General features: G+C 66.4%; 56 protein-coding genes and 2 pseudogenes (1 of these 58 running past the window's edge). 34 read left to right on the top strand and 24 right to left on the bottom strand.

What is annotated here, in order from left to right:
• The 3 genes in view from NP4_RS29560 to NP4_RS29550 are tightly spaced (at most 13 nt apart) and all read right to left on the bottom strand, a layout consistent with a single transcriptional unit that may run on beyond the window.
• On the bottom strand, positions 1-107 hold the 5' portion of the coding sequence (locus NP4_RS29560) for a TetR/AcrR family transcriptional regulator (protein WP_068004973.1). 481 nt of this gene lie to the left of the window's left edge; only the first 107 of its 588 coding nucleotides appear in the window; the start codon lies at positions 105-107; its stop codon lies off the left edge, out of view.
• On the bottom strand, positions 107-562 hold the full coding sequence (locus tag NP4_RS29555; protein ID WP_068004971.1) for a MarR family winged helix-turn-helix transcriptional regulator: 456 nt from the start codon (positions 560-562) through the stop codon (positions 107-109). The genes NP4_RS29560 and NP4_RS29555 overlap by 1 nt, the downstream gene beginning before the upstream one ends.
• 13 nt (positions 563-575) lie before the next feature.
• A complete protein-coding gene (locus tag NP4_RS29550; protein WP_082876336.1) occupies positions 576-2,240 on the bottom strand; it encodes an MFS transporter in 1,665 nt (554 codons plus the stop codon).
• Between the two features lie 238 nt (positions 2,241-2,478).
• On the opposite strand from NP4_RS29550, the gene NP4_RS29545 reads away from it, so the two are divergent.
• Together NP4_RS29545 and NP4_RS29540 are read left to right on the top strand one after the other, a co-directional pair.
• Entirely contained in the window at positions 2,479-3,393 is a 915-nt protein-coding gene (locus NP4_RS29545) for an LLM class flavin-dependent oxidoreductase (RefSeq protein WP_068004967.1), read from the top strand.
• Positions 3,394-3,395: 2 nt separating this feature from the next.
• Positions 3,396-4,583, top strand: coding sequence for an MFS transporter (locus NP4_RS29540; RefSeq protein WP_068004965.1), 1,188 nt, complete (start codon positions 3,396-3,398; stop codon positions 4,581-4,583).
• A 9-nt stretch (positions 4,584-4,592) separates the two neighbouring features.
• Here the strand turns inward: NP4_RS29540 and NP4_RS29535 are convergent, their stop codons facing one another.
• Both NP4_RS29535 and NP4_RS29530 read right to left on the bottom strand, forming a co-directional pair.
• Complete coding sequence (locus tag NP4_RS29535; RefSeq protein ID WP_082876329.1) at positions 4,593-5,810, bottom strand: DUF4241 domain-containing protein; 1,218 nt, start codon at positions 5,808-5,810, stop codon at positions 4,593-4,595.
• Positions 5,811-5,863: 53 nt separating this feature from the next.
• A complete protein-coding gene (locus NP4_RS29530; RefSeq protein ID WP_245997376.1) occupies positions 5,864-6,763 on the bottom strand; it encodes a LysR family transcriptional regulator in 900 nt (299 codons plus the stop codon).
• 123 nt (positions 6,764-6,886) lie between these two features.
• Here NP4_RS29530 and NP4_RS29525 point away from each other — a divergent pair, with 123 nt between their 5' ends.
• From NP4_RS29525 to NP4_RS29505, 5 genes are read left to right on the top strand one after another with little or no spacing between them, the layout of a single operon-like run.
• A complete protein-coding gene (locus tag NP4_RS29525) occupies positions 6,887-8,320 on the top strand; it encodes a form I ribulose bisphosphate carboxylase large subunit (protein WP_068004964.1) in 1,434 nt (477 codons plus the stop codon).
• Between the two features lie 16 nt (positions 8,321-8,336).
• On the top strand, positions 8,337-8,759 hold the full coding sequence (locus NP4_RS29520) for a ribulose bisphosphate carboxylase small subunit (protein ID WP_068004962.1): 423 nt from the start codon (positions 8,337-8,339) through the stop codon (positions 8,757-8,759).
• A 17-nt stretch (positions 8,760-8,776) separates the two neighbouring features.
• Positions 8,777-9,766, top strand: coding sequence for an AAA family ATPase (locus tag NP4_RS29515; RefSeq protein WP_245997374.1), 990 nt, complete (start codon positions 8,777-8,779; stop codon positions 9,764-9,766).
• A 10-nt stretch (positions 9,767-9,776) separates the two neighbouring features.
• The gene (locus NP4_RS29510; RefSeq protein WP_068004960.1) at positions 9,777-10,853 is read left to right on the top strand and encodes a class 1 fructose-bisphosphatase; all 1,077 of its coding nucleotides are present in this window, start codon (positions 9,777-9,779) and stop codon (positions 10,851-10,853) included.
• Between the two features lie 27 nt (positions 10,854-10,880).
• Complete coding sequence (locus NP4_RS29505; protein WP_068004958.1) at positions 10,881-11,759, top strand: phosphoribulokinase; 879 nt, start codon at positions 10,881-10,883, stop codon at positions 11,757-11,759.
• Here NP4_RS29505 and NP4_RS29500 read toward each other — a convergent pair whose 3' ends face one another.
• Complete coding sequence (locus NP4_RS29500; RefSeq protein WP_068004956.1) at positions 11,760-12,470, bottom strand: YoaK family protein; 711 nt, start codon at positions 12,468-12,470, stop codon at positions 11,760-11,762.
• Positions 12,471-12,666: 196 nt separating this feature from the next.
• Between NP4_RS29500 and NP4_RS29495 the strand changes: the two genes are divergently transcribed.
• Both NP4_RS29495 and NP4_RS29490 read left to right on the top strand, forming a co-directional pair.
• Complete coding sequence (locus NP4_RS29495; RefSeq protein ID WP_068005048.1) at positions 12,667-13,770, top strand: winged helix DNA-binding domain-containing protein; 1,104 nt, start codon at positions 12,667-12,669, stop codon at positions 13,768-13,770.
• Positions 13,771-13,867: 97 nt separating this feature from the next.
• Positions 13,868-14,182 (top strand): annotated as a pseudogene (locus tag NP4_RS29490) (Uma2 family endonuclease); the annotation flags it as partial.
• A gap of 9 nt (positions 14,183-14,191) precedes the next feature.
• Here NP4_RS29490 and NP4_RS29485 read toward each other — a convergent pair.
• Complete coding sequence (locus NP4_RS29485; protein ID WP_082876326.1) at positions 14,192-15,130, bottom strand: patatin-like phospholipase family protein; 939 nt, start codon at positions 15,128-15,130, stop codon at positions 14,192-14,194.
• Between the two features lie 145 nt (positions 15,131-15,275).
• On the opposite strand from NP4_RS29485, the gene NP4_RS29480 reads away from it, so the two are divergent.
• Together NP4_RS29480 and NP4_RS29475 are read left to right on the top strand one after the other, a co-directional pair.
• Positions 15,276-16,502: an FAD-dependent oxidoreductase gene (locus NP4_RS29480; RefSeq protein WP_255285564.1), complete on the top strand. Its 1,227-nt coding sequence runs from the start codon at positions 15,276-15,278 to the stop codon at positions 16,500-16,502.
• 88 nt (positions 16,503-16,590) lie between these two features.
• The gene (locus NP4_RS29475; protein ID WP_068004947.1) at positions 16,591-17,007 is read left to right on the top strand and encodes an NUDIX hydrolase; all 417 of its coding nucleotides are present in this window, start codon (positions 16,591-16,593) and stop codon (positions 17,005-17,007) included.
• A gap of 2 nt (positions 17,008-17,009) precedes the next feature.
• On the opposite strand, the gene dinB is transcribed toward NP4_RS29475, so the two are convergent.
• On the bottom strand, positions 17,010-18,236 hold the full coding sequence (gene dinB, locus NP4_RS29470) for a DNA polymerase IV (protein ID WP_068004946.1): 1,227 nt from the start codon (positions 18,234-18,236) through the stop codon (positions 17,010-17,012).
• Positions 18,237-18,895: 659 nt separating this feature from the next.
• Here dinB and NP4_RS29465 point away from each other — a divergent pair.
• Positions 18,896-20,032: a lipase family protein gene (locus NP4_RS29465; RefSeq protein WP_068004944.1), complete on the top strand. Its 1,137-nt coding sequence runs from the start codon at positions 18,896-18,898 to the stop codon at positions 20,030-20,032.
• 339 nt (positions 20,033-20,371) lie between these two features.
• Positions 20,372-20,692, top strand: coding sequence for a hypothetical protein (locus tag NP4_RS29460; RefSeq protein ID WP_147287891.1), 321 nt, complete (start codon positions 20,372-20,374; stop codon positions 20,690-20,692).
• Positions 20,693-20,772: 80 nt separating this feature from the next.
• Here NP4_RS29460 and NP4_RS29455 read toward each other — a convergent pair whose 3' ends face one another.
• The 4 genes from NP4_RS29455 to NP4_RS29440 form a co-directional block, all read right to left on the bottom strand.
• Positions 20,773-21,384 carry a hypothetical protein gene (locus NP4_RS29455; RefSeq protein ID WP_147287890.1) on the bottom strand — a complete coding sequence of 204 codons (612 nt, stop codon included), beginning with the start codon at positions 21,382-21,384 and terminating at the stop codon, positions 20,773-20,775.
• A gap of 22 nt (positions 21,385-21,406) precedes the next feature.
• Positions 21,407-21,880 carry a nuclear transport factor 2 family protein gene (locus NP4_RS29450; protein ID WP_082876324.1) on the bottom strand — a complete coding sequence of 158 codons (474 nt, stop codon included), beginning with the start codon at positions 21,878-21,880 and terminating at the stop codon, positions 21,407-21,409.
• Positions 21,877-22,311: a nuclear transport factor 2 family protein gene (locus NP4_RS29445; protein WP_068004939.1), complete on the bottom strand. Its 435-nt coding sequence runs from the start codon at positions 22,309-22,311 to the stop codon at positions 21,877-21,879. Before NP4_RS29445 ends, NP4_RS29450 begins: the two co-directional genes overlap by 4 nt.
• 218 nt (positions 22,312-22,529) lie before the next feature.
• Positions 22,530-23,285 (bottom strand): NADPH-dependent F420 reductase, encoded by a 756-nt coding sequence (locus NP4_RS29440; RefSeq protein ID WP_068004938.1) that lies wholly within the window; start codon positions 23,283-23,285, stop codon positions 22,530-22,532.
• Positions 23,286-23,390: 105 nt separating this feature from the next.
• On the opposite strand from NP4_RS29440, the gene NP4_RS29435 reads away from it, so the two are divergent.
• Positions 23,391-24,020, top strand: coding sequence for an acyl-CoA-like ligand-binding transcription factor (locus NP4_RS29435; protein ID WP_068004937.1), 630 nt, complete (start codon positions 23,391-23,393; stop codon positions 24,018-24,020).
• 498 nt (positions 24,021-24,518) lie between these two features.
• Here NP4_RS29435 and NP4_RS29430 read toward each other — a convergent pair whose 3' ends face one another.
• The gene (locus NP4_RS29430; protein ID WP_211335830.1) at positions 24,519-24,920 is read right to left on the bottom strand and encodes a GerW family sporulation protein; all 402 of its coding nucleotides are present in this window, start codon (positions 24,918-24,920) and stop codon (positions 24,519-24,521) included.
• Between the two features lie 210 nt (positions 24,921-25,130).
• On the opposite strand from NP4_RS29430, the gene NP4_RS29425 reads away from it, so the two are divergent.
• The 3 genes from NP4_RS29425 to NP4_RS41235 all read left to right on the top strand — a co-directional run bounded on the left by NP4_RS29425 (position 25,131) and on the right by NP4_RS41235 (position 26,642).
• Positions 25,131-25,742 (top strand): TetR/AcrR family transcriptional regulator, encoded by a 612-nt coding sequence (locus tag NP4_RS29425; protein ID WP_068004935.1) that lies wholly within the window; start codon positions 25,131-25,133, stop codon positions 25,740-25,742.
• Positions 25,739-26,128 carry a hypothetical protein gene (locus tag NP4_RS29420; protein WP_211335829.1) on the top strand — a complete coding sequence of 130 codons (390 nt, stop codon included), beginning with the start codon at positions 25,739-25,741 and terminating at the stop codon, positions 26,126-26,128. The genes NP4_RS29425 and NP4_RS29420 overlap by 4 nt, the downstream gene beginning before the upstream one ends.
• Positions 26,129-26,303: 175 nt before the next feature.
• On the top strand, positions 26,304-26,642 hold the full coding sequence (locus NP4_RS41235) for a hypothetical protein (protein WP_147287889.1): 339 nt from the start codon (positions 26,304-26,306) through the stop codon (positions 26,640-26,642).
• 302 nt (positions 26,643-26,944) lie between these two features.
• On the opposite strand, the gene NP4_RS29415 is transcribed toward NP4_RS41235, so the two are convergent.
• The gene (locus tag NP4_RS29415; RefSeq protein WP_068004931.1) at positions 26,945-27,937 is read right to left on the bottom strand and encodes an aldo/keto reductase; all 993 of its coding nucleotides are present in this window, start codon (positions 27,935-27,937) and stop codon (positions 26,945-26,947) included.
• Between the two features lie 195 nt (positions 27,938-28,132).
• Entirely contained in the window at positions 28,133-29,131 is a 999-nt protein-coding gene (locus NP4_RS29410; protein WP_245997369.1) for a TIGR03621 family F420-dependent LLM class oxidoreductase, read from the bottom strand.
• 53 nt (positions 29,132-29,184) lie between these two features.
• Here NP4_RS29410 and NP4_RS41230 point away from each other — a divergent pair, with 53 nt between their 5' ends.
• Both NP4_RS41230 and NP4_RS29405 read left to right on the top strand, forming a co-directional pair.
• A complete protein-coding gene (locus tag NP4_RS41230; protein WP_156524950.1) occupies positions 29,185-29,358 on the top strand; it encodes a hypothetical protein in 174 nt (57 codons plus the stop codon).
• A gap of 159 nt (positions 29,359-29,517) precedes the next feature.
• The gene (locus NP4_RS29405; protein ID WP_068004927.1) at positions 29,518-30,639 is read left to right on the top strand and encodes an epoxide hydrolase family protein; all 1,122 of its coding nucleotides are present in this window, start codon (positions 29,518-29,520) and stop codon (positions 30,637-30,639) included.
• A gap of 10 nt (positions 30,640-30,649) precedes the next feature.
• On the opposite strand, the pseudogene NP4_RS41755 reads toward NP4_RS29405, so the two are convergent.
• Both NP4_RS41755 and NP4_RS29400 read right to left on the bottom strand, forming a co-directional pair.
• Positions 30,650-30,790 (bottom strand): annotated as a pseudogene (locus NP4_RS41755) (pyridoxamine 5'-phosphate oxidase family protein); the annotation flags it as partial.
• 100 nt (positions 30,791-30,890) lie between these two features.
• Positions 30,891-31,829, bottom strand: a complete 939-nt coding sequence (locus NP4_RS29400; RefSeq protein WP_068004924.1) for a GlxA family transcriptional regulator — start codon at positions 31,827-31,829, stop codon at positions 30,891-30,893.
• A 202-nt stretch (positions 31,830-32,031) separates the two neighbouring features.
• Here NP4_RS29400 and NP4_RS29395 point away from each other — a divergent pair, with 202 nt between their 5' ends.
• Positions 32,032-32,520 (top strand): DUF6010 family protein, encoded by a 489-nt coding sequence (locus tag NP4_RS29395; protein WP_211335828.1) that lies wholly within the window; start codon positions 32,032-32,034, stop codon positions 32,518-32,520.
• Positions 32,521-33,068: 548 nt separating this feature from the next.
• Entirely contained in the window at positions 33,069-34,184 is a 1,116-nt protein-coding gene (locus NP4_RS42200; RefSeq protein ID WP_211335827.1) for a hypothetical protein, read from the top strand.
• Between the two features lie 623 nt (positions 34,185-34,807).
• On the opposite strand, the gene NP4_RS29380 is transcribed toward NP4_RS42200, so the two are convergent.
• A complete protein-coding gene (locus NP4_RS29380) occupies positions 34,808-35,293 on the bottom strand; it encodes a cupin domain-containing protein (protein ID WP_068004918.1) in 486 nt (161 codons plus the stop codon).
• A gap of 299 nt (positions 35,294-35,592) precedes the next feature.
• Here NP4_RS29380 and NP4_RS29375 point away from each other — a divergent pair, with 299 nt between their 5' ends.
• From NP4_RS29375 to NP4_RS29365, 3 genes are all read left to right on the top strand, one after another.
• A complete protein-coding gene (locus NP4_RS29375) occupies positions 35,593-35,733 on the top strand; it encodes a hypothetical protein (RefSeq protein ID WP_156524949.1) in 141 nt (46 codons plus the stop codon).
• Positions 35,730-36,566 (top strand): enoyl-CoA hydratase/isomerase family protein, encoded by an 837-nt coding sequence (locus NP4_RS29370; protein ID WP_082876323.1) that lies wholly within the window; start codon positions 35,730-35,732, stop codon positions 36,564-36,566. Before NP4_RS29375 ends, NP4_RS29370 begins: the two co-directional genes overlap by 4 nt.
• Before the next feature lie 813 nt (positions 36,567-37,379).
• Complete coding sequence (locus tag NP4_RS29365; protein WP_068004914.1) at positions 37,380-38,399, top strand: NADP-dependent oxidoreductase; 1,020 nt, start codon at positions 37,380-37,382, stop codon at positions 38,397-38,399.
• Positions 38,400-38,541: 142 nt separating this feature from the next.
• Here the strand turns inward: NP4_RS29365 and NP4_RS29360 are convergent, their stop codons facing one another.
• Both NP4_RS29360 and NP4_RS29355 read right to left on the bottom strand, forming a co-directional pair.
• Positions 38,542-40,065, bottom strand: coding sequence for a UbiD family decarboxylase (locus NP4_RS29360; RefSeq protein WP_068004912.1), 1,524 nt, complete (start codon positions 40,063-40,065; stop codon positions 38,542-38,544).
• Positions 40,062-40,691 carry a UbiX family flavin prenyltransferase gene (locus NP4_RS29355; protein WP_068004911.1) on the bottom strand — a complete coding sequence of 210 codons (630 nt, stop codon included), beginning with the start codon at positions 40,689-40,691 and terminating at the stop codon, positions 40,062-40,064. Before NP4_RS29355 ends, NP4_RS29360 begins: the two co-directional genes overlap by 4 nt.
• A gap of 134 nt (positions 40,692-40,825) precedes the next feature.
• On the opposite strand from NP4_RS29355, the gene NP4_RS29350 reads away from it, so the two are divergent.
• From NP4_RS29350 to NP4_RS29340, 3 genes are all read left to right on the top strand, one after another.
• Complete coding sequence (locus tag NP4_RS29350; protein WP_068004909.1) at positions 40,826-41,254, top strand: MarR family winged helix-turn-helix transcriptional regulator; 429 nt, start codon at positions 40,826-40,828, stop codon at positions 41,252-41,254.
• A 200-nt stretch (positions 41,255-41,454) separates the two neighbouring features.
• A complete protein-coding gene (locus NP4_RS29345; RefSeq protein WP_068004907.1) occupies positions 41,455-43,044 on the top strand; it encodes a carboxylesterase/lipase family protein in 1,590 nt (529 codons plus the stop codon).
• 382 nt (positions 43,045-43,426) lie between these two features.
• Positions 43,427-44,092: a DUF3558 domain-containing protein gene (locus NP4_RS29340; RefSeq protein ID WP_082876322.1), complete on the top strand. Its 666-nt coding sequence runs from the start codon at positions 43,427-43,429 to the stop codon at positions 44,090-44,092.
• Positions 44,093-44,380: 288 nt separating this feature from the next.
• On the opposite strand, the gene NP4_RS29335 is transcribed toward NP4_RS29340, so the two are convergent.
• Positions 44,381-44,950: a TetR/AcrR family transcriptional regulator gene (locus NP4_RS29335; RefSeq protein ID WP_068004901.1), complete on the bottom strand. Its 570-nt coding sequence runs from the start codon at positions 44,948-44,950 to the stop codon at positions 44,381-44,383.
• A 59-nt stretch (positions 44,951-45,009) separates the two neighbouring features.
• On the opposite strand from NP4_RS29335, the gene NP4_RS29330 reads away from it, so the two are divergent.
• The 4 genes from NP4_RS29330 to NP4_RS42190 all read left to right on the top strand — a co-directional run bounded on the left by NP4_RS29330 (position 45,010) and on the right by NP4_RS42190 (position 49,672).
• A complete protein-coding gene (locus NP4_RS29330; protein WP_082876321.1) occupies positions 45,010-45,750 on the top strand; it encodes an SDR family oxidoreductase in 741 nt (246 codons plus the stop codon).
• A gap of 450 nt (positions 45,751-46,200) precedes the next feature.
• A complete protein-coding gene (locus NP4_RS29325) occupies positions 46,201-46,899 on the top strand; it encodes an alpha/beta fold hydrolase (RefSeq protein ID WP_068004885.1) in 699 nt (232 codons plus the stop codon).
• 53 nt (positions 46,900-46,952) lie between these two features.
• A complete protein-coding gene (locus NP4_RS42195) occupies positions 46,953-48,194 on the top strand; it encodes an AAA family ATPase (protein WP_211335980.1) in 1,242 nt (413 codons plus the stop codon).
• On the top strand, positions 48,152-49,672 hold the full coding sequence (locus NP4_RS42190; protein ID WP_211335981.1) for a helix-turn-helix transcriptional regulator: 1,521 nt from the start codon (positions 48,152-48,154) through the stop codon (positions 49,670-49,672). The genes NP4_RS42195 and NP4_RS42190 overlap by 43 nt, the downstream gene beginning before the upstream one ends.
• Before the next feature lie 848 nt (positions 49,673-50,520).
• On the opposite strand, the gene NP4_RS29315 is transcribed toward NP4_RS42190, so the two are convergent.
• A complete protein-coding gene (locus NP4_RS29315; RefSeq protein WP_068004883.1) occupies positions 50,521-51,474 on the bottom strand; it encodes a helix-turn-helix transcriptional regulator in 954 nt (317 codons plus the stop codon).
• Between the two features lie 62 nt (positions 51,475-51,536).
• Between NP4_RS29315 and NP4_RS29310 the strand changes: the two genes are divergently transcribed.
• Complete coding sequence (locus NP4_RS29310) at positions 51,537-52,673, top strand: epoxide hydrolase family protein (protein WP_068004881.1); 1,137 nt, start codon at positions 51,537-51,539, stop codon at positions 52,671-52,673.
• 184 nt (positions 52,674-52,857) lie between these two features.
• Here the strand turns inward: NP4_RS29310 and NP4_RS29305 are convergent, their stop codons facing one another.
• Positions 52,858-53,991, bottom strand: a complete 1,134-nt coding sequence (locus NP4_RS29305; RefSeq protein WP_211335982.1) for an FAD-dependent oxidoreductase — start codon at positions 53,989-53,991, stop codon at positions 52,858-52,860.
• A gap of 389 nt (positions 53,992-54,380) precedes the next feature.
• Here NP4_RS29305 and NP4_RS29300 point away from each other — a divergent pair, with 389 nt between their 5' ends.
• Positions 54,381-54,938: a GNAT family N-acetyltransferase gene (locus NP4_RS29300; protein WP_211335983.1), complete on the top strand. Its 558-nt coding sequence runs from the start codon at positions 54,381-54,383 to the stop codon at positions 54,936-54,938.
• A 37-nt stretch (positions 54,939-54,975) separates the two neighbouring features.
• Here NP4_RS29300 and NP4_RS29295 read toward each other — a convergent pair whose 3' ends face one another.
• Complete coding sequence (locus NP4_RS29295; RefSeq protein ID WP_068004878.1) at positions 54,976-55,284, bottom strand: hypothetical protein; 309 nt, start codon at positions 55,282-55,284, stop codon at positions 54,976-54,978.
• Between the two features lie 199 nt (positions 55,285-55,483).
• Between NP4_RS29295 and NP4_RS29290 the strand changes: the two genes are divergently transcribed.
• Positions 55,484-55,978: a hypothetical protein gene (locus NP4_RS29290; RefSeq protein ID WP_082876320.1), complete on the top strand. Its 495-nt coding sequence runs from the start codon at positions 55,484-55,486 to the stop codon at positions 55,976-55,978.
• Positions 55,979-56,279 lie beyond the last annotated feature (301 nt).

Raw genomic sequence — 56,279 nt, 5'->3', positions numbered from 1 at the left:
ACGCGCATGCGGCTGTAGCCGTCGGTGGCCAGGCGGCGGCTGGTCGCGCGCATGATCGCCTCTTCGATCGCGGGATCGCGCGGGCGTCCCTTCGGGGCTTCGCCCATCATTCGCACTGTTCGTCGAGCAGGTCCACCAGACGAGTCAGGGCGTGGGTCAACACCTTTCGCTCCGCGGGATCGATGCCGTCCAGGGCATCGGCGAAGCGTTGGATGCGGGCGGAGGTGAGGCCGTTGACCAGATCGCGGGCATTGTCGGTGGCCCGCAGCAGCTGGGCGCGGCCGTCGACCGGGTCGGCGGTGCGCTCGAGATAGCCGACCTTCTCGAGGCCGGTCACGATGCGCGACATGGTCGGCGCGGTGACCCGTTCGGCGGCGGCGAGATCGCCCAGCCGCATCGGGCCGCCCCGGACCAGCGTCGCCAGCGCGGCGGCCGATCCGGGGCTCAGTGATCCGAGGTCGCCGGAGCGACGCAGCAGCCGGATGATCCGGCCCAGGGCCAGGTACAGATCCGCGGCCTCGGCCAATTGCTCGGCGCTACGTGGTCGCTCCTGCTGGATCATTTCCTGACGGCTCCTACTCGGTCGATGTTCCAGCCAGTATGCCTTCCCGCTCGGCCTCGGCGAGCTCCTCGGTCTCGTCGGTGTCGTATTTGCCGCCCGCGAACCAGGACGCGATCGCGCCGATCGCCATCATCACCGCGGCGGCCAGGAAGACCACCACCAGACCGGAGTGGAACGGTCCGGAGATCAGATGCGGGAAGAACTCCTGTCCGGTCAGCACATCCGACCGCACGCCGGGGTTGTCCAAAGTGCCGCTGGGACCGAGCAATTCCTTGAACGGGTTGTAGCCGAGGAAGGTCGCGAACAGGCTGCCCACCGGCGGCATATCGGCGATGTGCCCGGCGACGTCGGCCGGTACGCCCTGTTCACGCAGTCCGGAATTCATCGCGCCCGGCAGCGTGCCCGACAGGCCCACGATCATCAGCGAGAAGAAGATGCCGATCGACAGCGCCATACCGCCGTTCATCAGCGTCGCGCGCATACCGGAGGCCACACCGCGCTGGGAGGCGGGCACCGCCGACATGACCTCGGCGGTATTGGGTGAGGTGAAGATGCCCGTGCCCAGACCGTTGAGCAGGATGATCAGCGCGAACAACCAGTAGTTGAAGTCCACCGGCAGCACCACCAGCAGCACGAAGGTCACCGCCGCCAGGGCCAGGCCGCCCGTCGCGAACGGCCGCGGCCCGTACTTGTCGCTGAGCCAGCCCGAAATCGGCCCGGCCACAAGGAATCCCGCCGTCAACGGCAGCATGTAGATACCGGCCCACAGCGGCGTGGACTCGTAGTCGAAACCGTGCAGCGGCAGCCAGATGCCCTGCAACCAGATGATCAGCATGAACTGCATGCCGCCGCGCCCGACCGAGGCCATGAGTCCGGCGAGGTTACCGAGTCCGAACGCCCGATTGCGCAGCAGCGACAACTGGAACATGGGTTGGCGCACCCGGGTCTCGATGACGCAGAAGGCCACCAGCAGCAGGATTCCGCCGATCACCGCGCCCAGCACCCACGGATTGGTCCAGCCGGTCTTGGAGTCGCCGTGCGGCTGGATGCCGTAGGTGATGCCGGTGAGCAGGGCGGTGAGACCGAGGGCGAAGGTCAGGGTGCCGGGTAGGTCCAGCGAACCTGGGCTGCGGGTGCCGAAGTCGTGCAGCGATCGGTACGACCACACCGTGCCGAGAATGCCGAACGGCACGCTGACCCAGAAGATGGCCTTCCAGTCCCATTCCGCGAGCAGTCCGCCGATGAGCAGACCCAGAAACGATCCGGCCACGGCCGCAACCTGATTGATGCCCAGCGCCACACCGCGCTGATTGGCCGGGAAGGCGTCGGTGAGGATGGCCGCGGAATTGGCCATCAGCATCGCGCCGCCCACGCCCTGGATCACGCGCCAGCCGATCAGCCAGATCGCGCCCCCGCCGTGGGAGAGCGGATCGAACGACAGGGCTATCGCGGAGAGGGTGAAGACCACGAAGCCGTAGTTGTAGATGCGCACCCGCCCGAACATGTCGCCGAGGCGGCCGAACATCACCACCAGCACCGCGGAGGTGAGCAGGAATCCCATGAGCAGCCACAGCAGATAGCTGACATTGCCGGGCGACAGCGGGTCGAGATCGATGCCGCGGAAGATCGCGGGCAGCGAGATGATCACGATCGACGAGTTGATGGTCACCATCAACATGCCGAGCGTCGTATTGGACAGCGCGACCCACTTGTAGTGCGGGTGGTCGCGGTCGACGCGCAGTCGGCGGCGGATGGTCTGCACATCGCCGACGTCGAGTTCTTCGGTAGGTGTCGCGGAAGCCAAGAGCGTCCCCCTCGAGGAAGCAAGCGGATAGGGCCTCCATTTAATATAGTTGCATTAGGCTAACTAAAGAAACTGGGGAATGCGTCACACCCCTGCCCGCGTTGTGGCCCGTATGCGCTTCGCGATCTCGATTCCGCAGTTCTACGCCGACGGTGAGTTCGACCCGCAGGGCTTCACCGCGTTCGTTCGCAGAGCCGAGGAGCTCGGATTCCATAGCGGCTGGACCCAGGAACAGGTCCTGACCATGAACGAGATGCCGCAGCTGGGCGCGATCGAGACCATGACCTACGCCGCGGCGGTGACCGAGCGCTTGCGACTGGGTTGCTCGGTCTTCGTGACGCCCCTGCATATGCCCGTACATCTGGCCCGCTCGCTGGCCAGCCTCGATCAGCTCTCGCGCGGACGGCTCGAGATCGGCGTCGGCAGCGGCGGACGCAATCGGCCCTATGCCGCGTTCGGGCTCGAACCCGAGGGATTCATCTCCCGGTTCACCGAGGGGATCGAGGTGATGAAGCGGCTGTGGACGCAGCCGAGCGTCACCTTCGACGGCCGCTTCACGCGGCTGAAGGACGCGCGGATCGTGCCGGGGCCGTGGCAGAAACCCACGCCGCCACTGTGGTTCGGCGGCGGCCACGACCGAGCGCTGCGGCGCGCGGTCCGATTGGGTGACGGCTTCTTCGGCGGGGGTTCGAGCACGACCGCGGCCTTCGCCGATCAGGTGCGCACGGTACGGGCCGAACTGGCCGACGCCGGACGCGATCCGGCGAGCTTCGGCATCGCCAAACGGGTGTATCTCGCCGTCGACGACGATGCCGGGCGGGCGCGTCGACGGCTGGCCGAGGATCTCGAAAAGCTCTACGGCACTCCGGCGTTCGCCGCGGTCGCGGTGGCGGGCGATGTCGGCGACTGCGTGCGCGGGGTGCGCGAGATCATCGCGGCCGGGGCGGAGCTGATCCTGTTCACGCCGTTGTTCGAGGCGGCGGAGCAGATGGAACGCATTGCGGCCGATATCATTCCGCAGCTGTGACCATGACGCGTAATCCCTCGGCCGCCGTGTTGGTCTATGCCTTCGCGGTCGTCATGCTGGGGACGACCATGCCCACCTCGATGTATGCGCTCTACGGGGCGAAGTTGCACTTCTCGGTGCTCACCACGACGGTGGTGTTCGCGACCTACGCCGTCGGGGTGATCGCGGCGCTCGTCGGATTCGGACACTGGTCCGACACGCTGGGGCGGCGACCGCTGTTGGCGAGCGGACTGGTACTCGCGGCGGCCAGTTCACTGGTGTTCCTGACCGCGGGGCCGCTGTGGCAGTTGCTGATCGGCCGGGCGCTGTCGGGGTTGTCGGCCGGAATCTTCACCGGCACGGCCACGGTCGCGATCGTCGAGGCCGCACCGCCCGCGCGGCGCGACCACGCCGCGGTGATCGCGACCATCGCGAATATGGGCGGGCTCGGGCTGGGGCCGGTGTTCTCCGGGGTGCTGGTGCAGTATCTGCGCTGGCCGTTGCAGCTGTCGTTCGCCGTCCATCTCGGGCTGCTGGCCCTGGCCGCGATCGGACTGCTGCGGGTGCGCGAGACCGTGCGGGGTTCGGGAAAACCGCCCGCGCCGCGCGGACTTTCGGTGCCCGCCGAGGTTCGGGGCGCGTTCGTGCCCGCGGCCATCGCTACCTTCGCGGGCTTCGCGGTGCTCGGCCTGTTCACCGCGGTGGTGCCGACCTTCCTCGCGGAAATGCTGGGCGTGCGCAATCACGCCGTGGCGGGTGTGGTGGTCGCGCTGATCTTCGCCGGTTCGGCTCTGGCGCAGGTGGCCGCGCGACCGCTGCGTACCTCCGCGGCCCTGATCGGCGGCTGCGCGATTCTGGTGGCCGGTGTGCTGCTGATCCTGTTGGCGCTGCTGCTGACCTCGGTGGTGTGGTTGGTGCTCGGCGCCTTCGTCGCGGGCGCCGGGCAGGGCATCACCTTCAGCAAGAGCGTGCGCAGCGTCGCCGACGCCGCCCCGCCCGAGCGGCGCGCGGAAGTGACCTCGACCCTGTTCGTCGTGTCCTACCTGGCCATTTCGGTTCCGGTGGTCGGTGAGGGTCTGGCCGTGCGGCTGTGGGGTCTGCGCACCGCGGGCATCAGCTTCGCCGCCGCGGTCGCCGTGCTCGCGAGTCTGGCGCTGGTCGCCTCGTGGGCGGTGGATCGGCGGCGCGAGCGAATCGCGGTGGGCGGCTGAACGACTCGGTCACCGGGCCGCGACGGGTGTGCGGACGCGGGCCTCGTGCACGATCAGGAAATCCGCGACCACCGCGCAGATCTCGTGATCGGCGTCGCGGCCGATCCAGACCGGATAGACGCCGTCACCCCAGCCGCTGACGAACGATTTCAGGCCGGGGATGTGCAGTTCGGTGGGATCGGATCGGCCCGCGTCGCAGGCGGATTCGAGCCGGGTGCGGATGGCGGGCGCGGCGTCGGCGTCGACGAATGCGGCGACCCCGGAGTCGACGCCGAATCCGTAATAGGAATCGTCGTCGAGCAGCGCGATGTCCTCACCCACGCGGGTGGCCATCTCCCAGGTTCGGGCGGGCGTGGGGGAGACCACGACCCGAGCGGCGGCGACGCGGGTGTGCGTGGGCGGGTCGTCGAAGCGGACGACCGCCAACTCCACCTGATAGCGGCCCGGCGGCAGTGTGAGCCACGGATCCGGATCGTGCAGGCGGCCGGGGTCCAGCACGGCCAGCCGCCCGCCGCCCAGCCGCAGCGCGCCCAGGCTGTGCAGTTCGGTGGTGACCCGATCGTCCGCGTCGAGTTCGAATCGCGTACCGGGGGTGAACAATGCGTTGAGCGCGTGCGGCCGCTTGGGTCGGGGCGGACGCCAGGGCGGTGTGGCGCGGACGGTGTGTTCCGGATCCGGGCGCTCGATCAGCACGACATCGTCGAGGCAGCACAGCGCCGCCCAGTCGCCGAAGCGCCATGCCGAGGTCAAACCCGTCGGATCGATATCGTGCTGGCGGCCACCGCCGCCGCCCCCGCGATAGTCCAGCGCGCCGCTGGCCCGGCCGTCCGGATCGAAGCGCCAGCGGCGATGCCCCTCGCCGGTATCGAATTCCGGCTGCGCGGCCCGCAGATAGTCCCACTCCTCGACGACCACGCAGAACAGCCGCCCGTCGGCAAGCCTGCGATATTCGAGACGCCCGCGCCGCCGCCCGCGCTCGTCGAGTCGCCAGCAGCGGGCGAAGCGCGCGTCCCAGGCGATTTCGGCGTAGGCGACCACTCGCTCGCCGGATACCAGCGCGACCGCGTACTGCGCACCGGCGGCATCGCGCGCCCGGGCCTCGAGCGCGTCGATCGGGCCGACGACGGCCCCGGCCTCCCACCCCTCGCAGTAGACGATCTCCAGTACCGGACATTCCGCTGCGAACTCCGTTCGCAGATAGTCGCGAATGCTTACCACGCGCAACATCGTCGTCCACCCTCCTGCCCGGTGGGTGCCACCACTTTCCGGGGCATCGGCCGTCACCGGGTGTCGTGCGGGAGCGTCGGGCAGGGCTGAAAGGCCCGTGAGCCGACCGCATCGGGATCCATGATGTGTCCGAGGAACAATCGCGCGGCCGGGGTCGGGGTGCGCGTGGTGACGGCGTGCCACGGCCGGTCCAGTGGCGTGCCCTCCACCGCGAGCAGCTCCAGGGTTCGTTCGGCGAGATCGTTTTCGACCGCGTCGCTGTGAATCAGCGTGACACCCAGCCCCTCTCGCGCCGCGGCCAGCACCGCGCCGTGCGTGCCGAGGGTGAGGGTGGGCGGGCGCGCCTGCAGTCGATCCAGCAGTGCCAGGGTGGTTTCCAGCGTCCCCGAGCCCTGACCGCGCAGCAGCCAGGTGGTCCGCAGCGGATCGCGGCAGCGGCCCGGCGAGCCGACCACCACCAGTCGGCTCGGCCGTTTGGCGCGCACCACCAGCCCCGCGTCGCGCGGCGGGCGGCCGGCGATCACGAGATCGGTTTCGTGATGCTGTAATTCGATGAACAGCAGATCCCGCGGGTGGATCGATAAGCCCACCTCGATATCGGGATAACGATCGCGAAACGAGGCCAGCAGCCGCAGCAGGACATACTCCCCGGCCGTGGCGACCACCCCGATGCGCAGCCGTCCGGTCTCCGCGCGGCGCACCGCCGCCTGTGCCTCCTTCATCAGACCCAGGATGCTGCGGCAGTATTCGGCGTAGACGCGTCCGGCCTCGGTGAGGGTGATGCCGCGCCCGGATTTGGCGATCAGTTTGGCGCCCAACTGTTTTTCGATGTGCGCCACCGCGGCCGATGCGGCGGCCTCGGTGATGTGCAGCTGTGCGGCGGCGCGACGGATGCTGCCCTGGCGGGCGACGGCGAGAAAGGTCTCCATGCGGACCGCACTCACCGTTCCCATTGTCCGAAGGTAGCAAACTCAACGATTCGGTTGAGCGAGACGAGAAACAATCGAATTGTTTGCCGTTCGCACCCCCTTCATTCTGAATCAGCACGGCGACCGACCCCGCGAACGGGAGGAACGATGACCGAAAAAGACCGATGGGATCCGGGTGTTCACTCCTATGCGTCGATGGGCTACTACGACGCCGACTATCAACCCAAGGACACCGACGTGTTGGCGGTGTTCCGGGTGACCCCGCAGCAGGGGGTGGATCCGATCGAGGCGTCGGCCGCCGTCGCGGGCGAATCCTCCACTGCCACATGGACTGTCGTGTGGACCGACCGGCTCACCGCGCACGACCGCTACCGCGGCAAGTGCTATCGGGTCGAACAGGTGCCGGGGCGGCCGGGGGAGTACTTCGCCTATGTCGCCTACGATCTCGATCTTTTCGAGGAGGGTTCGATCACCAATCTCACCTCCTCGGTGATCGGTAACGTCTTCGGCTTCAAACCGTTGCAGGCATTGCGGTTGGAGGACATGCGGATTCCGGTGGCATATGTCAAGACCTTTCAGGGGCCGCCGCACGGAATCGTTATGGAACGGGAATATCTCAACAAGTACGGCCGACCCCTACTCGGCGCGACCGTGAAACCGAAACTCGGTCTGTCCGCGCGTAACTACGGCCGGGTGGTGTACGAGGCGTGCAAGGGCGGTCTGGATTTCACCAAGGACGACGAGAACATCAACTCCCAGCCGTTCATGCGCTGGCGGGACCGCTATCTGTTCGCCATGGAGGGTGTGAACAAGGCGACCGCGGAAACCGGTGAGCTGAAGGGGCATTACCTCAATGTCACCGCGGCGTCGATGGAGGACATGTACGAACGCGCCGAGTTCGCCAAATCGCTGGGCAGCGTGATCATCATGATGGACCTCACCGTCGGCTACACCGCGATGCAGTCGATGTCGAAGTGGGCGCGGCGCAACGGGATGCTGCTGCATCTGCATCGGGCCGGACATTCGACCTTCACGCGACAGAAGACCCACGGGGTGAGCTTCCGGGTACTGGCCAAGTGGTGCCGGCTCATCGGGGTCGACCATCTGCACGCGGGTACGGTGATCGGCAAACTCGAGGGCGATCCGCATACCGTCAAGGGCTTCTACGACACGTTGCGCGACAACCACATTCCCGCCAATCCCCGCAACGGCATCTTCTTCGATCAGGACTGGGCGAGCCTGCCCGGGGTGATGCCGGTGGCCTCCGGCGGCATCCACGCCGGGCAGATGCATCAGCTGCTGGACCTGTTCGGTGACGATGTCATTCTGCAGTTCGGCGGCGGCACCATCGGCCATCCGATGGGAATCGCCGCGGGCGCGGAGGCCAATCGGGTGGCGCTCGAGGCTGTTGTGAAGGCGCGCAACGAGGGTCGGGATCTGCTGCGGGAGGGCCCCGATGTGCTGCGCAAGGCGGCGGCTATCTGTCAGTCGCTCGATGTCGCGCTGGCCACCTGGGGCGATGTCACCTTCGACTACACCTCCACCGACGCCCCCGACGCCGTGCCGACGGCCAGTCGCTGAAACCCGAGGAGCCGCAATGTATGTGCGTCAGGGCACGTTCTCGCATCTGCCGGAGCTGACCGACGAGGAGATCGGCGCGCAGGTCCGCTACGCGCTGCTGAACAACTGGCCGGTGTCGATCGAGTACACCGACGATCCGCATCCGCGCAATGTCTACTGGGAGATGTGGGGGCTGCCGCTGTTCGATCTGGACGAGCCCGACGGCGTGCTCGCCGAGATCAATGCCTGCCGGGCGACGTTCCCGCGCTACTACATTCGCGTCAATGCCTACGACGCGAGTTACGGGCGGCAGACCACCGCGCTGAGCTTTCTGGTGCAGCGTCCGGCCGATGAACCCGGATTCCGGTTGGTGCGAACCGAATCCGACGATCGGCGTCAGCACTACGGGCTGCACTCCTATGCCACCGATACCCGAGCTGGCGATCGATACGGCGGCTGACCCGGATGGGAGGGCTCGTGACCGGAGACGAACGTAAGACGGACAACGGCTTTCGGATGTATCGGCCGGGCGCGGCGATGTCGCCCCGGGATGCCGCGCCCGAGCCGGAGGCCGAACCCGTCCTCGCCGACGACGCGCTGCTGGATCTGTCCGCCGATCCGGCCGCCACCCACGTCGAGGAGACCCTGGCCCGCTTGGACGCGGAACTGGTGGGCCTGGGCAATGTGAAGCGGCGGGTGCGCGAGATCGCGGCGTTGCTGATGATCGAGCGGGCCCGCGGGCGGTTCGGGCTGGAGTCGACCCGGCCGACCATGCATATGAGTTTCACCGGCGGGCCCGGGACCGGGAAGACGACGGTCGCGCTGCGGATGGCCGAGATGCTGCACGCGCTCGGCTATATCCGTAAACCCAAGGTGCACACGGTGACTCGCGACGATCTGGTGGGCCAGTTCATCGGGCACACCGCGCCCAAGACCAAGGAGGCGCTGGCGAAGGCGGCCGGGGGCGTGCTGTTCATCGACGAGGCCTACTACCTGTTCCGGCCGGAGAACGAGCGCGACTACGGGCAGGAGGTGATCGAGATCCTGCTGCAGGAGATGGAGACCGAGCGCACCAGCCTGGTGGTCATCTTCGCGGGCTATCCGGATCGGATGGAGACGTTCTTCTCCGCCAATCCGGGACTGTCCTCGCGGGTGGCCCATCACATCGAATTTCCGGACTACACGCACGAGGAGCTCATGGCCATCGCCGAGTTGATGGTGGCGCGGCAGAACTTCCGCTTCGATGCCGAGGGGGTCGCCGCGTTCGATCGGTATCTCGAATTGCGGATGGGCCGACCGAGGTTCGCCAATGCGCGCAGTGTGCGCAATGCCCTGGACCGCTGTCGGTTGCGGCAGGCCAAGCGGCTCATCGAACTGCATCGGCCGTTGAGCAAGAGCGATCTGATGACCCTCGGTGCCGAGGACGTATACGGCAGCAGTGTTTTCACAAGCGAAAGTCGGGAGTGATTGGTCGGTCATGCCCGAGGGATTGAAAACGCTCACCCGGTACACCATCGAGCAGGAGCATCGCCATCCCGGATCGTCCGGGGAATTCTCGGCGCTGCTCAACGTGCTCGCCACCGCGACGAAGATCATCGCCAATCAGGTGACCCGGGGGCGCATCGTCGGATCCCTGGGCGCGCAGTCGGCGGACAATCTGCCCCCGACGGTGCATCGCAAGATGGATGCCATCGCCAACGACATCATGGTCGACGAATCGCAGTGGAACGGTCCGCTGGTGGCGATGCTGTCGGAGCAGATGGACGGATTTCATCCGGTTCCGGCCGAGTATCGGCGGGGAAAGTATCTGCTGGCGTTCGATCCGCTGGACGGCTCGTCCAATATCGATGTGAACCTGCCCGTCGGAACGATTTTCAGCGTGCTGCGCGCGCCCGAGGACGCCCGCGAGCCGTGCGCGGCGGATTTCCTGCAGCCGGGCGCACGGCAGGTGTGCGCCGGGTTCACCCTCTACGGTCCGGCGACCATGCTGGTGCTCACCACCGGCAGCGGGGTGGACGGTTTCACCCTCGATCGGGAGATCGGGGCGTTCGTGCTCACCCATCCGCGGATGCGGATTCCCCAGGACACCTCGGGATTCGCCATCAATGCCGCCAATGAGCGGTTCTGGGAGCGGCCGGTGCGGCGCTATGTGCACGAATGTCTACAGGGGGTGGAGGGGCCGCGCGGACGCGATTTCAATATGCGCTGGGTGGCCTCGCTGGTGGCCGATGTGTTCCACATACTCACCCGCGGCGGTGTCTATCTGTATCCCTACGACACCCGGTATCCGGCGCGGCCGGGCCGGGTGTCGCTGCTGTACGGGGCCAATCCGATCGCGCTGATCGTCGAACAGGCCGGAGGTGCGGCGACCACCGGGCACGAGCGGGTGCTCGAGGTGATTCCGAACGAATTGCATCAGCGGGTGCCGCTGATCTTCGGTTCGCGCACCGAGGTCGAGCGCATCGAGCGGTATCACCGCGAGCCCGAGGAGGGGCCCAGTTTCGATGCCTCGCTGTTCGGGACGCGCTCGCTGTTTCGTCCCGCGCCGCACTGAGTTTCACCGCAGCCGAGTGGAGGAGCCATGTCGCTCAAACATCCCGTGGTCGCCATCACCGGCTCCTCCGGGGCCGGAACCACGAGTGTCACCAGGACCTTTCAGGAGATCTTCCGGCGGGAGGGCATCAATGCGGCCATCGTGGAAGGGGATTCGTTCCATCGCTACGACCGCGACGAGATGAAACTCGCCATGGCCGAGGCGGAGCAGAATCGCAATCTGCACTTCTCACACTTCGGTCCGGAGGCGAATCTGCTGGCCGAACTCGAGAATCTGTTTCGGGATTACGGCCGGTCCGGGGTGGGGCTGGTGCGGCGGTATCTGCACGACGAGTTCGAGGCGAAACCCTATGGGCAGGAACCGGGGACGTTCACCTCGTGGGAGGAGTTGACGCCGGGCAGCGATCTGCTGTTCTACGAGGGGCTGCACGGGGCAGCGGTGAACGAGGAGGTGGATGTCGCGCGCTATGCGGATCTGCTCGTGGGCGTGGTGCCGATCATCAATCTCGAATGGATCCAGAAGGTGATCCGGGACAAGACCGAGCGCGGCTACTCCAGCGAGGCGGTCATCGATACGATCCTGCGGCGCATGCCCGATTACGTGAAGTACATCTGCCCGCAGTTCTCGCGGACGTATGTGAATTTCCAGCGGGTGCCGACCGTCGACACCTCGAATCCGTTCATTGCCCGCACGATTCCCACCGCCGACGAGAGTTTCGTGGTGATCCGCTTCGCGGATCCGAAGGTGATCGACTTTCCCTATCTGCTGTCGATGCTGCACGACTCGTTCATGTCGCGGCCCAACTGCATCGTGGTGCCGGGCGGGAAGATGGAGCTGGCGATGCAGCTCATCTTCACACCGTTGATTCTGCGATTGATGGACAAGCGGCCCAAGCGGCGGGCGTGATCAGACCGGCTGTCGTTCGCGGCGGGACTCGCGCAGATCGGCCAGCCAGGTGTAGACCGAGACCAGTGCCGAGGCGATGACCGCGGCGAACAACATGTCGCGACCGTCGATCACGAGGCTGACCAGGCCGCCGATGAACGCGCCCATGACGAACGAGAGCCACTGCACCGCGTAGCCGAGCCATTCGCGATGGGTCCCGCCCGCGAGATGGCGTTCGATGCCCTGGGCGAGTTTGACCAGGGTGCCGGTGACGTAGGTGACGGGAATGGCGGTCTCGCCGTTCTTGACGAACGAGGTGTTGAGCGCACCCATACCGAAGGCGACGAACAGGATCGGGGTCAGGCCCAGGTCCTTGTCGTGCCAGTAGAGGATGGAGTCGACCACGGCCGCGATCGTGAAGGCCACGGTCGCCAGGACGGTCGCGCCGTGCGGGTGATTGGTCCACCAGTGCCGTCGGCAGATCGAGGCGACGACGACACCGGCCAGGAAGCAGACGATGAGCCCGGCCGCTCCGAGGGCCAGGGTGTAGTCACCGAGGAATCCGCCGAGGACGGCGCGTTCGGTGTTACCGGTCATGAAGGTGACGAAATATCCGGCCGAATGGGTGTAGGCGGCCGCGCCGATGAATCCGGCCAGTATCAGCAACGCTGATGCGAGGCGGGTCTCCAGATTCCAGAACGGCTCAGGGGAGTCGAGGGGTTTCGGAGTCACAGCGACAGGCTAGCAACGTATGCGGGGTTGTGCATGATTGCAGACTGTGGCGCGGCTGAGGGTTTCCTGAGGGGGCGGCGCGCCGAGATGTTTCGATGCTAGCGGATTGCTGCATCGAGTGCACGGATGCGTGGTGCGCCGGTTTGTCGGTGTTCGGTCGTAGGGTGAGCGGATCGTTCGGGTGGAGGAGGTCGGGGTGCGGGTCACGTGGGATCGGGTTTTGGCGTGGCGGCTGGCGCGGCAGTTCGTCGAGCCGCGGGGTGATGGTGACGCGGTCGCGGTCGCCGAGCGATTGTGCGGGGTGCAGGCGCAGGTGAGCTTGGCCGCGGAAACGGCCGTGGCCCTGCGGCATTCGTCGGCCGCGCCGGGGGCGGTGGCCGAGGCGCTGGGGGCCGGGCGGTTGATGAAGACCTGGGCCATGCGCGGGACGCTGCACGCGCTCACTCCCGATTTCGCGGCCGCGACGCTGTCGCTGCTGGCCTCGGCGCGCACGTGGGAGAAACCCGCGTGGGAGAAGAACTTCGGGGCGAGTCCGGCCGAGGTCGCGGCGTTGGCCGATGCGGTGGGTCAGGTGCTCGAGGCCGCGGTGCTCACCCGTGCGGAGTTGGTCGAGGCGCTCTCGGCCGAGCCGCGCTTCCATCGCATGGGCGAGGAACTGCGATCGGGCTGGGGCGCGCTGCTCAAACCGCTGGCCTGGCAGGGCGTGCTGTGCCACGGCCCGGCCCGCGGCTCGAATATCACCTTCACCACCCCCGCCCACCACATCCCCGACTGGCCCGGCCTCCCCACCCCCGAAACCGCTGGCCCCCAGGTCGTCTCGGCCTACCTGCGCGCCTACGGACCCGCCACCCCCGAGGCGTTCAACGCCTGGCTCCTGCGCGGCTCTCACCGCAAAACCACGGTCCGCCAATGGTTCTCCGCCCTCGACCTCACCGAAATCGACGTGGAGGGCCGAAAAGCCTGGCTGCACACCGACGACACCGAATCCCTGGCCGCCGCGACCCCCACCGATTCGATCCGCCTACTCGGCCCCTTCGACCAGTACATCCTCGCCCCGGGCACCAACGACACCGCGCTGCTGCCCGCCGAACACCGCGCGAAGGTGAGCCGCACGGCGGGCTGGATCTCGCCGCTGGTGCTGACCGCGGGTCGCGTCGGGGGCACATGGGACCTCAACGACGAGACTCTGATGGTCACGATGTTCGACGGCAAGCCGGTCTCGGAGAGCGCGCTCCGCGCCGAAGCCGACCACGTCGCGCGGGCGACGGATCGACCTGTGCGGGACGTGAAGATCGTTTGATTTCTGCTCGGCAAGCTGATCACGCGCTGAGCAGTGCTGGTCGTAGGATCGTCATGACCAGTGACTTCTCTTCGAATGAGCCTTCTCGTTCCGCCGTCCTGATGTGTCTGTGTATCGCTGTATCGAGCGCGGCGCAAAGTTGAACACGACAGATGCGTTGTTGGTTGTGGAGGTGGTCTCACCGGGATCGGGTTACACCGACACCGTCGACAAGTTGGCCGAGTACGCCTATGAAGGGATTCCGGTCTACCTTGTGGTCCATCTCGACAGCGATCTGTACGTAAAGATGATTGACGAATACCGATTCGACTGGGCCGCCCGGGTCTATCGACTGGCGGAAACACATGAGGGCACCTTGGCGCTGGAGAGCCCGTTTCGAACCAGTATCGACTTCGCCCGTATGGATGGGTGATTCGGCCGCTCAGCCCGCGAGGGGTTTGGGTAGATAGGTCGCGAGGGCTCGGTGGACCGCGGTGCGGCCGAGGTCGAGGGCCTGCATGAGGGTGGATTCGTTGCGGGAGACGCGGCCGATGGTGGGGGAGCCGAGGGGCGGGCGGATTTGCAGGATGGTGGGGGCGGTGAGGGTTTGTTCGTCTTCGATGTGGCGGGTGGCTCGGGTGCGCCAGGAATCGATGACGCCGGGGGCGTGGCGGGTGAGGAAGCGGGTGACTATGCGTAGTTCGAGATCCGATGGGGGCGTGGCGGGTTCGTCGAGGCGGCGGGTGCGTAGGACCAGGGCGTGGGTGGCGCCCTGGGCGAGGGCGGTGCGGATCGGGACGCCTTCGGACAGGCCCGCGTCGACGTAGCGATGGCCCGCGAGCGTGGTCGGGCGGCCCGCCAGGATCGGCAGGCAGGTGCTCGCGCGCAGGGCGCGCTGCAGCGAGGCGACGTCGGTGAGGTGTGGATGCAGGTCGACCGCGTTGCCGTCGGCGATCGCGGTGGCGATGGGGTGGAAGGTGACGGGGTTGGCGAGGATCGCGGGGAAGTCCATCGGCACGATGCGCTCGTAGACCGCGTGCACGAGATAGCGGGTGTCGACCACGCGGCCGCCGCGCAGCGCCCGGGCCGGGGAGATCACCCGGCGCACCACATCGGCCTGCCAGGCGCGGCGGGCCTGATTGGCTCGCCCGCACAGCAGCCACGCGCCGTTGAGCGCGCCCGCCGAGGAACCGTACACCGCGTCGAAGCAGTGCAGGATGCCCAAATCCTCGAGGGCCATCACCATGCCGTGCGAATACGCGCCGCGCGCGGAACCGCCCTCGATCACCAAGGCCAAGCGCGCATCGTCGTCGCGATCGCCGGGACCGCTGCCCGACGCATGCCGCCGCGCGATCAACGCACCGACGCTCGAGGTCTCCACGCACACCCTCCCGGACAACACCGACAAACCACTTTCTGTCTAACACAACCGTCGACGGCCGCCGGTGACCACGCGCACATCGACGAGACCGGTTGGAACCTTTACTATCCTCGCGAGTAGTTTCGTTCGGAAGTGTGGTGCGTACGTGGTGGACACACAACACACACAGTGCTGTGTGGTGGGTGGGGGACCGGCGGGGATGATGGCGGGACTGTTGTTGGCGCGGGCCGGAATTCGCGTCACCGTCCTGGAGAAGCACACGGATTTCCTGCGCGATTTCCGCGGTGACACGGTGCATCCGTCGACGCTGCGGCTGCTCGACGAGCTCGGCTTGGCGCAGCGATTCGCGGCGCTGCCGCACACCAAATTGGAGCGGCGCAGTCTGCGCATCAATGAGAAGACGGTGCTCGCGGCCGATTTCGGCCGGATCCCGGGACCGTATCGGTATATGGCGATGGTGCCGCAGTGGGAGTTTCTCGATCTGCTCGCCCGCGCGGCCGCCGACGAACCGACGTTCACGCTGCGGCTGGGAACCGAATTCACCGATCTGGTGAGCGATTCCGGGCGGGTCACCGGTGTGCGGTGTCGCGACGCCGACGGGGCCGAGCGCATTCTGACGGCCGATCTGGTGCTTGCCTGCGACGGCCGGGGTTCGGCGGCGCGCGCCGCGGCGGGCTTGCGCCCGCGCGAGATGGATGTGCCCATGGATGTGTGGTGGGTGCGGGTCCCGGTGGCCGCAGACGATCGGCACAATCGCGCGGTGTCGGGCCGATTCGAGGCCGGGCGGGCCGCGGTGTGCATGGATCGCGGTGACTACTACCAGACTTCGTTCCTGATTCCCAAGGGCGCGGATGCGCGGCTGCGGGGCAATGAGATCCAGTGGCTGCGAACGCATTTGGCGGAGCTGTTCGGCTGGGGCGAGGATGTGCTCGCCGCGATCGGCGGCTGGGGCGATGTGAAGCTGCTCGAGGTCACGATGGGCCGGCTGTCGCGCTGGCATGTGCCGGGACTGCTGTGCCTCGGCGACGCCGCGCATCCGATGTCGCCGGTCGGTGGGGTGGGGGTGAATCTCGCGATTCAGGACGCGGTGGCCGCGGCGCGTCTGCTCGCCGAGCCGCTGCGTCGCGGGCGGCCGGGGGTGGCGGATTTGGAACGTGTGCAGCGTCGGCGCACATTGCCGACCGCGTTCACGCAGCGAATTCAGCAGCGTGAACATGAGACGCTGCTCGCGCCCGCGCTGGACGGGACATTGTCGAAAACGCCCAGCCATCTGGCTCTCATCGATCGGTTTCCGGTGTTGGCCGGTGTGGCCGCGTATCTCGGGGGAGTGGGGATTCGGCCGGAACGTGCGCCGAGCTTCGCTCGGCGCTGAGGGGGGTGGGCGCTCGGCGCTGAGGGGGTGGGCATGCGGCGCTGAGGGCTGGGCGTGCGGCGCTGAGCACTGCCGCTAGGCTGCCGGGATGCGCACCGAACCGACTCAGCGGCTGATCGATACGGTCGCGTGGGTGTTGATCGAGGACGGGCGGATTCTGTGTGCTCGGCCGCGTGGCAAGGATGTCTTCTATATCCCCGGCGGGAAACGCGAGGGTGACGAGACCGATCGGCAGACGTTGCTGCGGGAGATCGATGAGGAGTTGTCGGTCGCGCTGATCGCCGAGACGGTCGCGCATGTCGGGACCTATGAGGCCGAATTGCCCGGCGGCGCTGGGCTTGTGCGGATGGCCTGCTATACGGCGCGGCATGTGGGCGAGATCGCCGCGAGCAGTGAGATCGAGGAGATCGCGTGGTTCACCTATGGCGACCGGGAGCTGGTGCCGCCGGTGGATCAGGTGCTGTTCGACGATCTGGTGGCGCGCGGCATGCTTCCGGCGCGCTGAGCTCAATCCGGTAGCAGAGGGACCGAGAGGCCCTCGCCACGGCCGAGAAGGGCTGCGCGGGTGACGGTTCCGGCCCCGAAGCGGTCACGCAGCCGGTCCAGGGTGGCGTCGAGGGTCGCCTCGGCGCGGGCCTCGAAGGGCAGGGCGAGTTGGACGGTGCCCGCATCGGCGAGATTGGTGAGCGCGAGGCCGATCAGGGTCAGACCGCGTTCGTGGATGAGCGGCGCGGTCGAGTCGAGCAGTCGCCGGGCGGTATCGAGGATGAGCGCGCCGCTGTCGGTGGCCTCGGGCAGCGTATGCGAGCGGGTGGCGCGGCCGAAATCGTCGAATCGTAAGCGCAGCACCACGGTTCGGCAGATCCGGTCGGCCGCGCGCAGCCGGTGGCCGAGCCGGTCGGCCAGGCCGTGCAGATACGCGTCGATCTCCTCGTCGGTGCGCGGGCGACGGCCCAGGGCACGCTGCGCGCCGATGGATCGGCGGCGGCGTCCGGTATCGACGCGGCGCGGATCGCGAGCCCACGACAGCGCGTGCAGATGTCGCGCTGCGGCCGGACCGAGCATCGGGCGCAGCCCGCCCTCGCCCAGTTCGGCCAGCTGCCCGATGCGGGTGATGCCGTGCTCGTGCAGGGTCCGGGCGGTCACCTCCCCGACGCCCCACAGCCGTTCCACCGGCAGCGGATGCAGGAACTCCAATTCGCGATCCGGCGAAACCGTCAGCAGCCCATCGGGTTTGGCGACCGCACTGGCGACCTTGGCGAGAAACTTCGTCCGCGCCACTCCGACCGAGATCGGCAACCCCACCTCCGCCCGAATCCGCGCGCGCAACCGCTCCGCGATTCCGGCCGGATCCCCCGAAATCCGCCGCAACCCCCCGACGTCCAGAAACGCCTCATCGATCGAAATCCCCTCCACCTCGGGCGTGGTGTCCCGAAAGATCTCGAACACATCCTTACTCGCCCGCGCATACGCCGACATCCGCGGCGACACCACCACCGCATGCGGACACAACCGCAACGCCTGCCGCGCATTCATCGGCGTCCGAACCCCATACGCCTTGGCCTCGTAACTGGCCGCCAACACCACCCCGCCCCCCACGATCACCGGCCGCCCCCGCAGCGCGGGGTCGTCGCGCTGCTCCACCGAGGCGTAGAAGGAGTCGAGGTCGGCGTGCAGGATCGATGCGTCGGTCCGCGCGGCGGGGTGGGGGGTGGCGAATCCGGACACGAACATATGTTCGCATAGATCTCGGTCTAGAGAGTCAAACTTCCTGGCAGGGTCGCTCGGTTTACGCTCCGAGCGCACAAGATCAGGAAGGAGACGCGCGGTGGCGAGATCGCAGCTACCGCACTACGGGCCAAAGACTCTTATTGCTGGAATTTCCCATCACCGTGGCCCGGCCCGCCCGAATCCGGATCACCTACCAACCGGCGAGAACAACTGGCCGCCAATATCCGCACGTCGGCGAGAGCGGATGCCCTTGGTTCGCCGACGAGCGCTGGATCAGGGGATGATCGAGGAATCAGCCAGCCTATACCGGGACGTCGAGATACACCGTCCGGTCCGCCGGAAAGGGCTGCTTTTTTTCTTAACCGATCAACGAGACGCTCCCAGCATTCCATTTGGCATCTGTCGCCTCCTCGGTAGAATGGTAGGTTGGCGCATTGTCGTGAAAAATACTCGGATACGACAAGTAATCCTGGCAGCGATTCCAGCGAACAGATCCACACCCGTGCATCTCACCGGAGGTCGATATGTTCCCCGATATTCGTCCACGCCGGTCCCTGTTACCCCGGTCAGGTATCCGCACGGCAGCGGTGATCGGTGCGGTGGTTGTCGCATCGGTCGGGGCTGGTGTCGGGTTACCGGTGCCCGCCCACGCGGATCCACCAATGCCGCAGGTCGATCCGTTCTATCAGCCACCGGAGGATTTCGCGGCCGCGGAGCCGGGCACGATCCTGCGGTCGCGCCCGGTGCAGCTGCCGTTCCTGCCGGTACCGGCACAGTCGTGGCAGCTGCTGTACCGCACCACCGATCTGTTCGACCAGCCCGATGTCACGGTCACCACGGTGATCCTGCCCGAAGGCGCTCGACCGGATCGCCCGTTGGTGTCCCATCAGCTCTACGAGGACAGTTCCGGCCCACAGTGCGTGCCGTCCTATGAGTTACAGCAAGCTGACGCACCGGTCACAGTGGCAGGGATGCAGATGCCGTACTACGTGCCGGAGTTGAGGCAGGGCTGGGTGGTGTCAGTGCCCGACGTCGAAGGCCGGTTCGGTCACTTCGGGGTCGCCAAGGAACCCGGATACATGGTGTTGGACGGCATCCGTGCCGCCCAACGATTCGGCCCGCTCGGGCTGAACCCACACACCAAGGTCGGACTCGCCGGATACTCCGCCGGCGGCTTGTCGACCGGGTGGACGGCCCAGATGGCGCCGAGCTATGCACCCGAAATCAACCTCGCCGGTGCCACCATGGGCGGTCCGGTACCCGATCTCGCCGCCGTCATGGTGAGTGTCGACGACCAGCCCACCTCGGGCCAGGTCGGCATGATCCTCGCGTCTCTGGCGGCTGCCTATCCCGAGTTCGGTGCCGTGCTGGGCCGACACCTGACCCCGGCGGGCAGCGCCGTAGTGGACGAGATCCGGTCGGAATGCGCGTCCACCTGGGCCTTGACACAACTCGGCCCCCACTGGTCGCGGTATCTGGACATGCCGCTCGATCAATTCCTCACACTGCCGACGATCAAAGAGACCCTCGACTCGACCACACTGGGCGCTCCGGCCCCGACCGCGCCCCTGTATGTGTACCAAGGCGTAGCCGACCAATGGAATCCGGTCGCCGCGACCGATCGAATGGTCGACAACTACTGCGCCGCCGGAACCCCGGTGACCTACACGCGCTCCGCCGCGAGCAAACACCTCCACGAGGGCCTCGGAGGCAACCCCGCCGCGCTCGCGTGGCTACAGGAACGCCTCGACACCGACACACCGGCACCCAGCAGGTGCAGCACCAGCAACGTGCCCTAGGCATTACCCACCCACCCCTACGGGACCGCGCAAAGGAAACCGCCTCACGTCCAATGCCTTGTGTGGCACATTCAATACAGTTTGCATATAACAACGCTTGATGAGGGGACGAACCGGTATAAACCCCGCCGTGCTGGATGGTCGGCATGATGCGAGTCCCTTCCGGTGCCTCGGACGAGCCCGACACATAGATGAATACTCGACCTGTAATCGGCATGAGCGTGCGTCGGAAATCGTTGCCGGGCAGGCGATCTGGGCGACCGACCAACGCCCGCTCCGCGGCATTACAGCGCATTCGGCATGCGGGTGGATCTGCCGACTGCGTGAGAGTATTTGACCGTGAAAGCGTTGAAGGCCAACGTGACCCGATGGTACGAAGACGGCTGTCCTCCCTGGGTCGAGATCCAGTTTCCCTTGGCCGACGAGAAGACGGCCACACTGATCGAGAAGACTGTGGCGTTCGAGGGCGGGGATGACCTGACCGCCGCAACCACCTATCCGGTGCCGGTGAGGCTGGATTGCCAAGTGCTGCACACCGAGCTCGACCAATCTGGTAGGCAAGTGGCGGTGGTCACGCTCGAGTACGACCTGGAGGACCTGGAAGGCAATACCGAATTCCGCGTGCCAATCGATTGCCTCGAAGGTTTGGCGGATACGTAACTGTCTGCGATCCAGCGCGTGCCATGGTCGAACATGTGCATCGCCATCACCCGAAATATCCTCAACTCGGCAATGCCGTGCTATTCGAGCCTGTCAACGTTCAGGCGAGCTGTGCCGCCTCCGTCGGCGATGGCGGAGGCCAAGGCGCGCGCGAAGGTGCCGATGGCTTGATAGCTCGTCGGGATCAGGACGCGGGCCTCGGTCACGGTGCCGACGGTCGGAGAGTGGTCATCGATGTCGACCGTCGCAAGATGTGCTGAGACCGCGAGCTGACCGCGGTTCGTCACCACATAGGCGACCAGGTCGACGGTCTCTTGGTCGCCCAACGATGCGGAAATCCGAAGTCGTGCATCGCTTTTCCATGGATAAGCCTGCAGCGCATGAGCCCACCCGCGAAGGTCGGTGTCGTTGAAGTAACCCACAGCGGCCCCCGCGAAGGGCGGTACACGCGCTGACACGAGCAGCTCGCCGATCCCGAAGGACCCCTCGGGCTGATACGTAACGGCCAGACCTTCTCGATCGTCGAACATAGCCGGACGATACCGACGCACCAGTTTCCGCGTCGTCACCGGCACATGGCTGAACACACTGGAATCGGCAATATGGTGCGTTGAGTCCGCTGAGATGATCTTCTTCAGTCGATCTTTCGAGCATGCCGCACGGCCGCTTCCGAATCGCGCGCCGTGCGGCATGCGCGCGTCATCGCGCAGAGGGTTACGCCTGACTGGCATCTCCGGCCACGCCTTGGGGATCGACGATCTTGGCGAAGGTGATGGGGTTGGCCCACTCGGTGATGCGGGTGATCAGTCCGTCCCGGAACTGGAACTTGAAAACGTACTGGTTGTGGTAGGCGGTGCCGGTGTCCTTGACGACGAGGTCGCCGGTGGCCTCCATGAATATCGTCTGGCCGGTGGCGTCGATTGTGAATACTCGGTCGACGAGGACGGTCCGTGAGAAGTTTCCGATCATGTTGGTGAGGAAATCCAGAACCGCCTGCTTGCCTTCCAGGACGACTTCGGGTTCGGGTCCTCCGCTGAGGGAGAACGGGATCGTTTGGACGACGTCGTCTGCGAGCAGAGACGGCAGCGCAGTCGGGTCGAAATTCTCGAGCGCGGCGAAATATGCCTGCACGGTTTGCTGATTGGCGGCCGAAACAGAGGTGCTGCTCACGGGTGCTGCTGTTTTCATCCCCAGACCTCCCTTGCGTGCTGGGTGTCGTAGTATTCGCGCGCCTTCTGGATCTTGCCGTCGCGGATCCAGTACAGACTGTGGTAGTGGTTGTTGTAGACCTTGCCGTTGGCGAGCTCGCCGTAGCTTTCGGCCTCCACCGCGACGCGGTCGTCCTCTGCGGTGAAGGTCGATCCGGTGAGGGTGAAGGGGCCGGGAATCGCGGCGCGGGTCTCCTCGAGAATCTGTATGTTCCATGCCTTGTCGTGCATGCCCGCCCCCGGTGTGCGGGCCGGGTCGCCCATCACCCACCAGGTGGCGTCGTCGGCGATCATGTCTGCGGCCTCGTCGAACTTGCCGGTGGAGATGGCCTGGTAGAAGCTCCGAATGAGCTGCTTGTTCGCCTCGCGAGTGGCTGTATCGGTGCTCTTCTCGCCTTGCGTGACTGCCATGGGAAACGACCTCCTTGACTCGTCCTCGTTATCTACTTCCGGTCTCGCGCCGATGATCGGATGACCGAGCTGTAGCCAATGCGTTGCCCGATTCCAAGCGTGCCGTCATCGACGACAGACACGACGTGCTTGTACTCGTTTTGCTCCGTGATCGTCCTTTTTCTGTGATTTGCTGCCGGAACCCCGGCGTCATCCGGTGCCGGGTCCGGGCCGCCCGATCACCCCTGGCTTGCGGGGACCCAGGTCGGTGTGACGCCTCCGACCGGTCCTCGGACCGCGGCAGCGGCCAGCTCTTCGACACGGCTGGCGGGCACTGGCACTCCGGGGGTCTCGAGGAACCAGCGTTGCGCCTGTTCGTAGCTCATCCCTTCCGGCGGCTCGGGGAGATAGGGCTGATAGAGCGGAGTTTGGGGTTCGCTGCGCCAGCTCTCGGCCAGGGTGCCGATGTCGACCGCGTCGTAACCCAGCAGGTCGAGCAGGTGTGCGGCCTGGGCCTTGGCGGCGGCGTGGTCTCCGGCGATGGGCAGAGCGCTGCGATCGGCGGCACCGGAAGGTCGGGCGAGCGTCACCAGCCGATGGGAGTCGATGGTGTTGAACGCCTTGACCACGCGCGAGCCGGCCAGGTACCGCTGCACCAACGCGCTGGAGGTCAACTCCCGCGTATCCAGCTCGGCGATGTGGCCTTCGCGGTCGGGGTAGTAGTTCATCGTGTCGATCACCGTCTTGCCCGCCAGTGCCGCCGCGGGCAGCGCGGTGTAGCCCTTCAGGGGAATGGTGGCCACCACGATGTCGCTGCGCGCGGCCTCGACCGGGGTGGCCGCCCGCACGCGCTCGCCCAGCTCGGCCACCTTCTCGGCCAGGCTGCCGGGGCCGCGGGAGTTGCTCAGGACGACATTCACACCTGCGTCGACGGCGAGCCGGGCCAGCGCACTACCGATCTGGCCGCTGCCGATCAGTCCCAGGGTCAGGTTCATCGCGCCTCCAACTGAGTAGGAGAATTCAAGATGACACTGAGTCTCAACTCCGAGATCAAGCGTCAGTATTTCGAGATAGGCTCGAATGTGAGGTGAGATACCGTTATGACGCATGCTGGCACACGAGAGATCGCCCGGGCGGCGGTCCGGGCGCAATTGGCCCAGGTGGCCTCCGACCTGTACGCCCGCCGGGGATTCGACACAGTCACCATCAACGACCTGGCCACGGCGGCAGGCGTGTCCCGCAGCACGTTCCTGCGCTACTTCGACAGCAAAGAAGACGCCGCACTGGCCGCCTTCGACGACCGTGGCGCGCAGATCGCCGCCGCCCTGCGCGCCCGCCCCGCCGACGAGGACGACTGGACCGCACTACGCCGCGCCCTGGACGTCGTGCTCGACTCCCGCGGCCCGGACCGCGACGAAGAGCTCGCCAAGGCCCGCCTGGTCCAGGACACCCCCGCACTGCGCGCGCGTTGGCTGGACAAACAACACGGCTGGCGCCCCGGCCTCGCCCACGCCCTCGCCGAACGCCCCGGCCACTTCCCCCCGGCTGACCTGTCCCTCGAGGTGAAGGCCTCCGCCGCCATCGACTGCTTCACTGTGGCCCTCGAACACTGGACCGCCTCTGAGGGCCGACTCGACCTCGCCGACCTGTTGGATCAAGCGTTTGCCACATTCAACCCGCAACAGGCACCACACACGGTGGGGCCCACCGAGCAAACCAGAATCCGATGACCAAACCGGCAGCGTCTGCCCACACGTGGCGACCACGACATCACGCCAGGACATGCGAGAGGTACACGGCTCGGATTCAGAAAGTGAATACGGTGCCGACCACGCATCCGACGCAGAAACAGGCGCTCGCGGACCTGTGCTCTCGGTTCGAGTGGGCCTGCGACCACAACGTCATGGAGTGCAGCGAGGAAGAAATCGAGGAGGCACAGGGGGAGGTGGCAAGGGACACCGATCTCAGGTGAGAGTCTCGAAGACCGCATCGATCGCCCACGGAAAGCGACAATTCGGCGAAGCGAGCGAGACGTATTGCGTCGCTACCGATCTCGCATCCCAGACGCGCCACGACCGGGTTCATATGTACCCGGGCGGTCACGACATCACTGTTCGCGCGGCCGCGTGCGGATTGGAACACCACCGACAGCATTGTCTGCCATGACGCTGCCCACCCGGATGAGGGCCGTGAAGACGCGAGACCCGGCACCCGGCGCATGCGGTGGTTCAACGGGTGCCGCGGAAACTGCGCAAAGCGCGGATCAACCCTGGGATGGAGAGCCCCGAGGCGAGGGCGATCAAGGGCGCGATGATGCGGCTCCACTGGTTGCCGATCGGGCGGTATCGGGTTGTGCCGTCGCGGATCTCGATGTAGCCCAAGGGGCGTACGTCGGCACCGCCTCCCTCCGCCCCGTCGCTGGACCCGGTCCGGCTGAATCCGACCCGCGCCCGTGCGACTGGAATGACGGTGATACCACCTGCGGTAACGGGTTCGCCGAAAACCGCTGCTGCGCAAACTTGTTCACGCAGACCGTCCACCCCGTTGCGGGGCGAGTCCGCGGGCATCGCCGCAGCACCGACTTTGTCGATCCTTTCGACGGAGAGATCGGACTCCTGCGATGGCCCCATACCCGTGAACCTCTCCAACCGTTACTGCCCTCGACAAAGTATCAAACACCCGAAATCGGCCTCAGCAAACGTCGGGAAGACATGCCGGACAACCGATCTGATCGACTGCCCAATGCCCGCGCGGGGCGGCATGAGTGGAGGTCGAGGAGGGGGCTACGCGTCAGATCTGACCATTTGGTCAAATAGTCGACCATTTGGTAAGTTTGACGCATGGAGTCCGACACCTCGTCTCTCACCCGCACGCAGCGGGCTCGCCGTGACGACATCGTCGCGGCGGCGATTGCCGTGATCGATAACGAAGGGTTCGCGGCGGCGTCGGTCGACCGCATTGCCCGTCAGGCCGGCGCGATCAAGGGCACTGTGCTCTATCACTTCAAGACGAAGGACGCGATTTGCGAGGCCGTCGTCACGGCGCTGTACGCGGAAGGTGCGGCGTTCAAGGCTCGCCACGCGCAAAATACGGGCCCGGCGAGCGAACGGCTGGCCAGGTCGCTGCGATCCAATCTCGAATTCATCTGCACTCACGCCACGCACGTGCGGGCGGTGCAGCGAATCATCGAGAACGCACCTCACCATCGCGACCGGATACCTGATCTGGTGGAGCCGTTGTCCCATCTGCTCGCCGAGGGGCAGCGCAGTGGGGAGTTCGCGCGGTTCGATCCCTTGATCGTCGCGGCGGCGATCCGAGCGATCATAGATGCTTCGGCCTATTACCTCGCCAACAGCGACGACGTCGACATCGACCACATCTTCTCCGAAGTCGTGCAGTTCATCCAGCGGGCAACCGCAGTCGCGCACGTCAGCAGAAAGGAAAAGCAGTGATCACCACTTCGAGGAGTATGCGCGCAACGACCGCACTGCGGTTGACGAAGGCGTACATGCTACTCAGCGCCGCGACTGTTCTTGCGGTGCTTGTCCTTACAGTCCTCGTGCCCACACAGGTCACGCCCCAGGTGTGGGTGCGCAGCATCATCGTCGCCATTACGTCCGTACTCACCTACCTCTTCGCCCGCCGCGCCGAACGCGGCGAACCCCGCGCGCTGTTGCGACTGCAGATCATCATCGTCGTGCTTCTCGTCGCGTTCACCGCTGTCCTGCTTTTCCTCCCTCTGCCCCTGTGGATGGTTGTCGAGCAAGCGATCTGCCTGATTCTGCTCGCGATCATCGCGGCCCTCATCTTCCGCCCGACCAGCCCCACGAACCGCTGAAGTTGGACTGGAATGGCAGTCCAAGACTGGCGCGAACCGCGCCGCGCTGACCGGTCGCGAGTGCCGAATGCCCGCCTGGGACGAAATGATCTCGGCCCGTTGACGTTCCGGACACCACGCGGACCCGTTCGAACCGCGCGGGTCGCGGCATCAGCGGACACCATTCTGGCACATAATGATCGGGATTAATCCTGAGCCGGAACGACGACGTCGACCCCTGACGAATCCCGATCACCAGCCCGAGCCCCGCGAAATCACCGCTGAACATCGACGCCTCGCCGAGGAGTTTGCGGCGGCTGTTTCGCCCCGATGGTCCGAAATCGCTGTGTCCGCCTGCCTGCATTGGCTCATGACCAGCAACACCACAGACGCCCGGCTCATCACTGTCGAGGATGCTTGGGTCGAGGACGAGTGGACCTTCGTGGTTGTCTACCGCTACCAGCATTTCGATGGCTGCCTGGCGCTGCGACGCTCCACCTACAACCGGGTCGATGACAACGGCATTCACTGGTGAGGACGCCCACCGACGACACCCACCCAAGGTTCTGCATCGGGGTGAAGACTGCCCGTCGGCAACGCCGGACGTTCTGCGCCGCAGTCGATCTCGTGGGTCAGCTACTCATCGGGCAGAAAACCACCGATCTGATCCACACGGTAATCGACATTACCGAGTGTTCCCAGGTGACTAGCGAGCCGTGGCGGCAACCATGTGACCAGTCAGATCCTGCCAAGATCTTGACTCGAGACATCGTTTTCGGTGCGTCACGATTCGTGGCAGGGTCTCCAGCTGGACGTCTTTCGCGTCGAGCCGACTGACTAACCCCGGGCGACCTCGGCGGTGTGCGCAGCGGTGTAGCGCTCGCCGATCACCTGGCCGCTCAGCGGGTTCAGCGCGGCCAGCGCCTCGGCGTCCAGGGTGAGTTCCAGTGCGGCCGCGTTCTGCTCCAGCCGGGCCGGGCTGCGGGTGCCCGGAATGGTCGCCACCGCCACCCCGAGTCGCTCGGCCTGGGCGTACACCCAGGCCAGCGCCACCTGGGCCGGGGTGGCACCCAACCGGGCGGCCACCTCGCGCACGGTCTGCGCGATCTTCTCGTTGGCCTCGCCCGCCTCGCCGGTGAAGCGGGGGTTGGTGCGCCGAAAGTCCTTCTCGCCCAGCGTGGAACGGTCCAGGGCGCCGGTCAGGAACCCCCGACCCAGCGGCGAGTACGGCACCAATCCGACCCCCAACTCGGCCATCACCGGGGTGAGGGCCTCGACGTCGCGGGTCCACAGCGAGTACTCGCTCTGCACCGCGGTGATCGGATGCACCGCGTGCGCCCGGCGCAGCAGCTCGCCGCCGACCTCGGACAGACCCAGATGACGGACCTTGCCCACCTCGACCAGCTCGGCCATCGCCCCCACGGTCTCCTCGATCTCCACATCCTGGGGCGGGCGGTGGGCGTAATACAGGTCGATCACCTCCACACCCAGCCGCAGCAGCGAGGCGTCGCAGGAACGCAGCACGAAATCCCGGGCGCCGCGGATGCGGCGTGCCCGGTCGCCGCCGCTGCGGTCGATGCCGAACTTGGTGGCCAGCTGCACCTGATCCCGTCGGCCGTGGAGGGCCCGGCCCACCAGCACCTCGTTGTGCCCGGTGCCGTAGGCGTCGGCGGTGTCCAGGAACGTGATTCCCAGTTCCAGGGCCCGGTTGATGGTGGCCAGGCCGCCGTCCCAGTCGGCCGCACCGTAACTCTCGCTCATCCCCATGCACCCCAGACCCATCGCGCTGACGGTGAGACCGGGTGAGCCGAGCGTGGTTCGGGTGATCATGCGCGGATACTCCTCCCGCCCGGCGGGCCGGGCGCTGCCTTGGGGGTTGGCGAACGCCCTCCGACACTAGGATTTGGAGCGCACTCCAAGTCAAGCCGGAAGATCGGCCCGTCGGGGTAAGTCGGGACTGCTGGCACCGGTGGGCGTGCGTCGAGAAGATCGCGAGCACATGTGAGGGCGGCTGGCCCCGAGCATTCACCGAAGGTCTTCGATCACCTTCGCCAGCGCTGTCATCTGCGTTTCGTTGACCGAGAAATGGCTGACGGCGTACTCGTCGCGGTAACGCCGCAGGGTGTCGGCGATGCCGCGTGCCGACCCGTGGAGGAATCCGGGCAGGTGGCGCAGCTGCGTATCGGAGAAGTCGGGCTGGAACATGCGGGGGAGGGTCAGATCGACCTCGCCGTGCCCCTCGACCTCTACCGCCTGCACCGTCAGCCCCAGTTCGATATCGGCGAAACGTGTTCCGGCAGCATCACGGACGAACTGGGAGCGGCGGCCGAGCGCGGCGTCGCCGATCTCGTCGGAGTCGATATCGGCATCGACTGGTATCCCGGCCATCGATATCGTGTCGGCGTGTTCGGCGGCCACTCGCAGCAGGCGGTCGCCGCTTCCGGCCACCAGGAGCGGAATGTGGTGATGCACCGGCGGTTGATGATCCCCTGCGAACAGTGCCTTGGTATCGACGATGAGGTCGCGCAGATGCTCGATGCGCTGCCGCCCGCTCGGGAACGGCAGCCCCAGGGCCTCGAACTCGGGTTTCGCGAAATCCGGTCCGGCGCCGAGCCCGAACTCGAACCGCCCGTCCGTCAGTTGCGCCACGCTCGCGACATCACGGGCCAGCCAAGCGGACCGATAGAAGGCCCCGTCCAGGACCATGGTGCCGACGTGCACGCGATTTGTCGCCTCCGCCATTGTGACCAGCGCAGGGAACGGCGAAATCATGCCCAGATGGTCGGGCACCGTGATCACGTCATAGCCCAGGTCCTCGGCCTGTTGTGCCTTCTTCCGCAACTCGGCACGCGAGTCAGCGCCGCCGAAGCCGACAGAGAACCGAAACGGCCGCGGTGCCATACTATTTCGATCTTTATCCACTCCGCCGACCGTACTCGCATCGGCGCTGTCGACGCTTGCGTCGATCTTGCGTGAACCTTGCGTCGATGTGATCGTCCAGCGGTTCGGCGGGCGCGCCCGCACCCGGCCCTGCCATCGCAGGCCTGACCCATCGCGCCGTCGCGGAGGCCGCCGACGTGCCGATCGCGGGCACGACCTATCGCTACAAGGACAAGGAGGAACTACTCGCGGCCGCGCTCGAACTGTCGGTCGCCCAGTACGATACTGCCGAATTACTCACCGACGCCGCTCGAGGGGTGACTCTGCGGGGCATCGCCTCGGACTCACCGCCTTCCCGCGACCGCATCTGAACACAGCTGTTACGTTGTCTACCAGGATGAATCGACATCCGGGGCAACTACCTGAGCGTGCCGGTGTCGGTGGCCCTCGCCGTGCTCGCGGCACTCCGCCCGCGATGACGATCCCCCCATTCGATCCCACCCCGCCTCGACCAATAAGGAAGTCCTGCCATGTCCGCCGAACCATTCGAGGTCGCCATCACCGAAGCCGAGATCGCGGATCTGCGTGAACGGTTGCGACGGACGCGGTGGTCCGAGCCCGAACCGGTGGACGACTGGTCACAGGGCCTGCCGCTGGCGTATGCGCAGGAGCTGTGCCGCAGTTGGGCCGAGGACTACGACTTCGGATTCGCCCAGCGGCTCAACGTGTTTCCGCAGTACCGCGACACGATCGACGGGCTGGGCATCCACTTCCTGCACGTCCGCTCACCGGAGCCGGACGCGTTCCCGCTGGTGCTCACCCACGGGTGGCCGGGCTCGGTGCTCGAGTTCCTGGAGGTCCTCGGCCCGCTGACCGACCCCCGCGCGCACGGTGGGGACCCGGCGGATGCGTTCCACGTGGTCGCGCCGTCATTGCCCGGGTACGGCTGGAGTGACAAGCCGTCGACGACCGGGTGGGGTGTGCGTCGCATCGCGCGCGCCTGGGACACGTTGATGGTGTCGCTGGGGTACCAGCGGTACGGCGCGCAGGGCGGTGACTGGGGTTCGGCGGTGTCCGGCGCGTTGGGTGAGGTGGCGCCCGAGCGGGTGGCAGCCGTGCACCTGAACCTGGGGTCCGTGGCGGCGGGCACGTTCGACGACCCGACGCCCGCGGAGCGGGCAAACCTGGAGGCCGCCAAGGAGTTCCAACGCACCGGCCGGGGGTACTCGGCGATCCAGGCGACCCGGCCGCAGACGCTCGGCTACGGCCTCACCGACTCTCCCGCGGGACAGGCCGCGTGGATTGCCGAGAAGTTCTGGGCCTGGACCGACAACGACGGCCACCCCGAGGACGCGGTGTCGCGCCAGCAGATCCTCGATGAGATCTCGGTCTACTGGTTCACCGCGTCGGCCACTTCGTCGGCGCGCCTGTACTGGGAAAGCTTCGCCACTTTCCGGGACAAGGTCACCGCGCCGTGCGGGCTGTCGATCTACCCGCGCGACATCACCCGCCCGTCGCGGCGTGAGGCCGAGCGCCGGTTCACCGACCTGCGTTGGTTCGAGGAACTGCCGCATGGCGGCCACTTCGCCGCACTGGAGCAGCCGCAGTCGCTGGTCGAGCAGGTGCGCGGATTCTTCCGCCTGTTCCGCTGACGTCCGTGCCGCCGGCTCGCTGGATGGGCCTGGCTTTGCGGGTCGATGGGACGGTGCTGATCCGAATGTTCCCGCCCGGGGCGTAGTCGTACCAGATCGGCACACTGGCGGGAGGGCGGTCGTTGTCGGCCGCGACGGACAGCACAGCAATGTGTTGTCCCGCAAGGTATTCCTGTCGTTCAGCTTCGGTGAGTGTTCTCGGGGTGCCGACGGAGACCTCCGTGTGTTCCTCAGGCGCGACTGGTTTTCGGTCACCGGAAGGCGCGGCGGTAGGCGTTCGGGGGGACGCCGACGGTGCGTTTGAAATTGTCTCGGAATGCTGTCGGTGAGCCGAAACCCACTTGGGCGCCGACGCGTTCGACCGTGTGGTCGGTCGTCTCCAGCAAATGCTGGGCGCGGCGGATCCGGGCGCGGTGTAGCCAACGGAGGGGGGTGGTGCCGGTTTGGGTGCGGAACTGCCGCAACAGGGTTCGGGCGCTGATACCTGCCTCGGCGGCGATGTCGGCGATGGTGATGTCGCGAGACATGTTGTCCTGCAACCACAGCAGCAGTGGCTCCAGCCCGGCGCCGTGCGGTGCGGGTGGGAGTCGCTGGACGATGAACTGGGCCTGCCCACCCTCGCGTTCCAGCGGCATGACCGACAATCGGGCGGCATCGGCCGCCACGGCCGAGCCGTAGTCGTGGCGGATCAGGTGCAGGCACAGGTCCAGTCCGGCCGAGGCGCCTGCGGAGGTGAGGATTTGGCCGTTGTCGACATACAGCACGTCCGGATCGACCTCGACGCGCGGATAGGTGGCCGCCAGCAGGTCCGCCACGATCCAATGGGTGGTTGCCCGCAACCCGTCCAGGAGGCCGGTGGCCGCGAGGGGAAACGTCCCGGTGCAGATGGAGGCGATCCTGGCGCCCGCCGCGGCGGCAGCGCGGATGGTGTCGCGCACGGCTTGCGACGGCGGGGCGGTCGGATCGGCGACCCCCGGGACGATCACGGTATCGGCCTCGGCCACCGCGGTCAGGTCCCAGGGCGCCCGGAGCGCGAACGCACCCGCGTCCACCTCCGGCCGCTCGGCGCAGATGCGGACCCGATACGCGCGACGGCCGTCCGGCAGGCGGGTGCGGTCGAAAACCTCGACGGGGGTGGACAAATCGAACGGTATGACCCCGTCCAAGGCCAGAACCGCGACCGTGTGCATGGCGTGAAATTACCCCATCGCCGGATTCGCGTGATGACCGTGAACAGGGCGGTGAGGGTGACGAGACGGTGACCGGACCGTCAGAGCGACGATGGCGTTTTTCCGTGGGTCCCTGACGAAAAAGCCACTGGGCCGGGTCTCGGCCGGGCGATAACTTCGTGTCCGATTCAGCCCCTGAGCCCCTTCGAGGAGTCACCCGAACATGATTTCCGCTGTCGCCAATGTCGTTGTGCCACTGCTGATCGGCGGCGTCTACGCCCTGCTCATGTCACTCATCCGCGAACCACATCGCCGCACTTTCAACGCGATCATGGTTGCCGGGGCCGGAGCCGCCTATCTCAGTGGCGGCGGACTCGGCGCCTGGGAGTACGTCTTCGCCGCCGCCATCACCTACTGCGCCTACCGCGGCCTGAATTCGTGGACGTTCATCGGCATCGCATGGCTGCTGCATACCGTCAGCGACGTGTTGCATCACCTCAAAGGCCATCCGATCGTCCCCTTCGCACACAACTCCTCCCTCGGCTGCGCGATCTGCGACCCCGTGATCGCGCTCTGGTGCCTGCGCGGCGGCCCCGATCTGCTCGCTTTCCTTCGCCACCGCTCATCCGAGCCGGCAGTCGGCGAAATCCAGCCGTTGCCGTCACAACCCACCCGGGCTCATCGCCCTCAACTCGGCGACCCCGAACAGTGAGCCCCGCAGTCGATCTCGCCGAGCGCGATCAAAGGTCCGCTGTCCTGGAATTGCTCGCTGGCGGCAATACCGGACATTGCTCCTCGGCGGCCAGGGCCTGCCCGGCCGATCTTGCCGGACAGGCCCGTGGCCGCCGGGAGGGTTCAGCGTTTGAGAGTGAAGGTGAAGTCGCCGGAGAGTTTGCCGCTCAGCCGCACTGCGGCAACGAGTTTGCCCTCCGCGATCAGTCTCGACGCTCACGACATGAACACCGTCGCCGCGGTCCAACTGCCCCGCCGGGTTCCCGGCGGTATCCACGGCTCCTGGGTCCCGGCCGAGGCAATCGGGCAATAGGAGGAACCGCCCATGGGATACGACGCCATGGTCCAGTCGGACGAAGGCTGCCGTGCGAACGGCACGGGACAGCGCATCGCCACGTCATCGGCATGTGCGGACGTTGGGAAGCTTTGTCGGACAACCAATTCGGTCGGCTTACCATCGCGTGCCATGTGGTACTGCAGGGCGTTCGAAGCCGGGCCGTGTCGGTGGGCTTCTCTACGCTGCCGTGCATGAGCCTTTCCCGAACCAGACCGCACCGCACCGAAATGTTCAGGCTCGATGGCGAGGTGGGTGTCTCCTACGGCCAGATCTATGTTCAGAGTGTCCCCGGAAGTCCCGGCCCGCGTATGCACGAGGCGTTCGCCGGGCAGAGCTCAGGACTGTGTGGCGCCGCGGTACCCGGCGCTCTGTTCCTGCGCACCGGTTTACACACCGGCGCTGTCGGTTTCACCGTCGAGGTGCATGGCCAGGCTCCCTCGCTCGATCCGGTATGGGAGGACGTCGCGGAGGTCTCGTTCTACCCGGCCTCGGATCAAAGCTTCCTGATGCAGTGGGCCGGCGAGGCGTACTGGGAACTGGATTTGGAAGAAGGGGTCGACTACCGGGTGCGGTACTGCGCGCGGGGCATGGACCGGGCACGTGAGCAGGACGTCGGGCTCGACGATGAGCCGGTTGTGGACCGCTACCTGCTGCAGTTCTGGCCCGCCCCGCCCGAACCGGACCGCATAGTGCGCCAGAGCTCACAGGTCGGGGCCTATGCCCACGAGTATGCCCGCGAGCAGCCCGATTTCGAGTTCCGCGTGCGGGCCGTCATGGCGCAAAGACGGGCACATCTCACCCGTGCCGCCGCCGAATCCCCGGCCGGGATGGCGGATGTGGCGGTCATCGCCCGCGACGCCGACCCCCGGACCGTCCGCGAACAGGTGATATCGCTGAGCTCCTACCCCTCGGCGCTGCCCTGGGATTGGGTCGCGGCCTTCGACACCGAGCACACCGACGACGACCGCGTCGGCTACCTCCAAGCGTTCCTCGAAGAGATCGGTGAGCGTGCCTTCGGCCTCGGTACCGTCCTGGCGGCGCTGGATTCCGAGCGGGACTACTGCCTGGCCTTCGTGACACCGGCTCAGTTCGAACAGCTCTCACAACTGCTCACCGGACACAGGCCGGGCGTGGAGAGCGTGCGGTTGGGCCTGTGGACGCCGCGCATGCACCCGGAACAGAGCGCCGCGCTCAGAGCCTGGGCCACGGCCAACGTCTCCAAGTTCACAGTGGCGCGCGGGGTCAGCGCGGCCCGGATCGAAAGCCGCGACACACGGGAGGAAGCCGAACCGGAATCGCTCGCCTGACGCATTCGGGGGCCGAAGCCCCGCCCGCTACTTCACTCGGGACGCGAGTGGGGTGAATTGTGTAGTGCAGGTGAGTCACTCGGTTTCCAGCGACGATACTGGGATCGCCGAGCGTTCGGGGGACTGCGCGCTCGCCGAAGAAGCGAACTCCCGTGTCGAACACCACCGGAACCAGGTGCATGTCGATTGCATCCACCAGGCCGACGAGCATCGCCGGGCCCGCGAGATCTCCGGCCGTAATCGGATACGTCGCGATCACCGGCGAATTCCTTGGCTCGCTTCACCGCGGCGTGCAGGCCATCTGTGACGAATTCGTAGGGAGCGTCGGTTCGATCACCGGGTCTACCAAGTCCGACCGATCCGTGGTTCTGGCACACATTCGGTGATCGCCTTCGCTCCGGAAGGTAGATCGCCTGATCCGGGTCCGTGAGCGCCCGGCCGCAGCGGTGCTGCGGGTTTCCCGGCCGGTGTGGGCTATGGCGAACAGGGTGAGCGCATTCACGCAGTGCGGCGCCTGCCCGAGTTCGAATCCCGCTGTGCGCAGGAGTGGAAGGAGTGTCAGCCCTTGTTCGACTGCGTGCAGCGGTGGCAGTTGTCGCGGTCGGGGCGGACGAACGCACCGTCTATCGGGTGCGTCCGTGAGGGTTGTTCAGCGTGTGGCCGGGGTGGTAGGGGTCGGTGGCGTAGTTGGCCATGATCTCGGCGACCGCCTGGGGGGTCTGGTCGTCGGGGCCGAGATCGGCCATGTCGCGGAAGTAGCCGATGAACAGATCGGGAGTGGTGGTGAACAGGAAGCTGGCCTCGGCGTCCGCGTCGGGGTTGGCGAAGCTGTGCGGGGTGCCGATCGGTACCGTGATCAGGGTGCCGGGAGCGGCGGTGAGGGTATCGCTGCCCGTGCCGAAGCGCACCGCACCGGAGAGGACGAAGAAGGTCTCCTCGTGTCGGCGATGCACGTGCGCGGACACGCCGGGGGATCCGGGCGCCAGCTGTATCAGGGCCAAGCCGAGCCGCCGCTGGGTATGGGTACCGTCTTCCAAGATCCGCACCCGGATGCCGCGGCCCTGGTCCAGGGTCTCCCCGCCGCCGGGTGGTACCACGTTGATCGACATGCCACCCACCTCTCCGGCCGTGTTCGTCTCTGCGCTTCGTCTGTCCTGTCCGCACGATCTGCGCAATGTTGCCACGTGGCATGAGTTGGCCACGGCTTTTCGGCGCTGTGGTGCAGCGCGCCACGCGGTTGTTGAATCTTCCGGTGTGGTCCGATTGATAGCCTATCGGTATCGGCTGGCTGGACAGTGCTGGAACGGCGATCGCCGCCGGAGCCGACGCATCGCGGATCCCCATCATTCGAGTGGAAGGGCGATACACCCTGAGCGCATCGACACAGATGACTCTCCGGGAACCCACGTTGAGCCCGACCGAAGCCATCCAGCTCATCGACGGGCTGGCCACCGATCTGTTCGACCAGCGTGACCCCACCGCGGCCGACCGCTACTGCCGGCCGACCAACTCCGCTGACCCGGTGTTGAACAGAGAGGAACAATCATGAGTTCGTCATTCGGTGCCGATGCGTACTCGCTGAAAACAATCAGGGTCGAGGTCGCCAAGGGCGTCGCCTGGGCGATATTCGAGAACCCGCCGATCAATCTGGTCGATGAAGCAATGAAGAAGGACCTCGTGCAGTTCCTCGACCAGGTCGCCGACGATGACGCCGTTCGAGTGATCGTGTTCGAAAGCGCGGATCCGGACTTCTTTCTCGCGCATCTCGATGTCACTGGAGGCGCGTCAACCCCCAGCAATCCGCCGTTCTCCGTTGCCATCGCCCAGCGACTGGCCCGGTTGCCCAAGGTGTCGATCGCGAAAATCGCCGGTCGCGCCCGCGGCGCGGGCAGTGAGATAGCCCTGGCCTGTGATATGCGCTTCGCCTCCCTGGAGCGAGCGATTCTGGGACAACCCGAGGTCGCGGTAGGACTCTTCCCCGGTGGTGGTGGTATTCAGCGGCTGCCTCGATTGATCGGGCGCGGCCGAAGCCTCGAGGTGATCCTGGGAGCCGACGATTTCCCGGCCTCGGTGGCCGAACGCTACGGCTGGGTCAACCGAGCACTACCCGATGCCGAACTGGACCTGTTCGTGGATCAGCTCGCGTGTCGGATCGCCTCCTTTCCCGCCGAAGCCCTTGCCACCGCCAAGAAACTCGTCGACAAGATCAGCCTGCCCGACGATGCCGTATTGGCCGCGGAAAACCGGCTGTTCTGGCAGGCCATGGCAAACCCGGAGGCGCGTAGGCGGCTGCAGAGAATGCTGGAAGACGGTCTGCAGACCCGTGGTCGGGTCGAGAAGAACCTCGGATGGGCCATCGCCGGATCGGGCGGAGACCGCTGACACCCACGGTCACCGAGAGGGCTGCTCCGCTCAACTCGCTGATCACGGGCCTATCGAGCCGTCCCGCTCACCCTCGTGGAAGGGACGGCTCACACAGCCAGCAGACCGGAGCCGCCAGCCCATCGGGGATTGCTCACCGACACCGGCTCAGCGCAGGTCCTCGTGTGGATGTCCAGGACCTCCGTGAGCTTCGGTAACCGGCAAGCGGTGGAGGTATTTCTCGTGAATGTCCTGCTCGAAATGAAGGATCATTAATTGGTCGATACTTGAGTACGATCAGTTGCTGTTGCCTGTGGGGGTCGATGCGCATCTCGATAGCGGTGACGAGCCCAGCGGCAGCATCGGGACGCGGGACGGCTGCCTCCTGCCAGCAGGGGCTGGCCTGCGTCTCGACTCGACGCAACGACGCACACCATAAACAAAACATTGCCTGGACCGAAATCGGCGGATTCGACGGCTCGGATAAATCCGAGCCGTCCGACCGCACCCGCCCCAGTCAGAGCAGGGCGATACTTCCGACCAAAAGCAGGCCCAGACCACCGTAAAATAAAATACCGACAACAGGACCCAACAAAAAGCCAGACGCAGCGGCTACCAGTGAGCCTACCCAAGCGCCATCAACGGAATTCCAGGTATCTTCCCAGCACTGGCGGCAGCATTGATTCCTCCTAGTAGTAGCCAGCACATGTACAGAGTTGTCCATTCGCGGGGCGGCTCGACCCAACTCGCCGATCACGGACCTATCGAGTATCCCCACACACCTCATCCACGTCGTTCACCGGCGTTGTCGTCGTGGCCCGTTATGGTCGGCTGATGACCGAACAGAGCATGGCTACCGAGATCCGGCTCGCGGCCCGTCCGAACGGCATTCCCACCCTCGACGACTTCCAGATCGCGGATACCGAAATCCCGACCCCGGGGGCGGGTCAGGTGCTGGTGCGCAACCTGGTGATGAGCGTCGACCCCACCACGCTTCGCCGGATACGCGGCGACAAGTCGTACGCGCGGCCGGTCGCGGTCGGCGAAGTGCTCGACGGCCCCGCGGCCGGCACGGTCGTCACTTCCACGGTCGATGATTTCAAGCCCGGCGACCACGTCGTACACGCCCTCGGTTGGCGCACGCATTCGGTCGTCGACGCGCAGCAGACGGCCCACGTCGACACGTCGGTAGCACCCCTGTCCGCCTACCTCGGCGTCCTCGGCCAGTCCGGATTGACCGCGTACGCCGGACTGCTCGAGACCGCGGAATTCACGCCGGGCGATACCGTATTCGTGTCCGCAGCAGCAGGTTCGGTCGGTTCGGTGGTCGGCCAACTCGCCAAGCTGAAGGGCGCCAAGCGCGTCGTCGGCAGTGCTGGATCCGCGGAGAAGGTGCGTTACCTGACCGAGCAACTCGGGTTCGACGCCGCGTTCAACTACAAGGACAGCCCGATCGCCGAGCAGCTGCGCGCTGCCGCCCCCGACGGGATAGACATCTATTTCGACAACGTCGGCGGCGAGCAGCTGGAGGCCGCGATCGAGGCCATCACTGTGCACGGCCGGATCACGGTGTGCGGGAGGATCGCACAGTACAGCGACACCGGGGCCACCACGCCCGGACCCAACAACTTCGATCAGATCATCGCCAAGCGGTTCACCCTGCGCGGACTGCTGGTATCCGATCACTACGGGCTGCGGGAGCAATTTCTCGCCGAGGTTGTACCGCTGGTCGAAGCCGGGCGGCTGAAATACTCCGAGACAGTCGTCGAGGGAATCCGCAACGCCCCACAAGCCCTCCTCGGCCTGCTGTCCGGCGCCAACACCGGCAAGATGCTCGTCCACATCGCGGACTGAACCACCGAGCAAGCCCGACATAGCCAGCCGGACACACTGAACTCGGCATGAGGGTGCGTGTAAAAGCTCTGTCGACCAACCAATTTGGTCGATTGAACAGCGCGCGCCATGCGGCATTACCGCGTGTTGTGCTGGACGGGTGTCATGGGTAGGTGAGGTTCAGGTCGGGGGCGTAGGGGCGGGGGTCGACGTCGAGGAAGTGGGCGCGTTGGAAGGTTTCGCGCAGGCGATAGGGGGCGGTGGCGTCGAAGATCGTTTTGGCGGTGGTGCCTTTGGTGGGTAGGGCGGGGTTGTAGTCGGGTTGTTGGCTGGGGTCGAGGACGTGTCCCGCGACACCGGGGATGGTGATGATGTCGAGGTCGCCCTGCATGCGGGTTTGCATGGCCCACAGCACGTCGTCGGTGTCGAAGATGTCGACGTCGGTGTCGACCAGGATGATGTTCTTCAGTTCGGAGTAGACGCCGAAGGCGACCAGGGCGGCTTGGCGGGCGCGGCCGTCGTCGCGGGCGGTTTTCTTGTCGCACTTCAGGATCGCGAGGAACTTCCCGCCGCCCGCGGTGTGGGCGTGAACCTCGGGGACGAAACCGGGCATGGCGGCGTGCAAGGCATTGAAAATGCTTGCCTCGGTGGGGATCCCGGCCAAGCTGGTGTGCTCCTCCCCCGGTCCGACCAGTGTCTGCAGGATGGGGTCGCGGCGGGTGGTGACCGCGGTGACCTTGATGACAGGGAGGGAGGGGTTGGCGGGTCCGTCGTAGCCGGGGAATTCGGGCATGGCATGGCCGGTGTGGGTGTTCTGGTCCTCGGCGACCCGTTTGCCGGGCAGGATGTAGCCCTCGATGACGATTTCGGCGCGGGCAATGGCTTTCTGGTCGATGGTGGCGCAGTCGACGAGTTCGACCGGTGCGCCGCGCAGGCCACCGGCGATGGCGAGTTCGTCGTAACCCAGTGGGGTGGTGGGTGCTTCGAAGGTGGCGCCGATCGGGATGGCCGGGTCCAGGCCCATGTTCACCGAGATCGGAAACGGTCGTCCTGCTTGTTCTGCGCGGCGGCGGAATTCGTCGATGTGGCGGCCGGGGGCGAAGAAGATCGAGATCTCGTCGCGGCCCTGCACGCACAGCCGGTGAATGGTCACGTCGGTGCCCAGCTCCGGGTCGCTGCCGAGCACCAGGCCCAGGCAAAAATACGGACCGGCGTCCTGCGGGGTGTTGGTAGGCGCGGGCAGCAGGGTGCGCAGATCGAATGCCGGATCGTCGGCGCGATACACGACCTGCTGACAGACTGCGCGGTCGGCGCCGACGACCACCGGGCCTTGCGCATTCTCGATGGCCTGCGCCATGCGCTGGGTCAGTCGCCGGGCCGGGGTGTCGAGCAGCAGGCCGACGCGTTCGCGACTGGCCATGAGCCCCACCAGAACCCGCGCGCCGGGGTAGCCGGTGACATTGTTGAAGATCATCGCCGGACCGATACGGGTCGGGCGCTGCACGGTGCCGCCTGCACCGACGCGTTTGTACACACCCGCGAGTTCTCCGGCGGGATCGACCGGGTGATCGGTCTCGAGCAACTGGCCGGGAACACCGCGCAAGCGGTCCAGCGCCGAGCGCAGATCGGTGATCGGCGGCAGCACCGCATCCGTATCGGCCGAGACGGAGTCAGCGTGAACGGTCATCGGAAATCCTCCGCCTCAGTGATCGCCGCGCCGTCGGCACCGGAAAGTTCTTGTGTCCGGGCTTTTTTGAAGCCGGTCCATTCGTAGCGGGTGTCGGTGTCGAGTCCGAAGTGGGCGAGCAAGCGGTCGGTGAACCCGTCGACGACGTCGTCCACGGTGACCGGGTGCCGATAGAACGCGGGCATCGGCGGGATGATCATCACGCCCAGCCGCGCCAGGGCCAGCATGTTCTCCAGATGGATGGCGCTCAACGGTGCCTCGCGCGGAACGATGATCAGTTTGCGTTGTTCCTTAAGGGTGACGTCGGCCGCGCGGGCGACGAGCCCGTCGGCGTAACCGTGGCGGACCGCGGCGACGGTTTTCATGCTCGCTGGCACGATCACCATGCCGTCGGTGCGGAACGAGCCGGACGACGGCGCGGCCGATTGGTCGTCGGGGCTGTAGCTGACGTCGGCGAGCGCGGCTACCTCGCGCACGCTCATCCCGGTCTCCCACTCGATGGTGCTGCGCGCCCATCGACTGATCACCAAATGGGTTTCCACCTGCTCACGAGTGCGCAATTTCTCGAGCAAACGCACGCCGAGCGCCGCGCCGGTCGCCCCGGTCATGGCCACGATCAACCGCATGGCAGTCCTCTTTCACGAAGGAAACACGAGATCGGAGACTGTGCTATCGGGTAGTTGCCGCGTATCGACACGCCGGGAACCGCACCTCTTTTAGTTTGCATACGAACGGTTCGTAAACATACTAGCATCAGGGTATGGCTCATCCCGGCGATGCTGTGTTCCATCTCATGCGGCGAGTCCTGCAGGATCACGGCGCGGTGTGGCAGTCCAAGCTTCCGGAGTTGACCAAGCCGCAGTTCGCGGTGCTGAGCACAGTGGCCGCGACGCCCGACATCGATCAGGTCACGGTGGGCGCGAGAGCCGCAGTCGACAAAGCCACCCTGGCAGGCATGCTACGCAGACTCGAGGAGCGCGGCCTGATCACCAAAACCGCGGATTCGGTCGACCGCAGGCGGTTCCTGCTTCGGCTCACCGCCAAGGGTAAGGCGGTGGTGCGCGCAACGACCCCATTGGCCGACGACGCCGACGCCCAGCTCCTCACTCGCCTCACCGCCACCGAGCAACGTCAGCTGCGCAAGCTTCTCCTCAAGCTGGCCGCGCCCGATGGGGCGGACACACAGTAATCCCGGGCGAAGCGGCCCACGCCGGGCGACGACCGTTACGAATAATCGGTGTGACCCGCGACGGTGAGTCGCGACTACGGCAGACGGATGTGAGACGAGCATTACCCACACATCAGGCAGCACTACGATATCGTTATCGTTCGACTACGAACCGTTCGTATACGCACCGGTTGAGTGATCCGGAAATCAGGAGCCGAACCATGAATGCGAGTGCGGGACAGTTCGATCGCCGACGGGCGCTGGGGCTCGGTCTGGGCGGCGCGGTCGCCGCGACTGCGTTGGCCGCGACGGCGTGCAGTCCGGGCAGGAGGGGCGGGGATTCGCCGTCGTCCACGGCGGCCAAGCCGTCGGATCCGCTGATCGCCCAGACCCGCGCGGGCGCGGTGCGCGGCGTGCGGGACGGCGAGGTGACGGTCTGGAAGGGACTCCGCTACGCCGAAGCACCAACCGGACAATACCGCTTCGCCGCGCCGGCACCGATCCAACCCTGGCCGGGAGTGCGCGAGGCCACCGAATTCGGCCCTGCCCCTCTGCAATTCCAGCTGGCAGCCGACATTCCGGCACCGGCGAACCAGAGCGAGGACTGCCTGTTCGCCACCGTGTATTCCCCCGGCACCGACGGGCGGCGACCGGTCATCGTATGGATCCCCGGCGGCGGATTCGTCTCCGGCGCGGGCAGCGTCTACGACGGCTCCGCCTACGCGCGGCGCGGCATCGTGCTCGTCACCATCAACTACCGCGTCAACGTGTTCGGGTATCTGTACCAGCCACAGCGTCCCGGGTCGGGCAATGCCGGTCTGCTCGACCAGCTCGCCGCTTTGCGCTGGGTGCGCGACAACATCGCCGCCTTCGGCGGTGATCCCGACAACGTCACTGTGATGGGCGAATCCGCGGGTGGGATGTCGATCGGACTGCTGCTCGGCATGCCCCAGGCCCGCGGGCTGTTCCACCGCGCCATCGTGCAGAGCGGCGGCGCCCGACCCACAGCCTGCCCGCAAGGCAAGACCCGCACCCTCGACACCCTGCTACACCACCTGAATCTGAGCACGGGCCAGACCGGCAAACTCCTCGACCTGCCCGCCGAGCACCTGCTCACCGCCGCCGAGAAGACCTACAACGACAACTCGATCCTGACCGAGCCGTTCCGCCCACTCCTCGACGACCACGTGCTGCCGGCCCATCCGCTCGATCGCCTCAACCCCGGTACCGACCTGCTCATCGGCACCTGCGCGAAAGAGGCCTACACCTTCGCCGACAACACCCTGTGGCAGGACCGCATGGAATACATCGGCCGCACCGCCGCCGGCGACCAGACCTGGCAGCGCCTGCAGCAGATCTACCGCGACAGCACCCCCATCGACCGCGATGCCACTCTCGACCTGCACAGCAGCGTATTCGTCGTCATGCCCTCGGTCTGGCTGGCCGAACACGCCCACCGAGCCGGAAACCGCGTGTGGCAGTACACCTTCGACTACCCCCGCGCTTCCGCCGCCGGCGCCATCCACGGCTCGGACCTCGCATTCACCTTCGGCACACCCGACACACGACAACTCGCCCCCGGCACCGACACCACCGAAGCACAACGACTGGCCGACACCATGGTCGACACCTTCACCGCCTTCGCCCGCACCGGCACACCCACCATCACCGCCATTCCGGACTGGCCCCAATTCCGTCCCGACCAGCGCACAACCCTCGCCTTCGACACCACTCTCCGCTACACCGATGACCGCCTGCCCGACGTCCAACGCCAAGCATGGACCGGCATCGATCCGCGCTTGGTCTGTTAGCCCGCAAATCGGCAGAAGCGGACATTCTGCGGGACAGTCGATCTCGCCGCGCAGACCGCCCGCCACGGGGGAGCCATTATCGCTCACTCGCCCTGTCTGAAGTCAGCATGGACCAGGGTGACGCAGAGGTGATGTGCGGTCGTCGTCCGGTCGGCGTGATGGTGCCTGAGAGCAGCGATACGGCAGCAATCGACTGTGACTTGTCAGGTCAGCGAACCGGAGAGTTTCGTTACCTTACGTAACGTGGTGGGCGGCGTGGCGATACACCGTTCGGGTCCTGGCCGCAGGCCGTGTCCCCGCTGATCGAATACGGGAGGTACGACCCGGCGAAATCTACGGGTCGGCTGCGCGCAAACGCGCAGTGATAGAAGGGGTTTGACTCGTGACGAGTAACGTGAAGTCGAAGGCTGTTCTGGTCGGTGTCGTCGGGGCGGCGCTCGTCTTGTCCGGCTGTACCACCGCCGAGGACAAGGATGCGGGTGCGAAAACCACGACGGGATCGGTGACGGTTTCCGCCGCAGCCACCATCGACGCCCCGAATTCCGTTGGCGGACAGCAAGCATCGACCCCGAGCGCCGAAAAGTCCGCGCCCGCACCGCAAGCGCCCTGGACCGCGCCGACCACGGCGCAGCCGCAGACCTCGACACCGGCGATGTGGAATCCGTGCGGGATCGCCGACGCCGACATCGCGCATCAGGGGCTGCGACCCGAGAGCAAGCAGGTCGTCGACGGATCCGACGGCGAGCCGGGCTGCCGCTGGCACTCGGCCACCGACGCCTTCGAAGTGACCATCTCCTCCACGCACCAGAGTTTGCAGGAGGTCAACCAGTCCGGCCGCTACACCGATTTCACCGCGGTGCGCGCAGCCGGGCACGACGCCACCCGATACCGCGCGGCCCAGGACACGAACAAGATCGGCTGCTATGTGAGCATCGCGGTGGCGGACGGGCAAACAGTGTTCGTGACCAGGAACCTCAAATCCGACGCCCTCGAACCCTGCAGTGTCACCCAGCGTGTGGTCGAGGGGCTGACCAGCTACCTGAACTGACCGGCCAAGCAGGCCGCACGCAACTCTTCGCGTATCAGCACAAACGCTGCTCGGCTTGATCGGGGGCCGGTCGAGCACCCGCTCATCGGCAATACCGGATGTTCTGTACCGCAATCGATCTCGCCGCGCAGAACGCCCGCTCCGCGGCAATATGGTGTGTTTCCCACGGCTGAGATGATCTCGGCTCGTTGATCTTCGGACCTGCCGGATCGCCGCTTCGAACCGCGCGGCTCGCGATCCAGGACGTGCGTAACCGGCTGCAACTGCCGCCTCCACGGCGTATTCGTCTCAGCAGCAACGCGCGCGGAGTCCGTCGACGAGGATCGACAGCAGCCGCGGCCCTCGCGCGTCGAGTTCGGCATCGTCGAGCCGCGACAACCAGCTGATGAGCACGATGACGTCGCGGGCTTCGGCGTCGGCGCGGACGCTGCCGTCGGCGCGGCCGGCAGCCAGCAGCAGTTCCACCGCTTGACCGATCGGGCCTAGGCTGTGGGCGGCGAGGTCGCGCCACGTCGCTGCCTCGAAGGCGGCGAACACGTCGCGTTTGACCCGCGCGTAGGCGGCGACCCGGCCGAACCACGCCGCCAGCGCATCCAGCGGCCGATGCGTTGCCAGCAGGCGCGGAGCCGCGGCGACCAGCTCTTCCACCTCACGGCGGTACACCTCGGCGAGCAGGTCCTCGCGTGTGGGGAAGTGCCGGTACAGCGTGCCCTGCCCGATGCCGCAGGCCTTCGCGACCGCGTTGAGCTTCAGCTCGCCGGGCTGGTGCACGAGGTCGCGTGCCGCTTGCAGGATCAGTTCGCGGTTGCGTTGTGCGTCCGCACGCCGCGCTCCACCGCTCTCGACGTAAACGGACATGTGTCCGCTAGAGTCGTCAGGGTAACCGGACATGTGTCCACTATAGGCGGAGGATCCTCGTGACCATTCAGGGCAAAGTCGTCGCCATCACCGGCGCCAGCAGCGGAATCGGCGAAGCAACAGCCCGTCACCTCGCCGCACTCGGTGCGGCCGTCGTGCTCGGCGCCCGCCGCACCGACCGACTCGACCGGCTCGTAGCCGAGATCGCCGCCGCTGGCGGCCGAGCGGTCGCCACGCGCGTGGACGTCACCGATCCCGACGACCTGCGGTCGCTGGTCACCCTGGCCGTCGACCGTTTCGGCAGTCTGGACGTCTTGGTGGGCAACGCCGGGATCAGCAAGATCAGCCCTGTCGCCGACCTAGACGTCGAGGGCTGGTCGGCGATGGTCGATGTGAACCTCAAGGGGATCCTGCACGGGATCGCCGCGGCCCTGCCGGTGTTCCGTCGTCAGGGCGGTGGTCACCTCGTCACCGTCGTCTCGACCTCCGGCCTGAAGATCGTCCCCACCCAGGCGGTGTACGCGGGAACGAAGAACGCGGTACGCACCCTCCTGGAGGGCCTGCGGCAGGAGAGCACCGACGGGGTGCTGCGTACGACGTCGATCTCCCCCGGCTACGTCCGCACCGAACTGGTCGACAACGCCGTCGACGACCCGGCCGTGCGCACACAGGTCAAGCAGCACATGGCCGATCTCGGTATCGACCCCGCGGCGGTGGCTCGGGCGATCGCATTCACGATCGACCAACCCGATGATGTCGAAATCGGCGAGCTGACCATTCGACCGACCCGCCAGGGCTGAGGCGCATTCATCAGCGACACCGGATGTTCGAGAGCCGTTGGCGGCCAACCGATCAGCGAACGCCCGCCATGCGGCATTACAGCTCACTTGTATCGACTGCAGCCAGTATGCGGGCTGGCCGCGCCGAACTCCTCGAAAAGATACGTGCGGACGTTGGTTGTTGCCATGTCGTAGGGCGCGGAGGGGAAACCCGGCCTGCGGAGGGTTGTTTAGACTCGAAATAACTTTGGGGGTGAATTGGTGAGGATCCGGACAGCCTTGTAAGCGGCTGAATAGTGCGTTGGTGCGATGGTCAAGCCTTTGGCAGACCGCAGCAGGATCGCCATCTCCATCGGGCTGGTCTGCGATCGAGTTCCGCGGAATATACGTCGAATGACTCAAGCGACTGGACGCTGTTGCGCGCCAAACTCTTTCGTGAGGGCCGCACGAGCTCTCGGATCGAGGGAAATCATGAGTTCGGGAACAACAGTCAATGTGGTGCTGGTACACGGCGGGTTCGTCGACGGATCCGGCTGGCAGGGGGTGTACGACGTCCTTCGCAAGGACGGATTCCGAGTCAGCGTGGTGCAGAATCCGACCTTGACCCTCGACGGTGACGCGGCGGTGACCCGCCAGGCGATCGCTGCTCTCGACGGTCCGGTCCTGCTGGTCGGGCATTCCTACGGCGGCGCGGTCATCACCGAGGCCGGGACACACGACGCCGTAGCGGGGTTGGTCTACATCACCGCGTTCGCGCCCGATACCGGCGAATCGGTGCTGACGCTCACCGCCAACCCCGCACCCGGCGCACCGGTGCCGCCGATCCTGCCCCCGCAGGAAGGATTCCTCTTCCTGGATCGGGAGAAGTTCCACGACTCGTTCGCCGGTGACCTGTCGGAGGAAGAGGCCGCCTTCATGGCCGACTCGCAGGTGCCGTGGGGCGTCGGCGCGGCCGGTGGCGAGGTCGGCACGCCGGCCTGGCGGTCCAAGCCGAGCTGGTACCTGATCGCGACCGCGGATCGGATGATCCCGCCGCCGGTCCAGCGGGTGATGGCCGAGCGCGCCGAGGCGAAGGTCACAGAGGTGGCGGGCAGTCACGCGGTCTACGTGTCACAGCCCGAAGCGGTGGCCGCGCTGATCAAGGAAGCGGCGGCGTCGGTCTCCGCGTAACGGCCCCACTGGGCAGCGCCGTGCCACCGCACGCTCGGATAGCATCGGTGATTGTGGGATCGGTGCACCTGATCGGCCGAGACCGTGAGCTCGCCGAACTGAATGCGTTCACAACGGGTGCCGGTGTGGGTGGTGGCGCGATGCTGATCGTCGGGGATGCGGGTATCGGGAAGACGGTCCTGCTCACCGCTGCGGCGGAATCAGCGGTGACGGCGGGCCTTCGGGTACTGCGTTGCGCCGGAGTCGAGTTCGAGGCCGAGGTCGGCTATGCCGGACTGCATCAGCTGCTCTACCCCCTGCTGGACGACATGGACCGACTGAGCGGCCCGCAACGGCGAGCATTGGAAGCTGGACTGGGGCTGCGGGACGGATCCGCGCCCGACCGGCTGACCCTGTCGAATGCGGTGCGGGCGTTGCTGATCTGCGCCGCGATCGATCGGTCGGTACTGCTGATCGTCGACGACCTGCACTGGATGGACCGGGCCAGCGCGCAGGTGCTGGGCATGGTCGCGCGGCGTCTGCACGGTATCCGGGTGGGATTCATCGCGGCGGCGCGCACCGGCGAGGACAGCGATTTCGAATCCGAAGGCATGCGCGAGATCGAACTCGCGCCGCTCGACGACGACGCGGCCACGGCGCTGCTGACCGAACACTTCCCCCAACTGTCCACGCGTACCCGGCGACGCTATCTCGCCGAGGCACAGGGCAATCCGCTCGCTCTGGTGGAGTTGCCCGGCGCGCACAGCACGCATCGCGCGCCGGGTGTGACCCGCGTCGGCCGACGCCTGCACACCCTCTTCGCCCGCCGCATCGAAAGCCTTCCCGCCGAGTCGCGTCGACAACTGCTGCTGGCGGCGCTGGCCGGGGACGAGCCCGGAGCTATGGCGGCCGTTCCGGTCGGCACGCAGCAGATCGAGGGCCTGGAGGCAGCCGAGCAGCTGGGCCTGGTCCGCATCGACATCGGCGGGCCCAGGTTCCGGCATCCGCTGGTTTGCGCGGCGGTCGTCGAATTGGCGACCCACCAGCAGCGCCGCCGGGCACATCGGGAACTGGCAGAGCAATTCTCGGCGGATCCGGACCGCAGAGCCTGGCACCTGTCCCACGCCGCCGACGAACCCGACGAGCACGTCGCCGAACTGCTCGAGCACGCCGCCACCCGCGCCCAGCGTCGCGGCGATCCGGTGGGTGCGATCGGATTACTCTTGCGCGCAGCCGAATTCAGTCCGCGATCCGACGACCGCAACCGCAGGCGATGGTCGCCGCGTATCTGGGCGCGGACATCACCGGCGACCTGACCGAGGCGCACCGACTGATCGAGAACGCCGAACAGGGACCCGGCGGCTCGCCGGCGGGCGCGCTGGCGGCCGCGGCGCTGATGACCAACCGCGGCGGCGACATCGACACCATCCACCGATTACTGGTCGGCGCGATCAAGGGCGTGCGCGATCCCTCCGATCCGCGGGATCGGACGTTGATCGAGGCTCTCTACGTCCTGCAGGCCGCGTGCGCGTTCGGTTCCCGGCCGGGGCTGGCCGAGGAATACTTCACCGCGCTCGAACACCTCGATCCCGAACCGCCGGAATTCCTTGTCCTGCTGGGCAGCAGCTTCGTCGAGCCCGCACGCCGCGCCGCGTCGACCCTGACACAACTGGAGGCGGCGATCGCGGGAATCCGCGAGCAGACCGATCACGCCTACGTCGTGCGGATCGGCATCGCCTCGATCTACACCGATCGGGTGGTGGGATGCCGGGCGGCCCTCGAACACGTCCTCACCCACGGCCGGGCCGGTGGCGCGATCACCTCCGCCATCGAAGCGTTCGTCGTGCTCGGCTACGACTGCCTGATGACCGGCGAATGGGATCTGGCACAGCGGATGACCACCGAAGGACTTGAACTCGCCGCGCGCGACGGGTACACGATCCTCTCCGGGCTCCTGCATTTCCAGCAGGCGTACATCGCGGCCGCACGCGGCGAGTACAACACTGCGAAAGCCCTGTCGGACAACATTGTTCGCTGGGCCGCACCGAACCGAATCGGGCTCCTTACCCACTACGCCGCACACACGAGAGCTCTCGCCGAGTTGGGTCGCGGCGACTACGAGGCCGCCTACCACCATGCGCTGACCGTCTGCCACCCCGGTACGGTTCCCACCCACGCACCCCATGCGCTGTGGGTGATCCTCGAACTCGTCGAGGCCGCGGTCCGGGCGGGCCGCAGCGATGACGCGGCCCGCCACGTAGCCGAGATCCTCGACGCGAACGTCGCGGCGATCTCACCCAGGCTCGCCTTGGTCACCGCGAGCGCACAAGCGATGGTCGCTCCACCCGAGCGCTACCGAGACCTGTTCGACATGGCGCTCGCCGTACCGGATGCGGACCGATGGCCCTTCCAGCAAGCCAGAATTCAACTCGCCTACGCAGAACGCCTGCGCCGCGCGAAGGCCACCACCGAAGCCCGCCGCCACCTCGCCACCGCCCTCGACACCTTCGACCGACTACAGGCCGCACCCTGGGCAACCCGCGCCCGCACCGAGCTACGCGCCACCGGCCAACCGGCCAACCCACCCCCCGCGTCCGTCGGCGCCCTCACCCCGCAACAACGAGAGATCGCCCTACTGGCCGCATCCGGACTGACCAACAAACAAATCGGCGAACGTCTCTACCTCTCACCCCGAACGGTCGGCACCCACCTCTACCAGGTGTTTCCCAAACTCGGCGTGACCTCACGAGCGGCGTTGCGCGACGCTCTCAACCCCCGCACCACCCCCGAATAGACAATTTCGCCGCGGGGCGTCATTCGTCATCGGTCACGGCAAGAAAGTGGGCCCCCGCGGCCGGAAGTTCGTGTTGACGCGATCAGCGTGGACACGGATCGGTCGCAGGCGGTCACAACAAACCTTCGCTGAGCGCCTTCCGATGGTGTGCGGATTCCACGGCGGCGGGGAAGGTATTGGCGGACAAGACCATTGACTCCTCGTTGCTGCCGGGCCGCCAAGGACCCTCCGGGTCGCAGAAATAGACGGAAAGCGGGCGGCGACGGTGAAGGCCGCGCGTTCGGCCCGGCATCGTGTCATCGGCATTGTCGTGCGTTGACCGACGAGTGCGGAGTGGGTTGAAATGCGCACTACGGCATGATGTTTGATCATGGTGTCGGTGTGCTGATCTTGGATTGGTGGCCGTTCTGTTCCCGCACCTGGCCGCGCTGAGGATAGATCGTGTAGACCAACTCGGTACCGGGGGTACTGGATGACCTCGGTCGAACAGCGGACTTGCTGCAGCACGATGACGGCAGCGGCAACCAGATTGAGAGTCGTTGCCCCCCTTCGGCGTCCCTGCATTTCGACACCCCGTGAGTATGCGATGACGCGCTGCAAACCGCTGTCTCATACCTGCTTCGGATCTGCTGGGTAGCAAAGGGTTTCGGCGGCCACAGGACCACCGACCAGCCAGACCGCACCCATTCGGGAGGGTCGAGATGACGAGGAAGACAGCCGACTGCCGCCACTACCCCGAATTGCGCGAGCAGATCCAGGGCATGCTCGTCGACGCACAGGACTGAGCGCCGCCCCGCGACTGGTCTGTACGTGCCTCGGCCACCAAGCGGATCGCCGACTGATATCCCTCATGCCTGGATCGCGGCTGCGCAACGGCGAGCGAGGATTTCGATCTGTTCGACCAGTTCCGGGGGATCGGTGATGGTGAAGTCGGTGTCGATGGACGTGATCATCCAGGACAGTGCCCATGGGGAGTCGGCCCCTACATGGAGCAGGCAACTGGTGTCGTCGATCGCTTCCAGCACGCCCATCCCGGTCCAGATTCGGTCGGCCAGTTCGGCGGCTGACCGGTGCAGGGTGACAGTGGCGCGGTAGGGCCACGCGCGAGCGGAGAGTTGCCGTGAGAGGTAGGTAGCCACATCGCCTTCCGGCGCGTCGCGAGGGGGGAAGCGGGGTCCGGTGGGTGTCCGGGGGAGTAGCCGGTCCACTCGATAGGAACGCCAGTCCGCGGTCGCCGGGTCCCAAGCGACCAGGTACCAGTGCCGGTTGAAGTTGACTACCGAGTGCGGTTCGACGTCCTTGATCGATTGGTGGCCTTGGAAATTCGTGTACTCGAAGCGCAACCGTTCGTGGCGGTGGCAGGCGTCGGACAGGGCGATGAGGGTGTCGGGTGCCACACGTGGCGCGGTCGCCTCCACGCGGATCACCGAGCGCTGCAAGGCTTGCAATCGGTGCCGTAGACGTGAGGGCATGACCTGTTCGAGTTTGGTGAGGGCGCGCAGCGCGGAGTCCTCGAAGCCGGCCACGGTCCCGCCCGTCGTGGTGCGCAGCCCGACCGCGATGGCGAGCGCCTCCTCATCGTCGAGCAGCAGCGGCGGCAGGGTGCTGCCCGCAGCCAGCCGGTATCCCGCCGTGCCCTGGACGGCGTCCACCGGATAGCCGAGCTCACGCAGCCGGTCCACGTCCCGGCGCACGGTCCGGGTGCTGACGCCGAGGCGTTCTGCCAGATCGCCGCCCGACCAATCGCGATGCATCTGCAGCAGGGACAGCAGGCGCAGAAGGCGCGCGGAGGTTTCGAGCATGATTCGAGAATGCCACCAGCTTAGGAGCAGAACTGTCCTAAGCCACTCCTAGCTTTGCAGACATGACAACTTTCGCTCCCTTCCGCATCGACATTCCAGATGCCGACCTCGAGGATCTGAACCGTCGGTTGGCTGCCACCCGCTGGCCCGAGGAGCTGCCCGGCGTCGGTTGGACCTACGGCATCCCGACCGGCTATGTGCGGGAGCTGGCCGAGTACTGGCGTACAGGCTTCGACTGGCGAGCACAGGAAGCGGCTCGGAACCGGTATCCGCAGTTCGTCACCGACATCGATGGGCAGCGTATGCATTTCCTGCATGTCCGGTCAGCCGAGCCCGAGGCGTTGCCGCTGGTCCTGGTGCACGGCTGGCCGTTCGAGGACTTCACCGCCATGATCGGCGCGCTTACCGATCCGGTCGCGCACGGCGGCACTCCCGAAGATGCCTTCCACCTGGTGATTCCGACGCTGCCGGGGTTCGGCTTCTCCGGCCCCACACGCGCGGCCGGTGCGGCGTCAACCGAGCGCAGCGCGGAACTCGTCGCGAAACTCATGGCCGAGTTGGGCTACGAGCGCTACGGCGCACAAGGCGGCGATGCGGGCTCGTTCATCGCACCGCAGCTGGGCCGCATCGCTACCGAGCATGTGGCAGGTATCCACCTCAACGATCCGATCACCATCCCCTCCTGGGAGGACAACGGATCCGGTTACAGCGCAAGCGATCAGGAGAAGCTGGCGCAGTTGAAAGACTGGAGCAGCAGCGACACCTCAGGATATGCGGGCATGCACGCCACCCGCCCGCAGACACTCGCGCCGGCGGTCGCGGACTCGCCCGCGGGCATGCTGGCGTGGGTCCTGGACGTGGTGAACACCTACACCAATCCAACCAAGGCCACGCCCACCGACGCGATCGACCGTGACATGCTGCTCACCGATCTCTCGATCCTGTGGTTCACCAACACTGCGGGCTCGTCCATGCGGTTGTACAAGGAATCCCAGCAATGGGGCGTGGAGCTCCCCAACTCCGGGGTACCCACCGGCATCGCAATCTTCCCGGGCGGCAACACGATTCGCGGCATCGCCGAGAAGCACAACACCCTCGTCCACTGGTCGGAGTTCGACCGCGGCGGTCACTTCGCCCCGATGGAGGCCCCCACCCTCATGATCGACGATCTACGCGAGTTCTTCCGCAAACTTCGCTGACCCGGCGCAGTCGCGGATCGGTCTGGCGTGGCCGTCTTCATGCCGAGCCGCCCCGAGGGAAGAACGGCAAACCGGCGTCCGGGCTACCCCCGATGTCGACGTCGCCTTCGCTGGTGACGACCTTATGCTGCGGTTGGCCTCGGCTGGGTGGTGGGCAAGGGCAGCAAGGTCGGTCCGTAGATTCTCAGACCGGCAGCGGGTTCTGTCCGAGGAACTGGTGTCCGTTCGTCGCGGACTCGCGCACGGCGGCGAATCCGTGACTGGTCATGGCCTCCTCGTAGGCGGCGATCGCGCCACGGGCGACCGCCTCGTCCGGTCCCGCGCTCAGGGCTGCCGCCAGTGCGGCTCCGTCGCGCAGCGCGGCGTTCGCCCCGGCTCCGGCCGCGGGACTCATCGCGTGGACCGCGTCGCCGAGCAGCGTCACCCGGCTCGGGGTCCACTGCGCGAACGGCACACTCGTTCGAATCACCAGCGGGAAAACGGTTTCCAGCGCCCAGTTCGACACCATCGCCCGAACTCGCGGATGCCAACCGTCCACCTGTTTCAGTGCGAGCTCGCGCAGTTGCCCGCCCGAGAGCGTGGCCAGTTCCTCGTCGGACAGACCGATCCTCTCGCTTCGTAGGCCGACCGAGCAGGTCATGAACGGTTCGGGATGCGCTACCGGCGCCACGCCGACCAGTGTGTGGTCGGGGCCGAGGATCATGCTGAACACGGCGTGCATCTCGTCGTCGAACAGCGGTCGGGTCCGCTCGTTCAGCGGGATCTTGCCGTACAGCTGCCGCAGGCCGGTGTCCTCGATCCGCGCGTGCGGCAGGTATTGGCGGCGGACCGGGGAGTGGACTCCGTCCGCGCCGACGAGTACGCGCCCGCGCGCTGTGGCGCCGTCGGCGAAATAGGCCGTGACGCCGTCGTTGTCGCTGTCGAAGCGGGTGAGGCGCTTTCCGAAGTGGACATCGTCGAGTTCGCTCAACAGGATGTGCCGCAACGTCATTCGGTTGACGTTGACTCCGGGTTCCGGGAACTCCGTTATCGCCCGCAGCACGAGTTGGTCGTCGAAGCGCGGCACAATCGGCCGGGGCCGCAATGATGTGGCCTCGAACCGCGCGTACAGCTCGTCCGGCAGCACCTCGCGCAATGCGCGGATGCCCAACGCGGCGATATGGAGCCGGTAGCCCTGCAGCCGCGACTGCGGCGATTCATCGCGCTCGTAGACGGCACAGGGGATTCCGGCGCGCTTCAGTCCCTGGGCGAGGCACAGCCCGCCGATTCCCGCTCCGATGACAAGTACGCCGTCTTCCGGCACAGCTCTATTCGACACAGCGCAACCCTTCACAGACATATCGACTGAAAGGGACGCACAGGTTCCCGTGCCACTCACGGCGGCCACAGGATGCGGGGGCGAAACTTCCGGACTAACCCATACCGGAATAAGTCTTCGCGCGTCCTCGGCCTCGACAGTACCGGATGATCATCGAAAGCGCCTACGGCGCAGATACATCCACTCGCGTGGCTTTGGTCAGCAGGCGCGCGAGTTGACGCTGTTCGGTGGGGCCGAGGCGGGCGATCGGGGAGTGGGTGAGCATTGCCGCGCCGAGTCGTCGCCGGGTTTCGCGCGCGACGAGACGGCGCGCCGCCGGTTGAAATTCGGTTGTCCCGCACGATCTTCGGGGGTTAGGGTCGGCGAGATGCTGTCGATCATGGAGGCCGATGATGTTCTCGGTGCCGCTCGGCTCTGATGGGGCACGCCTGTGCCCGCTCGAACCTTGGCAGGCCGAGGAGTTCCTGGCCCACCTCGAACGCGGTAGAGAGTTCATCGGGCAGCACATCGGCTTCGCCGACCGCGCAACGGATCTGGACTCCAGCCGGGCACTGCTGCGCAGCTACGCGGACAAGGCCGCCACCGACACCGGCCGGATCTACGGTATCCGGTCCGGTGACACGCTCGTGGGCGGCGTGCTGTTCCGCAGGATGGACCTACCGCACGGCGTCGTCGAGGTGGGCTGCTGGCTCGAGCCCGCGGGCACCGGAAAGGGGTTGGCCACCAGGGCTTCCCGCGCGATCATCGACTGGGCGGTGGAGACCCGGGGCGTGCACCGGGTGGAGTGGCAGGTCAAGTCCGGCAATCTGGCGAGCATCGCGGTGGCTCGCCGACTGGGTATGACCCGAGACGGGATGCTCCGCGAGGCGGTGGTGCATCGGGGGAAGCGCTTCGACCTCGAGATCTGGTCGGTACTCGCGCCGCAGTGGCGTGCGCAGCGCGGGTGACCCGACGTTGTGGCTTCGGCGAATATGCCGGGGCCCTTCAGTGTTCGGACTCCGGCAGGGCGAATGCATCGCCGATCAGGCAATTTCCGAGGGTATCAGGGCGCAATGGCCGGGGCTCGTCGAAAATGAGCTGCGCTCGCCAGCCGCCCAGGCTCAACCCATCGGTTTCGCGGGCGGCGAGGCGGGCCTCGATCCGGTCTCCCAGTAGCTGATCGAACTCGAGGATCGTGAACAAGGCATCCGCGGCGCAAGTGACCTCGGCACGCGGGTCCTCGGTGGTGCTACCGGGATGCAAGTCGAGGTAGGCGCGGCGAGCGAGATCGAGAAGCCGATTCGCGTCGGTCACTCGGAAGTCCCGCCGGTACCGCGGTGAGATGTTCATCCCGTCCGCCAAAGGGCTCGTTGCCGGTGACGGCGTCGTCTTCGCGCACCTCGCCAGGATATGCCGCAGGGGTGTGGTGGAGCCACATGGCGATACCGAGCCCCTGAGATTGAGGGCTCCGTGGATCGATAACATCATCCGGGCCGGATGCGACAAACCGGGCATGAGTTTGAAAAATGGTTTCTTACAACGGGTCTCGGTTCGGGTGGGGGTGGTTGCCGCGACGGTGGCGGCCGCGGTGACCGGGATGGCCGGGTCTGCCGGGGCGAATCCCACCGATCCGGTTGTGCAGTTCACCTCGACTCTCACGCGGGTGCCGGGGCCCAACTGTGCCGCGATCATCAATGCCGAGACCGTGCCGGAGCCGCATTCGGGTGAGTTCGGTGTTCGGGTGAAGATCACGCAGACCGGGGAGTTCTGCGGGGCCTATTACCTCACCGTGCACTGGCGCAACCTCGATACCGGGCTGACCAGCGGCCAGTCGCAACGAGTCGAGGGCACCTCGCTGGTCGGCACACCGGACAATGTCGTCACCGGTATGGGTATGTGGCCGGGTGCGGGCAAGGTGGAGGCGTGGATCGACACCTATTCCGAGGTCTATCCGCGGGATGTGGATCTGGAGCACCTCGCGGGACGGGCGACGTTCACCCTCGGCTGAGTGCGGAGCGAGATCGATAGTCGGCCACACCGGACGTTCTGCGCCGCAACAGATCTCGGCCGCGCAGAACACCCGGGGCCGACGGTCGCACTCGGAGATGCGCTGAGGATCCCTCGGGGTCCCGTGGGGTGCGAACGAGCTATTTTTCAGCTAATCTATCGGGTGGGATGTCTACTCGAGGGAGGCTGATATGAAGCCGGTTTTCATCGCCACCATGATCGTCGCCGCGGCCCTCGGGGCCCCGGCCGCGACGGCCGCGGCGCCGGACGCCGGAAGCGCCGGTGCTCCGTGGGCCCCCGCG

Source organism: Nocardia pseudobrasiliensis NBRC 108224 (assembly GCF_001613105.1).
Lineage (GTDB): Bacteria > Actinomycetota > Actinomycetes > Mycobacteriales > Mycobacteriaceae > Nocardia > Nocardia pseudobrasiliensis.
The sequence above is the reverse complement of the archived record's forward strand: the minus strand, read 5'-3'. Positions and strand labels throughout refer to the sequence as shown.

Excerpts from the sequence above, each read along its gene's own strand:
- dinB (WP_068004946.1), bottom strand. The coding sequence starts at position 18,236 with ATGTTCGTGTCCGGATTCGCCACCCCCCACCCCGCCGCGCGGACCGAC.
- NP4_RS29520 (WP_068004962.1), top strand. The coding sequence starts at position 8,337 with ATGTATGTGCGTCAGGGCACGTTCTCGCATCTGCCGGAGCTGACCGAC.
- NP4_RS29300 (WP_211335983.1), top strand. The coding sequence starts at position 54,381 with ATGATGTTCTCGGTGCCGCTCGGCTCTGATGGGGCACGCCTGTGCCCG.
- NP4_RS29440 (WP_068004938.1), bottom strand. The coding sequence starts at position 23,285 with ATGAACCTGACCCTGGGACTGATCGGCAGCGGCCAGATCGGTAGTGCG.
- NP4_RS29310 (WP_068004881.1), top strand. The coding sequence starts at position 51,537 with ATGACAACTTTCGCTCCCTTCCGCATCGACATTCCAGATGCCGACCTC.
- NP4_RS29550 (WP_082876336.1), bottom strand. The coding sequence starts at position 2,240 with ATGTTGATGGTGACCATCAACTCGTCGATCGTGATCATCTCGCTGCCC.
- NP4_RS29350 (WP_068004909.1), top strand. The coding sequence starts at position 40,826 with ATGGCTCATCCCGGCGATGCTGTGTTCCATCTCATGCGGCGAGTCCTG.
- NP4_RS29355 (WP_068004911.1), bottom strand. The coding sequence starts at position 40,691 with ATGCGGTTGATCGTGGCCATGACCGGGGCGACCGGCGCGGCGCTCGGC.
- NP4_RS29425 (WP_068004935.1), top strand. The coding sequence starts at position 25,131 with ATGGAGTCCGACACCTCGTCTCTCACCCGCACGCAGCGGGCTCGCCGT.
- NP4_RS29290 (WP_082876320.1), top strand. The coding sequence starts at position 55,484 with ATGAGTTTGAAAAATGGTTTCTTACAACGGGTCTCGGTTCGGGTGGGG.
- NP4_RS29450 (WP_082876324.1), bottom strand. The coding sequence starts at position 21,880 with ATGAAAACAGCAGCACCCGTGAGCAGCACCTCTGTTTCGGCCGCCAAT.
- NP4_RS29525 (WP_068004964.1), top strand. The coding sequence starts at position 6,887 with ATGACCGAAAAAGACCGATGGGATCCGGGTGTTCACTCCTATGCGTCG.
- NP4_RS29445 (WP_068004939.1), bottom strand. The coding sequence starts at position 22,311 with ATGGCAGTCACGCAAGGCGAGAAGAGCACCGATACAGCCACTCGCGAG.
- NP4_RS42200 (WP_211335827.1), top strand. The coding sequence starts at position 33,069 with ATGAGCCTTTCCCGAACCAGACCGCACCGCACCGAAATGTTCAGGCTC.
- NP4_RS29370 (WP_082876323.1), top strand. The coding sequence starts at position 35,730 with ATGAGTTCGTCATTCGGTGCCGATGCGTACTCGCTGAAAACAATCAGG.
- NP4_RS29360 (WP_068004912.1), bottom strand. The coding sequence starts at position 40,065 with ATGACCGTTCACGCTGACTCCGTCTCGGCCGATACGGATGCGGTGCTG.
- NP4_RS29365 (WP_068004914.1), top strand. The coding sequence starts at position 37,380 with ATGACCGAACAGAGCATGGCTACCGAGATCCGGCTCGCGGCCCGTCCG.
- NP4_RS29505 (WP_068004958.1), top strand. The coding sequence starts at position 10,881 with ATGTCGCTCAAACATCCCGTGGTCGCCATCACCGGCTCCTCCGGGGCC.
- NP4_RS29465 (WP_068004944.1), top strand. The coding sequence starts at position 18,896 with ATGCCGCAGGTCGATCCGTTCTATCAGCCACCGGAGGATTTCGCGGCC.
- NP4_RS29345 (WP_068004907.1), top strand. The coding sequence starts at position 41,455 with ATGAATGCGAGTGCGGGACAGTTCGATCGCCGACGGGCGCTGGGGCTC.
- NP4_RS29395 (WP_211335828.1), top strand. The coding sequence starts at position 32,032 with ATGATTTCCGCTGTCGCCAATGTCGTTGTGCCACTGCTGATCGGCGGC.
- NP4_RS29380 (WP_068004918.1), bottom strand. The coding sequence starts at position 35,293 with ATGTCGATCAACGTGGTACCACCCGGCGGCGGGGAGACCCTGGACCAG.
- NP4_RS29430 (WP_211335830.1), bottom strand. The coding sequence starts at position 24,920 with ATGGGGCCATCGCAGGAGTCCGATCTCTCCGTCGAAAGGATCGACAAA.
- NP4_RS29555 (WP_068004971.1), bottom strand. The coding sequence starts at position 562 with ATGATCCAGCAGGAGCGACCACGTAGCGCCGAGCAATTGGCCGAGGCC.
- NP4_RS29475 (WP_068004947.1), top strand. The coding sequence starts at position 16,591 with ATGCGCACCGAACCGACTCAGCGGCTGATCGATACGGTCGCGTGGGTG.
- NP4_RS29400 (WP_068004924.1), bottom strand. The coding sequence starts at position 31,829 with ATGCACACGGTCGCGGTTCTGGCCTTGGACGGGGTCATACCGTTCGAT.
- NP4_RS29510 (WP_068004960.1), top strand. The coding sequence starts at position 9,777 with ATGCCCGAGGGATTGAAAACGCTCACCCGGTACACCATCGAGCAGGAG.
- NP4_RS42190 (WP_211335981.1), top strand. The coding sequence starts at position 48,152 with ATGGTCGCCGCGTATCTGGGCGCGGACATCACCGGCGACCTGACCGAG.
- NP4_RS29540 (WP_068004965.1), top strand. The coding sequence starts at position 3,396 with ATGACGCGTAATCCCTCGGCCGCCGTGTTGGTCTATGCCTTCGCGGTC.
- NP4_RS29455 (WP_147287890.1), bottom strand. The coding sequence starts at position 21,384 with ATGCCGCACGGCGCGCGATTCGGAAGCGGCCGTGCGGCATGCTCGAAA.
- NP4_RS29435 (WP_068004937.1), top strand. The coding sequence starts at position 23,391 with ATGACGCATGCTGGCACACGAGAGATCGCCCGGGCGGCGGTCCGGGCG.
- NP4_RS29315 (WP_068004883.1), bottom strand. The coding sequence starts at position 51,474 with ATGCTCGAAACCTCCGCGCGCCTTCTGCGCCTGCTGTCCCTGCTGCAG.
- NP4_RS29530 (WP_245997376.1), bottom strand. The coding sequence starts at position 6,763 with ATGGGAACGGTGAGTGCGGTCCGCATGGAGACCTTTCTCGCCGTCGCC.
- NP4_RS41235 (WP_147287889.1), top strand. The coding sequence starts at position 26,304 with ATGATCGGGATTAATCCTGAGCCGGAACGACGACGTCGACCCCTGACG.
- NP4_RS29415 (WP_068004931.1), bottom strand. The coding sequence starts at position 27,937 with ATGATCACCCGAACCACGCTCGGCTCACCCGGTCTCACCGTCAGCGCG.
- NP4_RS29535 (WP_082876329.1), bottom strand. The coding sequence starts at position 5,810 with ATGTTGCGCGTGGTAAGCATTCGCGACTATCTGCGAACGGAGTTCGCA.
- NP4_RS29325 (WP_068004885.1), top strand. The coding sequence starts at position 46,201 with ATGAGTTCGGGAACAACAGTCAATGTGGTGCTGGTACACGGCGGGTTC.
- NP4_RS29335 (WP_068004901.1), bottom strand. The coding sequence starts at position 44,950 with ATGTCCGTTTACGTCGAGAGCGGTGGAGCGCGGCGTGCGGACGCACAA.
- NP4_RS29405 (WP_068004927.1), top strand. The coding sequence starts at position 29,518 with ATGTCCGCCGAACCATTCGAGGTCGCCATCACCGAAGCCGAGATCGCG.
- NP4_RS29545 (WP_068004967.1), top strand. The coding sequence starts at position 2,479 with ATGCGCTTCGCGATCTCGATTCCGCAGTTCTACGCCGACGGTGAGTTC.